Here is a 57,671-nt window from a genome sequence, read left to right as displayed (position 1 = left end):
GACGGTGGTGCGGGACGGGCGGGTAACGGTGGTGCGGGGCAGGCAGGACGGGCGGGACAGGCGGGGCGGATGGAGTGGGTGGAGCAGACCGGGCAGGGGGAAGGGGCGGAAGAGGCGGGGCGTACGGGGCCGGGGCAGGAAGGACGAGGGGAGCGGGTGCGGTTGGCGCGGGTCGCGCTGACACGGATTCTGGAGCCGGGCGACGAGCGTGCCGGACGGTGGCTGCGGGAGGCGGGGCCGGTCGAGCTGATACGTCGGCTCACCGCCCGGGACGGCTCGGCCGAGGAGTTGCCGGGGATGACCGCGACGCGCCTGGGCGGCTATCGGCTGCGTGCCGCGGCGGCCGAGCCCGAGCGGGACCTGGCTGCCGTGGCCGCGGTGGGCGGGCGCTTCCTCTGTCCGGGCGACCAGGAGTGGCCCGGACAACTCGATGACCTGGGCGACGCGCGGCCGATCGGGCTCTGGGTGCGCGGGGGTCCCGACCTGCGCCTGTGGGCCCTGCGTTCGGTTGCGGTGGTCGGCGCCAGGGCCTGCACACCGTACGGCGCCCACATGGCGGCAAGCCTCGGCGCCGGGCTCGCGGAGCGTGGCTGGGTCGTGGTGTCGGGCGCCGCGTTCGGGGTGGACGGGGCGGCCCACCGCGGTGCGCTGGCCGCGGGCGGGGCGACGATGGCGGTGCTGGCGTGCGGGGTCGACGTCGCCTATCCCCGAGGCCACACCGAGCTGATCGGACGCATGGCGGAACAGGGGCTGGTCATCGGGGAGCTGCCGCCTGCCGCCCACCCCACACGCAGCAGATTCATCCTCCGGAACAGGGTGATCGCCGCGCTCACCAGAGGGACGGTCGTGGTCGAGGCCGAATACCGCAGCGGTTCGCTCGTCACCGCCCGCAGCGCTCAGCGTCTCGGCCGCTTCACCATGGGAGTGCCGGGCCCGGCCACCAGTGGTCTGTCCGCCGGAGTCCATGAGCTGCTGCGCGGCGAAGCGGTCCTGGTCACCGACGCGGCGGAAGTCGCCGAACTGGTGGGGAACATCGGCGACCTCGCACCGGCCAGACGCGGCCCCGTACTGCCCAGGGACCTGCTGGACGCGGTCACCGCGAGGGTCCTGGACGCCCTTCCCTACCACGGCATCACCGACGTGCGTGACGTGGCCCGTGCCGCAGGAACGTCCGCCGACGAAACCCTCGGGCGACTGTACGAACTGCACTCACTGGGGTTCGTAGAACGTCAGGGCGACGGATGGCGGTTGACCAATGGGCCGACATGCAACGCCGACGCGCGGCGAGGCGGTACTTGACCTGGGGCATTCGGGTGAAAAGGTAATGCCGATGACCTCGGCAGCTAATCCAGCGGCGCTCCCGGGGCCGGTGCGCGCGGCGACGGTCCCGGCCATCGGTCATGTCCGACGGCGTGAACGCGGGTACGTCAGCGCACAGCACCGAACCTCCGTTCTGCGCGCACTGCGACGCTTCAGTCACGCTACGCTCACAAGGATTCCGCCCCAGACAAACGTCCCCCAGCACTTCACGGCAGAACGGCTCAAGGCACCACATGCCCCAGCACACCTCCGGGTCTGACCGCGCGGCAGTACCACCGGCTGCGCGTGGCACTGTGCGTCCTCCCGCCCCCTCCTCGCTCGACGAGTTGTGGCGTTCGTACAAGACCACGGGCGACGAGCGCCTGCGGGAGCAGCTGATCCTCCACTACTCGCCGCTCGTCAAATATGTCGCGGGCCGGGTCAGCGTGGGACTGCCCTCCAACGTCGAGCAGGCCGACTTCGTCTCCTCCGGGGTCTTCGGGCTGATCGACGCCATCGAGAAGTTCGACATCGAGCGGGCCATCAAGTTCGAGACGTACGCGATCACCAGGATCCGCGGCGCGATGATCGACGAACTCCGGGCCCTGGACTGGATCCCGCGCTCCGTGCGGCAGAAGGCGCGGAACGTGGAACGCGCCTACGCCACGCTGGAGGCCCAGTTGCGGCGCACGCCTTCGGAGGCCGAAGTGGCCTCGGAGATGGGTATCGCCCTGGAGGAACTGCACGCGGTTTTCAGCCAGTTGTCGCTGGCGAACGTGGTGGCCCTGGAGGAGTTGCTGCATGTCGGCGGCGAGGGTGGTGACCGGCTGAGCCTGATGGACACGCTGGAGGACACCGCCGCCGACAATCCGGTGGAGGTCGCCGAGGACCGTGAGCTCAGACGGCTGCTCGCGCGTGCCATCAACACACTCCCCGACCGGGAGAAGACGGTCGTCACCCTCTACTACTACGAGGGCCTCACACTTGCCGAGATCGGCAATGTCCTCGGCGTCACCGAGAGCCGGGTCAGCCAGATCCACACCAAGTCCGTGCTGCAACTCCGGGCGAAACTGGCCGACGCCGGGCGCTGAGCGCTCGCCGTTCGGCCATCCCGACGGAGGCTGCACCCTTCCCTCGAACACCTGCCGCCGTAGAGTGGAGGCGTGCCCAGGATTCGAGCGGCCTCCGTGGCCGAGCACCGGACCATGCAGCGCGGCGCCCTCCTGGACGCCGCGCGCTCCCTGCTGTCCGAGGGCGGTACGGAGGCGTTGACCTTCCCCGCACTCGCCGAACGCACGGGCCTTGCCCGGTCCTCCGTGTACGAGTATTTCCGCTCTCGTGCGGCCGTCGTCGAGGAGCTCTGCGCCGTCGACTTCCCCGTCTGGGCGGCCGAGATCGAGAACGCCATGGAGCGGGCCCAGGCCCCCGAGGAGAAGATCGAGGCGTATGTGCGCCGACAACTCGATCTCGTCGGGGACCGACGCCATCGCGCGGTCGTCGCGATCTCCGCGAGCGAGCTGGACGCGGGCGCCCGCGAGAAGATCCGTGCCGCGCACGGCAGTCTGATCGCCATGATCGTGGAGGCGCTGGGCGATCTCGGCCACGCCCAGCCGAGGCTGGCGGCGATGCTGCTGCAGGGTTCGGTCGACGCGGCGGTACGCCGTATCGAACTGGGAGTGGCGGAGGAGCCCGGTGTCGTCGCGGACACCGCCGTCGCCATGATCCTGCGCGGCGTACGGGGCTGATCCGGCCCCGCGCCACCGCCGCTGCCGCCACGAGCGGAGTCATCGCCGGGAGGACGCCGTGCCCGTGGGCGCCGCCGGGTCCGGTGTCTTCGGTGGCTGTGCCGTCGTACCCGGCGGTCCGTGACGCCGTCGGGAGCCCGGCCCGTACCGGTTCGGGCTCAGGTGAGTCCGGTCGCGGTACGCCGAACACCGGCAGCAGCCGGGACGGACCCCGTCGCAGCGCCGAGGGCGGCAGCAGGGACAGCGGGTCCAGATAGGCGTCCCCGCGCCGCAACCCCCAGTGCAGACAGCCCGTACGGCAATGGAACGGCCCCGCCTCCAGCGCGCCCACCGGCCGGCCCGCGGTCACCTCCTCGCCCCGCGCGACCAGCGCCCGTACCGGCTCGTACGTGGTGCGCAGTGGCGGATCCCCACTCCTCGCCACCTCGATGACGAGCACCCCGCGCCCGGCCACCCGACCCGCGAACGACACCCGGCCGGTGGCGGCAGCCCGCACCTCGCCGCCGGGCCGCGCGGCGAGGTCGACGCCGCGATGGCCCCGCCCGTACGGGCCGGCCGGCGGCTCCCAGCCCCGCAGGACCGTGGGTCGCCCGGCCAGTGGCCAGACCCGGTCGCCGTCCGGCGCCGGGCCCGGTGCGGCGGATGCCCGGCCCGCCGCCGGTCCGAGCAACCCCACCAGCAGGGCGGTCACCAGGGCGGCCAGTGACAGGGCGGCCGACAGCGCGGCCCGGGGAAAGGGCGAGAAGCCGGTCGGGAGTGAGCGGGAGCGGGGCGGTCCGGGTGTGCTTCGCATGCCCGCAACGATCTCCCGCCGGGCGCGATCGGGGGGATCATGAACCGCTCCTGTGGACTACTCGCCGGTTGTGGACATCGCCGTCACCCGGCACTCATCGGGTCCCGTACACTTCTTGTGGCGATCCGGGTCACCGGGTCGACTTCGCACGCCCCGCCACCTCCCTCTCTGCGGAGGTGGCCGCGCTCCTCGGTCCCTTGTGGCACGGCGCGTCGGGGCGTCAGGCGCGATCGCAATCCTGCGGTCGCGATAACCGAGCACCTCAAGGAGTACGGCCATGGCCGTCGTCACGATGCGGGAGCTGCTGGAAAGCGGCGTCCACTTCGGTCACCAGACCCGTCGCTGGAACCCGAAGATGAAGCGTTTCATCTTCACCGAGCGCAACGGCATCTACATCATCGACCTGCTCCAGTCGCTGTCGTACATCGACCGCGCCTACGAGTTCGTCAAGGAGACCGTCGCCCACGGCGGCTCCATCATGTTCGTGGGTACCAAGAAGCAGGCGCAGGAAGCCATCGCCGAGCAGGCGACGCGCGTCGGCATGCCGTACGTCAACCAGCGTTGGCTCGGTGGCATGCTCACCAACTTCTCCACCGTCTACAAGCGCCTTCAGCGTCTGAAGGAGCTTGAGCTCATCGACTTCGAGGACGTGGCCGCCTCCGGCCTCACCAAGAAGGAGCTCCTGGTCCTCTCGCGCGAGAAGGCCAAGCTGGAGAAGACCCTCGGTGGTATCCGCGAGATGCAGAAGGTGCCGAGCGCCGTCTGGATCGTCGACACCAAGAAGGAGCACATCGCCGTCGGTGAGGCGCGCAAGCTCCACATCCCGGTCGTCGCGATCCTCGACACCAACTGCGACCCCGACGAGGTCGACTACAAGATTCCGGGCAACGACGACGCGATCCGCTCCGTCACCCTGCTCACCCGCGTGATCGCCGACGCCGTCGCCGAGGGCCTCATCGCCCGTTCCGGTGCCGCCACCGGTGACTCGAAGCCGGGCGAGAAGGCCGCCGGCGAGCCGCTCGCCGAGTGGGAGCGCGACCTGCTCGAGGGCGACAAGAAGGACGAGACCGCGGCCACCGCCGAGGTCCAGACCTCCGCCGAGACCGAGAAGGTCGCGGACGCCGAGTCCGCCGACGCCGCTGAGGCCGTCGCCGAGGCCCCGGCCGCCGAGGCGCCCGCTGCCGAGGCCCCCGCTGCCGAGGCTCCGGCCGCGGACGCCGAGCAGGCCTGACACCCGTCACGGCTGAAGACGGCGGGGACGGTGCCACAGGGCACCGCCCCCGCCGTTCACCCGTAGATCTTTCAGACTTCGAGAGAGAAATACAGACTCATGGCGAACTACACCGCCGCTGACGTCAAGAAGCTCCGTGAGCTCACCGGCGCCGGCATGATGGACTGCAAGAAGGCGCTCGACGAGGCCGATGGCAACGTCGACAAGGCCGTCGAGGCGCTCCGTATCAAGGGTCAGAAGGGCGTCGCCAAGCGCGAGGGCCGTTCTGCCGAGAACGGTGCCGTCGTCTCCCTCATCTCCGAGGACAAGACGTCCGGCGTCCTCCTTGAGCTGAAGTGCGAGACGGACTTCGTCGCCAAGGGCGACAAGTTCCAGGCCGTCGCCAACACGCTCGCCGCCCACGTCGCCGCGACGTCCCCGGCCGACATCGAGGCGCTGCTCGCCTCCGAGATCGAGCCCGGCAAGACCGTTCAGGCGTACGTCGACGAGGCCAACGCCAACCTCGGCGAGAAGATCGTGCTGGACCGCTTCGCGCAGTTCACCGGTTCGTACGTCTCCGTGTACATGCACCGCACCATGCCCGACCTGCCGCCGCAGATCGGTGTCCTGGTCGAGCTGGACAAGGCCGACGCCGTGCTGGCCAAGGGCATCGCGCAGCACATCGCCGCCTTCGCCCCGAAGTACCTGTCCCGCGAGGACGTCCCCGCCGAGATCGTCGAGGCCGAGCGCCGCGTCGCCGAGGAGACCACGCGCGCCGAGGGCAAGCCCGAGGCCGCGCTCCCGAAGATCGTCGAGGGTCGCGTCAACGGCTTCTTCAAGGAGGCCACCCTCCTCGGCCAGCCGTACGCGCTGGACGCCAAGAAGTCGGTTCAGAAGGTCCTGGACGAGGCCGGTGTCACCCTGAAGCGCTTCGCGCGCATCAAGGTCGGCATCTGAGTCCGTCCGCGAAAAACGGTGGACCCCGATAGGGTCTAGTGCAGTCGACGGCCGCACTCATGCCGGACGACCGCAGATCTGACGAGGAGGCCATTGCCGCTGAGGGACATCGGACCCACCGGCAATGGCCTTCTTCGTATGTGCACGAGGAGAATTTCCATGGACAAGGGCGCGGACGCCACTCAGGGTGACCACAAGCGCGACGACGGCAAGGTTTCCGGACGCTTCATGCTGAAGCTGTCCGGCGAGGCATTCGCCGGTGGCGGAGGTCTCGGTGTCGACCCCGATGTCGTGCATGCCATCGCCCGCGAGATCGCGGCCGTCGTGCGCGACGGCGCGGAGATCGCGATCGTCATCGGCGGCGGCAACTTCTTCCGTGGTGCCGAGCTCCAGCAGCGCGGCATGGACCGGGCCCGGTCCGACTACATGGGCATGCTCGGCACGGTCATGAACTGCCTCGCGCTCCAGGACTTCCTGGAGAAGGAAGGCATCGACTCGCGCGTCCAGACCGCCATCACCATGGGCCAGGTCGCCGAGCCGTACATCCCGCTCCGTGCCGTGCGGCACCTGGAGAAGGGGCGCGTCGTCATCTTCGGCGCCGGCATGGGGATGCCGTACTTCTCCACCGACACCACCGCCGCCCAGCGCGCCCTGGAGATCGACGCCGAGGCACTGCTGATGGGCAAGAACGGGGTCGACGGCGTCTATGACTCCGATCCCAAGACCAACCCCGGCGCGGTGAAGTTCGACGCGCTGGAGTACAGCGAGGTGCTCGCCCGCGATCTGAAGATCGCCGACGCCACCGCCATCACGCTCTGCCGTGACAACCAGCTCCCGATCCTCGTCTTCGAGCTGACCGCCGCGGGCAATATCGCCCGTGCCGTCAAGGGTGAGAAGATCGGCACGCTCGTGAGCGACGAGAGCACCCGGGCCTGACGGCCCCAAGGATGGACAACGGCCTGCCGGTCGGACACCGTGCAGGTGAGGACGCGACGCAGGACCCGCCGGGCCCGGCGATGACGATGCCGGGCCCACTCAAGACACGCAGGAGCACGTGGTGATCGAAGAAATCCTCCTCGAGGCCGAGGAGAAGATGGAGAAGGCCGTTGTCGTCGCGAAAGAGGACTTCGCCGCGATCCGCACCGGCCGCGCGCACCCGGCGATGTTCAACAAGATCGTCGCCGACTACTACGGCGCGCTGACCCCGATCAACCAGCTGGCCTCGTTCTCGGTTCCCGAACCGCGGATGGCCGTCGTGACGCCGTTCGACAAGACGGCGCTGCGCAACATCGAGCAGGCGATCCGCGACTCCGACCTCGGCGTCAACCCGAGCAACGACGGCAACATCATCCGGGTGACCTTCCCCGAGCTCACCCAGGACCGCCGCAAGGAGTACATCAAGGTCGCCAAGACCAAGGCCGAGGACTCCAAGATCTCGATCCGCTCCATCCGCCGCAAGGCCAAGGAGACGCTCGACAAGCTCGTCAAGGACAAGGAGTCCGGCGAGGACGAGGTGCGTCGCGCGGAGAAGGAGCTCGACGACACCACCGCGAAGTACGTCGCGCAGGTGGACGAGCTGCTCAAGCACAAGGAAGCCGAGCTGCTCGAAGTCTGATGAACGACTCTTCCTGGGGCGCCGCGCAGGGAGCCGGATACTGGAGCACGCCCGAGATGGGAGTTGCTCCGGCGGGTCCTGCCCACGATGTGCATGACGCCCAGCAGACTCGGCCCATGCCCAACGTGCCGGACGTTCCCGACGCAGGTAGAGACGCAGACGACCGCGACGACCGGAACAGGGATGCCGCTCACGTCAGCGGCCCCCTGTTCCGTGACGAGATGCCGCAGGAGCCCATGTCCACCCCGCTGCCGCCCCCGCCGCAGAAGAAGCGTGCGGGGCGTGATCTGCGCGCCGCCATAGGGGTGGGCGTGGGGCTCGGCGCCGTCATCGTCGCCTCGCTCTTCATCGTGAAGGCTGTTTTCGTCGGCGTGATCGTGCTCGCCGTCGTCGTCGGCCTCTGGGAGCTCACCTCCCGGCTGGAGGAGCGCAAGGGCATCAAGGCTCCCCTCGTGCCGCTCGCCGTCGGCGGGGCCGCCATGGTCGTCGCCGGCTATGCGCGTGGTGCGGAGGGTGCCTGGGTCGCCATGGCGCTGACCGCCCTCGCGGTGCTGGTCTGGCGGATGACGCAGCCGCCGGAGGGCTACCTCAAGGACGTCACCGCAGGGGTCTTCGCCGCGTTCTACGTACCGTTCCTGGCCACGTTCGTCGCGATGCTCCTGACGGCGGACGACGGGCCGCAGCGGGTCCTCACCTTCCTGCTGCTCACCGTGGTCAGCGACACCGGCGCGTACGCCGTGGGCTGGCGATTCGGCAAGCACAAGCTCGCACCACGTATCAGCCCCGGAAAGACCCGCGAGGGCCTGCTCGGGGCGGTCGCCTTCGCGATGGCCGCCGGTGCGCTGTGCATGGAGTTCCTGATCGACGGCGGTTCCTGGTGGCAGGGGCTGCTGCTGGGTCTCGCGGTCGCCGCCAGTGCCACCCTCGGTGACCTGGGCGAATCCATGATCAAGCGTGACCTGGGCATCAAGGACATGGGCACGCTGCTGCCCGGCCACGGCGGCATCATGGACCGGCTGGACTCGCTGCTGCCGACCGCGCCGGTGGTGTGGCTGCTGCTGGTGCTGTTCGTCGGATCAGGCTGAGCCACCGAGGTCCACCGGTCCGGCCGAGCTGACGCGTACAGATGCCGTCCGACCTGCGATTTCTACGAGTGAGGGTCCGTTGTCCACAGGGCGGCGGGCCCTCACCCGTCTGTCTGCGACACTGGATGAACCATGCCTAAGCCCGGAGAACTCACTTTCGTCGCGCCCCGCGGAGCCAAGAAGCCGCCGCGGCACCTCGCCGACCTCACGCCCGCAGAGCGCAAGGAAGCAGTCGCCGCGATCGGCGAGAAGCCGTTCCGCGCCCAGCAGCTCTCGCAGCACTACTTCGCGCGGTACGCGCACGACCCGGCGGAGTGGACCAACATTCCCGCCGCGTCGCGGGACAGGCTCGCCGAGGCGATGTTCCCCGATCTGATGACCGTGGTCCGGCACATCAGCTGCGACGACGACACCACCCGTAAGACGCTGTGGAAGCTGCACGACGGGACGCTCGTCGAGTCCGTTCTGATGCGCTATCCCGAGCGCGTGACGATGTGCATCTCCTCGCAGGCCGGCTGCGGGATGAACTGCCCGTTCTGCGCGACCGGGCAGGCCGGGCTCGACCGCAATCTGTCGACCGCCGAGATCGTGCACCAGATCGTGGACGGCATGCGGGCGCTGCGCGACGGCGATGTTCCGGGTGGCCCCGCCAGGCTCTCCAACATCGTCTTCATGGGCATGGGCGAGCCGCTGGCCAACTACAAGCGGGTCGTCGGCGCGATCCGTCGGCTGACCGACCCCGAGCCGGACGGCCTCGGGCTCTCGCAGCGCGGGATCACCGTCTCGACCGTGGGTCTGGTTCCGGCCATGCTGCGCTTCGCCGACGAGGGCTTCAAGTGCCGTCTCGCCGTGTCGCTGCACGCCCCGGACGACGAGCTGCGCGACACCCTCGTCCCGGTGAACACCCGCTGGAAGGTCCGCGAGGTGCTGGACGCCTCGTGGGAGTACGCCGAGAAGTCCGGCCGCCGCATCTCCATCGAGTACGCGCTGATCCGTGACATCAACGACCAGGCATGGCGGGGTGACCTGCTCGGCCGGCTTCTCAAGGGCAAGCGGGTGCACGTCAACCTGATCCCGCTGAACCCGACGCCCGGCTCCAAGTGGACCGCCTCGCGGCCCGAGGACGAGAAGGCCTTCGTCGAGGCCATCGCCGCCCATGGCGTACCGGTGACCGTGCGTGACACCCGGGGTCAGGAGATCGACGGGGCCTGCGGGCAGCTGGCCGCCTCCGAGCGCTGAGGCCGGAAAACGCCCGTGTAGCCTGGGACCGAAATCAACTTCATATTCCGACAGGGGAGCGCCACAGCGCTGAGAGTGCGGCACCAAGGACAGGTTGGCCGCAGACCCTCTGAACCTCGCCCGGGTCATTCCGGGTAGGAAGTTCGGTCATTACTCAAGCTGTTGCGCCCTGCCCGCTTCCGGTTCGTTCCGGCGCGGGCAGGGCCGCGTCTCTTCCTGGTCACTCCAGGAGGAATCACATGAACACCACCACGAAGTACGCGGCGACGGCTCTCGCCGCGGCCCTCGGCGTCACCGCGCTCGCGGGCTGCGGCAGTTCCGACGACGCGGGCGCGGGGTCCGGTGGTACGAAGAGTTCCGGCTCCAGGACCGTGACCCTGGTCAGCCACGACTCCTTCAACGCCTCCGACTCCGTGCTCAAGGAGTTCACCAAGGAGTCCGGCTACACGGTCGAGGTGCTGAAGAGCGGCGACGCCGGTGCCGCGCTCAACCAGGAGATTTTGACCAAGGGCTCTCCGCGTGGCGATGTCTTCTTCGGCGTCGACAACACCCTGCTCTCCCGCGCCCTCGACAACGGCCTGTTCACGCCGTACGAGGCGAAGGGCCTGGACCGGGTCGCGGCCGACACCCGGCTGGACGACAAGCACCGGGTCACACCGGTCGACACCGGCGACATCTGCGTCAACTACGACAAGAAGTACTTCGCCGACAAGAAGCTCGCGCCGCCGCGGTCCTTCGACGACCTGCTGAAGCCCGCGTACAAGAACCTCCTCGTCACCGAGAACGCCGCGACCTCCTCACCCGGCCTCGGCTTCCTCCTCGGAACCATCGCCTCCCACGGCGAGGACGGCTACCAGGACTACTGGAAGAAGCTGAAGAACAACGGGGTCAAGGTCGTCGACGGCTGGGAGCAGGCGTACAACGAGGAGTTCTCCGGCTCCGCGGGCGGAAAGAAGACCAAGGCGGACCGGCCGCTCGTCGTCTCCTACGCCTCCAGCCCGCCGGTCGAGGTGCTGTACGCGAAGCCGCAGCCGGCCGAGGCACCGACCGGCGTCGCCGCCGGGACCTGCTTCCGGCAGATCGAGTTCGCCGGGCTGCTGACCGGGGCGAAGAACGAGGCGGGCGGCAAGGCGCTGCTGGACTTCCTGATCAGCAAGACGTTCCAGGAGGACATGCCGCTGAACATGTTCGTGAACCCGGTGGCGAAGGACGCGAAGCTTCCGGAGCTCTTCACGAAGTTCGGCGCGACCGCCGACAAGCCGGCCACCCTGGCGCCGGAGAAGATCGCCGAGAACCGTGAGCAGTGGGTCCAGTCGTGGCACTCGCTCGTCGTGAAGTAGCCAAGTCGGCCGGGGCCGGGTCCTCGGAGGTTCGGCAGAGCGGTGGAGGGCCCCGCGGAGCCCGTCGCGGGAACGCGGTGCGGCTCGGTCTGATGGCCGTGCCCGTCGCGTTCTTCGCGGTGTTCTTCGCCTACCCCGTGGCCGCGATCGTCGGCCGCGGGCTGAAGGCCGGGGGCACTTGGCAGTTCGGCCGGATCGGCGAGGTGCTGGCCCGGCCGGACATCCTGGACGTCCTCTGGTTCACCACCTGGCAGGCATTCGCCTCGACCGCGCTCACCCTGCTCATCGCACTGCCCGGCGCCTATGTGTTCGCCCGCTTCGACTTCCCCGGAAAGCAACTGCTGCGGGCGGTCGTCACGGTGCCGTTCGTCCTGCCGACCGTGGTCGTCGGTACGGCGTTCCTGGCACTGCTGGGACGCGGCGGATTCCTGGACGAACTGTGGGGCGTCCGGCTCGACACCACCGTGTGGGCGATCCTGCTGGCCCATGTCTTCTTCAACTACGCGGTGGTCGTGCGGACCGTCGGAGGGCTCTGGTCGCAGCTCGACCCGCGGCAGGAGGAGGCCGCGCGGGTGCTCGGAGCCGGACGGTTCGCCGCCTGGCGGCGGGTGACGCTGCCCGCGCTGGCGCCCGCCGTCGCAGCCGCCGCGCTGATGGTCTTCCTGTTCACCTTCACCTCCTTCGGCGTCGTACAGATCCTCGGTGGTCCCGCCTACTCCACCCTGGAGGTGGAGATCTACCGGCAGACCGCGCAACTGCTCGATCTGCCGACGGCCGCCGTGCTGACCCTGGTGCAGTTCGCGGCGGTCGGCGCGATCCTCGGCGTGCACGCCTGGACGGTGCGGCGCCGCGAGACCGCGCTGAAGCTCGTCGACCCCGCGCAGACCGCCCGCCGTCCGCACGGCGCCGGACAGCGGGCGCTGCTCGGCGGGGTACTGCTGACCGTCCTGCTGCTGATCCTGCTCCCGCTCGGAGTGCTGGTGGAGCGCTCGTTCGACGGGCCCGGCGGCTACGGCTTCGGCTACTACCGGGCGCTCCAGTCCGCCGGGGCGAGCGGCTCCACCTTCCTGGTCGCCCCGCTCGAGGCGATCGGGAACTCCCTTCAGTACGCGCTCGTCGCGACCGCCATCGCCCTGGTCGTCGGAGGGCTGGCCGCGGCGGCGCTGACCCGGCGGGCGGGGCGGCTGGTGCGAGGCTTCGACGCGTTGCTGATGCTGCCGCTCGGGGTGTCCGCCGTCACCGTCGGCTTCGGATTCCTGATCACCCTGGACAAGCCACCGCTCGACCTGCGGACCTCCTGGATCCTGGTGCCGCTGGCCCAGGCGCTGGTGGGCGTCCCCTTCGTCGTACGGACCATGCTGCCGGTGCTGCGTGCGGTGGACGGACGGCTGCGCGAGGCGGCGGCTGTGCTCGGTGCCTCTCCGCTGCGGGCCTGGCGCGAGGTCGATCTGCCCCTGGTGCGCAGGGCTGTGCTGGTCGCGGCGGGCTTCGCCTTCGCGGTGTCGCTCGGCGAATTCGGGGCGACCGTGTTCATCGCGCGGCCCGACAACCCGACGCTGCCGGTCGCCGTGGCGCGGCTGCTGGGGCGGTCCGGAGAACTGAACTACGGGCAGGCGATGGCCCTCAGCACCATTCTGATGCTCGTGTGCGCGGTGTCGCTGCTGCTCCTCGAACGCATCCGCACCGATCGATCCGGGGAGTTCTGAGTGATGGCTGGGGAGTTCTGCGCATGCTGAGGCTGGAAGCCGCCACGGTCCGGTTCGGGAAGAGGGCCGCCCTGGACGCCGTGGATCTGGAGGTCGCCGACCACGAGATCGTGTGTGTGCTCGGGCCGAGCGGCAGCGGGAAGTCCACCCTGCTGCGGGTCGTCGCCGGGTTGCAGGCGATGGACGGCGGCAGGGTGCTGCTGGACGGGGCCGACCAGGCGGGGGTACCCGTGCACCGGCGCGGGCTCGGGCTGATGTTCCAGGACCACCAGCTGTTCCCGCACCGGGACGTCGGCGCCAATGTGGGCTTCGGGCTGCGGATGCATGGGTCCGGTCGCGCCGAGACGGACCGCGAGGTGGGGGAACTCCTTGATCTGGTGGGCCTGCCCGGCGCGGAGCGGCGTGCGGTCGCCGCACTGTCCGGCGGTGAGCAGCAGCGCGTCGCCCTCGCCCGCGCGCTCGCCCCGCGCCCGAAGCTGCTGATGCTGGACGAGCCGCTGGGCCAGTTGGACCGCAGTCTGCGCGAACGCCTCGTCGTCGAACTGCGCACGCTGTTCGGCCGCTTGGGCACGACGGTGCTGGCCGTCACCCATGACCAGGGCGAGGCTTTCGCGCTCGCCGACCGGGTCGTCGTCATGCGGGACGGCCGGATCGCCCAGGTGGGTACGCCGTTGGAGGTCTGGCAGCGGCCCGCCTCCGCGTTCGTCGCCCGGTTCCTGGGCTTCGACAACGTGGTGGACGCGACGGTGACCGGCACGGCCGCCGACACGGCGTGGGGCAAGGTGCCGGTGCCCGAGGGGTCGCCCCAGGGCCGGTGTGACCTGCTGGTCCGTCCCGCCGGGGTACGGATAGTCGTGCCGGAGGACGGGTTGCGCTGCACGGTCGGGGTGCGGACGTTCCGGGGGAACCATGTCGCGGTGCGGCTGCGGCCCGACAACGGACCGGAGCTGGAGGCGGAGTGCGCGCTGCGGGACACCCCGCCGGAGGGCGCGGTCGTGGGCGTCGGTTTCGACGCGGCGGAGACGGTGGTCCTGGCCCGGGCGGGGTGACGGGCTGATGCCCTGCGGCAGGGGCGGCGTCACGCGGGGCCCGTACCGGCGACGACCAGGCCCAGTTCGTAAGCCAGGATCACCGCCTGTGCCCGGTCCCGCAGTTCCATCTTCGTGAACAGCCGGTTGATATGGGTCTTGACCGTGTGGTCCGTGATGGTGAGCCGGTCGGCGATGTCCCTGTTCGACAGACCCTGCGCGATCAGGACGAGCACTTCGGCCTCGCGGGCCGTGAGGCCATCGACGTCGCGGACCGGGGGAGCGCTGACCCGCTGCCGGGTGAACTCCGCGATCAGCCGTCCGGTGATCTCGGGGGCGAGCAACGCATGCCCGTCGGCCACCACCCGTACCGCATGGAGCAGTTCGGGGAAGGTCGCGTCCTTCAGCAGGAAGCCGCTCGCCCCCGCGGCCAGTGCGTCGTACACATACTCGTCCAGGCCGAATGTCGTCAGCATCAGCGCTCTGGTGGCACCTTCCGAGGCGGCGACGATCTCACGGGCCGCCTCGATGCCGTTCAGCCGGGGCATGCGGATGTCCAGCAGCACCAGATCGGGCCGGTGTTCGGCGGCGCCCCGGACGGCCTGCTCCCCGTCCTCGGCCTCGCCCACCACCTCGATGTCCTCCTGCGTGCTCAGCAGATTGGAGAAGGCGGTCCGTACGACCGCCTGGTCGTCGGCCACCAGCACTCGGATCACCACGGCAGTTCCGCCTCCACGAGAAAGCCACCGGCCGGACCCCGGCCGGTGGTGAACCGGCCGCCGAGCAGGGCGGCCCGCTCGCCCATGCCCACCAAACCATGGCCGTGGCCTCCTTTGTCGCTGCCTCCGTTGCCGCCGTCGGCCGTGGCCGGGACGGGGCCCGGTCCGTTGTCACTGACCCGGACCGTCAGCAGGCCCGGCCGGTAGCCGATCTCCACGACCGCGTGGGCCCCCGGCGCGTGACGGCGGGCGTTCGTCAGGGCTTCCTGCGCGATCCGGTACGCCGACAGCTCCCAGGAGGCGGGCAGCGGTATCGCCTCGCCGCTGATGTGCAGTTCGGCCGTTTCACCCACCGCGCGGTGCTGTTCCAGCAGCTCGCCGATGCCGGCCAGCGACGGCTGCGGCGCGGTCAGCGCGGCGGTCGCCTTTTCCGTCCGCAGCACTCCCAGCAGCCTGCGCAGCTCCGTCATCGAGGACCGGGCCGTCCCGGCGATCTGCTGAAAGGCGTCGCGGGCCTGCGGGGAGAGATCCGGCGTCGTGTACGTCGCGCTCTCGGCCTGCACCGCGATCATCGAGACCGAGTGGGCGACCATGTCATGCAACTCCCGGGCGATGGCAGCCCGTTCCGCCTCGGCCGCCTGGCGCCGCTCCATCGCCAGCAGCCGGGACTGGGCGGCGGCCCGCTCGTGCCGTGTCTCCTCGCGGGCCCGGACCGCGTCCCCCATGCTGACCGCCCCCAGGATCGCCACCGTCAGCGCCATCGTCTCGGCGTACAGCCCGAGGCTGAAGCGATCGCTGCCCTGGAGCGCGGGCAGCCCCGGGGAGCCGGCCCGCGCCCAGCGGTCGATGTGGACGAGATTGACGGTGAGCGAGGCCAGCGCCCCGCCGAGCACGAGCAGCGCCGGATGCTGCACACGGTGCCGCCCCAGGGTGTAGCAGCCGATCAGCGCACCGGCCACCGTCGCGTACGCCATGTTGCCGTCGGTCGCGAAACTGAGCAGCGCCGCACCGACCGTCAGGAGGCCGACAGCGGGCCGGGAACCGCGCCACATCAGCGACGCCGTGCAGACCAGCACGCCGAAGGAGGTGATGGCCGAGCCCGGCACGACGGCCAGCTCCCCCAGCGCGAAGAGAGTCAGAGCGGCTCCGGTCAGCCAGGGGTACGCGGGCGCCGCCGACCAGCGGCGCACCCGCTGCCGAACCCGGTCCCGGGCACGCTGCCGTACCCGCGGGGAAGGGGCGCGGGCCGTGGGCGGACGCGGGGCCGGGGCGGCGGGGGTCGTGCGGCTCATACGGTGATTCTTCGGCACCACCGGATGAAGACGCATCGGAGCACGGGTGGAAATCCCCGCTCCGTCTCATGCCACGGGTTGAGTCCGAAGACCGGATGGTGGTGTGACGCCCGGTGAGCAGGCCGTTCCTAGCCTCGGATTCATGGGCGCAGCAGCATTCTTCACGGGGGTTGACCAGGGCCGGTCCGGTGCACGGAGCCGTGTTCGGCCGCGGAGCCATGTCCGTAGCCAGAACCATGTCCGGAGGCAGAGCCATGTCCGTACGCGGCGTTGGGGACGTGCCGGGATCGGGGTGTGCGCCCGTCCCGGGTGGTGGACGTTCTGTGCCGTCGCGGCCCTGGGGCTCGCGGCCTTCTCCACGCTCACCCCCCACCGCGTCTGGGGAGTGACGAGCGCGGCCGGGTACCTGACCGCGGCCTGGTTGCGCGCCCGCGGACGCGGCGTCCGGACGGTCGGCGCGGTGGCCGCGACCGGCTCCGCGGTCCTGCCGTTGCTGGTGCTTCTCGTCCTGGGCCGCGCACAGTTGGAGGTCGAGGTCGTCGCTCGCTCGGCGGGTCTCCTGCTGTCGGAGGGCACCCCGTACAGTGCGCTGCCCACGGCGGTGGGGGACTTCAACCCGTACCTCCCCGGCATGGCGGTCTTCGGTCTGCCGCAAGCGCTGTTCGGGGCGTCACCGGCCACCGATCCCCGACTGTGGATGGGCGCCGCCTTCATCGGCGCGTTCGCGCTCGCCCTCCCTGCGGGGCGGGGGCGGTGGCCGTACGTGGGATGGCTCGCCGCCTGTCCGCTGGTCGCCCTGCCGCTCGCCGTCGGGGGTGTCGACCTGCCCGTCGCGGGGCTGATGTGTCTCGGGCTCGCGCAGGCGGGGCGGGGCAGGGCCGGGCGGGCCGGGCTGGTGCTCGGCCTGGCCGCCGCCCTCAAATGGACGGCCTGGCCCGCCCTGCCCGTCGCCGTGGTGCTCCTGGCGGTGATGCGCCGGGAACCGGGTGCGCACCGGGAACCCGTCATGCGCCCGGCAGGCGCCACGCGGCGGATACCCGTCACGCGCCAGGAACCCGTTGCGCGGCGGGCACCGGGAGCGGGGCCGTTCGCCGCTCTTCGGTGCGGGGCCGTCGCGGTGGTCACCGCCGTCGCGCTCGTCCTTCCGGCGGCCCTCCGCGATCCCGGCGCCTTCCAGACCCATGTCGTCGCCTTCCCGCTCGGCCTCACCGACGCGGTGTCCGCCGCGGCCAGCCCGCTGCCGGGCCATCTGCTCGCCACCTACGTGCCGGGCGGCCGGACGCTCGCCGTCCTGCTGCTCGCGGCGAGCGCCCTGCTGGTGTGCGTCTCCCTGCTCGTACGCCCTCCGAGGACAGCGCCCGCCGCCGCGCTGCGGCTCGCGCTCGGGCTGCTCCTGGCCATCGCGTTCATGCCCGCCACCCGCTTCGGGTACCTCGTGCACCCGCTGGTCCTCGCCGCGTGGGCGGCCGCTCGCACCGCGCCCCTCCGCGCCACGTTCCCGCACACGGCGCCCCTCCGCGCCACCGCCATGCCCCTCCGCACCACTGCCATGCGCCCCGGCACCACCACCGACGCGCCGCTCCGCCGGACCGTACGAAAGGCCCTCCGTTGACCCGCCGCCGCACCCTCGTCGTCACCAACGACTTCCCGCCGCGCCAGGGCGGCATAGAGACCTTCGTCCATGCCATGACCAGCCGCTTTCCCGCCGAATCCGTTGTCGTCCACACATCCGCCGAACCTGGCTCCGCCGCCCACGACGCGGCCCTCCCGTACCCGGTGATCCGCGATCCGGCCCGGATGCTGCTGCCCACTGCCCGCGTCGCCGCCCGGTCCGTCGAGCTCGCCCGCAGCCACGGCTGCGACAGCGTGTGGTTCGGGGCAGCCGCCCCGCTCGGCCTGATGGCGGACCGGCTGCGCCGCGAGGCCGGGGTGCGGCGGGCCGTCGCCACCACCCACGGCCATGAGGTGTGGTGGGCCCGCACGCCGGGCGCCCGCTCCCTGCTGCGCCTGATCGGGGCCCGCACCGATGCCCTGACCTACCTCGGCGCGGCCACCCGGGCACCGATCGCCGCCGCGCTCGGCCCCGCCGCCGCCCGCCGGATGGTGCGCCTCGCGCCGGGCGTCGACCCCGAGGCGTTCCGGGTACGGCAGGGGGAGCGGCACGGCCCCGGCAGCGTCCGGGAACGCTACGGGCTGGGCGACCGGCCCGTGATCCTGTGCGCCGCCAGGCTCGTCCCGCGCAAGGGCCAGGACACGCTGATCCGTGCCCTGCCCGCCGTGCGGAGGGCGGTTCCCGGTGCCGTACTCCTGCTGACCGGAGACGGACCGTACGCGCGCACCCTGCACCGACTGGCGGGGTCCCTCGGGGTCGGGGACGCCGTGATCATGGCGGGCGGGCAGCCCCATGCGGCGATGCCGGACCACTACGCGGCCGCCGACGTCTTCGCGATGCCCTGCCGTACGCGCCGCCGCGGACTGGAGGTCGAGGGCCTCGGCATCGTCTTCCTGGAAGCGGCCGCCGCCGGGTTGCCCGTTCTCGTCGGGGATTCGGGCGGTGCGTCGGACACCGTGCGCGACGGGGAGACGGGGCATCTCGTCGACGGCGGGGACGTCCCTGCCGTGGCCGCACGGCTCGTCGGTCTGCTGCGGGACCGCGAGGCCGCGACGGCGATGGGGGAGAAGGGGCGGGCCTGGGTGCGCGAGGACTGGGGGTGGGACCAGGCATACGACACGCTCGCGGCGCTTCTTCATCCGTAACCACCGGCGACCGAGTGTGATTGAACGTGATCACCTCGGACATCTATAACCGCTCCAACCTGCTCCGGCCGCCCCCGTATCGCCCATACCGCTCCGTATCGCTCCGAGTGGCGCACGCCTGCCTGTCGCGACAGGCAGGCGCGCGCCGTGCAAGCTGGAGGCGGTACCTCGTGGGCGAGCCCGAGCTCCGCCGGTACCGGAGCGACTTCGGAAGGACCGTGACCATGAGCGACTCGACCCGCGAGGGCATCGACCTCACCCGCGTCTTCGACGCTCCGAGGGAACGCGTCTTCGAGGCGTGGACGACCCCCGAGGACTTCGCGGCCTGGTACGGCGCCGACGCGGAGGTGCCACTCGACCGGGTGTCGATGGACGTCCGGCCCGGCGGCGCCTGGAGCCTGGTCATCGTGGTGCCGGGCACCGAGATGCACTTCCACGGGGTCTACCGCGAGGTGATCGCCCCCGAGCGCCTGGTCTTCACGCTCAAGGACGCGACGGCACCCGCCGACATCGAGGGCGAGGTCGTGACCGCCACCTTCACCGAGCTCGGCGACCAGTCGACCGAGGTGGTCTTCCAGCAGCGCGGCGGCAATCTCACCGCGGAGCAGTACGCGGCGGCGGAGGACGGCTGGGAGGCGTTCTTCGACACGCTGGCCCACCACTTGGTGCTCTGACGCGGACGGCCGGTGTGCCCGGCACCGTGTACGCCGATGGCCGGGTGTGCCCGGCGCGGTGTGCGCCCATGCCGATGGCCGCCGTGCCCGGCACCGTGCGCGCCGCCGCCGATGGCCGCTGTACCCGGCGCCGCGGTCTCAGCCGCCGGACGGGCCGGATTCCCGGTTCGTCAGCCGGGCCAGCGCCCGCGGCGCCTCCTCCACCGTGTCCACCAGGGCGATCCGGGACTCCATCGCCCGGCCTGAGGCCAGCGCGCGCAGCAGTGGCCACGCGGGCAGCCCGGCCGTCCAGTGGGCCCGCCCGACCAGACCCATCGGGGCCGGGGCGGCACGCGACTCGTAGTAGTTCGGGGTGGCGTTGTCGAAGATCTCCTGTACGGTGCCGGCCGCGCCCGGCAGGAAGATCACACCGGCGGTGGAGCGGGCGAGCGGACCGTCCTCCCGCAGTGCGTTGGCGAAGTGCTTGCCGATGTGGTCGGCGAAGGCGTTCGGCGGCTCGTGACCGTAGAACCAGGTGGGGATCGAGACCGAGCCGCCGCCGTCGGGCCAGCGTTCCCGCACGGCGAACGCGGCCAGCGCCCAGTCGGTGACCGACGGGGTGAACGACGTTACGGCGGCGAGGAGTTCACCCGCCTCCTCCAGCATCGGGTCGGGGAACGGTGCCGCGTACGCGCCCAGGTTCGCCGCCTCCATCGCCCCCGGACCGCCGCCCGTCGCGACGGTCAGCCCGCTGCGGGCCAGGGTGCGGCCGAGCCGGGCCGCCGCGGCGTACGCCCCGGAGCCGCGGGTCGTCGCATGGCCGCCCATGACACCGACCACCCGCGCCCCGGTGAGGAACTTGTCCAGCGCGTCGGAGACCGCGTCGTCGTGGAGCGCGCGGAGCATCGAGGCGAAGGTGTCGCCGTCAGCCTTCGTCCGCCGGAACCAGCGGTACGCGCGGGCGTCCGGCGTCGCCCCGTAGCCGCCGGACGTCAGGCCGTCGTAGAGCGCGCCGGGTGAGTAGAGGACGCCGCGGTACGGGTCGAAGGGCAGCCCCGGCACCGGGGGAAAGACGAATGCCCCGTCCGTTGGCACCTTCGCCGCCGCGTCCGGCCGTATCCGGCAGCCGAGGAAGACGGTGCCCTGGTGTCGAGGGCCAGCGGCGCCGCGCTGCGGCCGGTCAGATCGACGGACTGGACACGATGCCCGGCGAGCGTGCCACCGGTGACCGCGGCGTCGAACGCGGCGAGCGACTCGATCTCGACGCCGGGCCCGGGAACGTGGCCCCCGTCGCCCGCGGCGTCGCCGTCCCCCGAGTCGCCCCCTTGTGCGTCGCCGACCGGCACGCCGGCATTCTGTGCGGCGCCGACCGGCACGCCACCGCTCGGTGCGTCGCCGTCCCGCACACCGCCGTCCCCGCCCGGCACGGGTCAGCTCGTCAGCGGCAGTGCTGCCAGCGCCGCGATCACCCAGGTCAGCGGGGCGAACACGATCAGCAGTGCCCCCGCGCGCAGGGCGGTCGCGGATCGCAGCGCCGAGGCCGGGGCGCCCATCCTGAGCAGCGCGTCGGCCGTTTGGGCGCGGGCCTGTTTGGCCTCCAGCGCCGAGGTCAGCAGGGTCGCCGTCGTACAGCCGAGGACGAGGACCGCCCCGAGCGCGGTCAGCGGGCCGAAGGGGCGCGGGCCCGACCCGTACAGCGTCACGGCCGCGATCACCGCGGAGAGCACCGCGCAGACGACACCGAGCGGACGGCCGATCCGGCGCGCCTCGTCCATCAGGACCCGGCCCGCCAGCAGGCGTACGGCGCCGGGGCGCACCGCCTGGAGCAGCCGCCCGCAGAGGTGGGTGAGTCCGGGTCCGGCCATGGCCAGGCCGATCGCTGTGAGGGTCCAGCCCGCCAGGACCGCGGCCGGGGTGGAGTCGAGCCTGCCGGGCAGCGGGAACGCGCTGCCGGCCGAGCCCCGGCTCGTGTACGCCTCGACCGCGAGCCCGGCGGCCGTCAGCGCCACGCCCCACGGCAGCCCGGCGGGTGTCGGCGCCGGGTCGGGGGATTCCGGTGCCTCGAACGCCTCGAAGGTCTCGGGCGTCGTCGCCGAGGGCCGGGCCCGCAGTGCCAGCGCACTCGCCGTCGCCGACGTCACCGGTACCAGGGCCAGCAGCATGAGCGCGGCGGCGAGCGGCAACGGGGCTTCCGCGCCGAGGAGTTCCGCGGCGCCGCCGTCGAACGGGAGCCCCGTCAGATCCCCGCGCAGGTGGAGGAAGAGGAGCAGGGCCACCATCGAGCCGAGCGTGGTGGACACGGCCGTCGAGACCGCGGCGAGCACGGACAGCTTGACCGGGCCGAGGCCGACGGCGGAGAGGCCGGAGCGCGGGCGGGTGCTCGGGTCCGTACGGGCCACCGCGACCGCGAACTGCACGGCGGCCACCAACGGTACGAAGCACCACAGCAGCCGGAGTACCGAGGCGGCGGAGTGCGCCGGGTGCCCGGAGGCGTACCCCAGGGTGCACAGCAGCAGAAAGCCGACCCCGGCCGACGCGGCGGCGACCAGCAGCCGCCGCATCAGTACCAGCGGATGGGCACCGCGCGTCAGACGGAGAGCGAGCACGCCGAGCGGCCTTCCGTATCGGATACGGCGGGCAGGGTGACGGTGGCGACGCGGCGGCCGTCCAGCAGCGGAACGGTACGGTCGGCGAGGTCGGCGATCTCGACGTCGTGGGTGGCCAGGACGACCGTGATGCCGTGCGAGCGGGCCGCGGTGGTGAGGGTGCGCAGGAGCTGGGTGCGGTCGGCCCGGTGCAGCGTCGCGGTCGGCTCGTCGGCGAAGATCACGGACGGCGATGCCGCCAGCGCCCGCGCGACGGAGATCCGCTGGCGCTGCGCCTGGAGCAGTGCGTGCGGGCGCTTCTTGGCGAACATGCCGATGTCGAGGCGGTCCAGCCACTCCAGTGCGGTCTTCTTGGCCGCCCGGTGCGAGACGCCGCGCAGCAGCAGCGGGAGGGCCGCGTTCTCCCAGGTGGTCAGTTCGGGGACGAGCTGGGGGTCGGAGGCGATCCAGCCGAACCGGTCGCGCCGCAGCCGCTCGCGAAGCCTGGGGCCCATGGTGTGCACGGGGACGCTGTTGAACCACACCTCGCCCTGCTGGGGCACCAGCTGACCGGAGAGGCAGCGCAGCAGGGTCGACTTCCCGCTGCCGCGGGGGCCGGTCACGGCCAGGACCTCGCCGTCGCGGATGCCGACGGAGACACCGCCGAGGCCGGGCGAGCCGTTGTGGGAGTGGTGCAGGGAACGCGCCCAGATCACGTCGTTGTCCGGCGGGGCCACCATGGCGTACACCTCGGTTCAGATCAGTTTTCCCGTTCCCCCGTACGGGGGAACGAAGACGCGGCCGATCGGTCACTCGGCACCGTAGGTAGTCGGACCGGGGTGTGCGCACAGCACGCGGCCCGGATGCGCCGCTTCTCACTCGAAAGGGCGCATCCGGGCCGCGTGGACCGTATGAAATGACCGCCGGATGATGATCAACCGGAGGGCGTGGCGTCGGTCAGAGCTTCGTCCACGCCTCCGTCAGGACGGCCCTCAGGACGCCCTCGATCTCGTCGAACGTCGACTGGTCGGAGATCAGCGGCGGCGCGAGCTGGATGACCGGGTCGCCGCGGTCGTCGGCCCGGCAGTACAGACCGTTGTCGTACAGCGCCTTGGAGAGGAAGCCGTACAGGACGCGCTCGGTCTCCTCGTCGGTGAAGGTCTCCTTGGTGACCTTGTCCTTCACCAGCTCGATGCCGTAGAAGAAGCCGTTGCCGCGGACGTCGCCGACGATCGGCAGGTCGTGCAGCTTCTGCAGCGTCGTCAGGAACGCGTTCTCGTTGTCGAGGACGTGCTGGTTGAGGCCCTCGCGCTCGAAGATGTCGAGGTTGGCGATGCCGACCGCGGCGGAGACCGGGTGGCCGCCGAAGGTGTAGCCGTGCAGGAAGGTGTTGCCGCCCTGGTAGAACGGCTCCGCGATCCTGTCCGAGACGATGCAGGCACCTATCGGGGAGTACCCGGAGGTCATGCCCTTGGCGCAGGTGATCATGTCCGGCACGTAGCCGAACTTGTCGCACGCGAACATCGTGCCGAGCCGGCCGAAGGCGCAGATGACCTCGTCGGAGACGAGCAGCACGTCGTACTTGTCGCAGATCTCGCGGACCCGCTGGAAGTATCCGGGCGGCGGCGGGAAACAGCCGCCGGCGTTCTGCACGGGCTCCAGGAAGACCGCGGCGACGGTCTCCGGGCCCTCGAAGAGGATCTCCTGCTCGATCTGGTCGGCGGCCCAGCGGCCGAAGGCCACCGGGTCGTCGCCGAAGAGCGGGGCGCGGTAGATGTTGGTGTTCGGCACCTTGTGCGCGCCGGGGACCAGCGGCTCGAAGGGGGCCTTCAGGGCGGGCAGGCCGGTGATCGACAGGGCGCCCTGCGGGGTGCCGTGATAGGCGACCGCGCGCGAGATGACCTTGTACTTGGTCGGCTTGCCCTGGAGCTTGAAGTACTGCTTGGCCAGCTTCCAGGCGGTCTCGACGGCCTCGCCGCCACCGGTGGTGAAGAAGACCTTGTTGAGGTCGCCCGGGGCGTAGTCGGCCAGCCGCTCGGCCAGCTCGACGGCCTTCGGGTGGGCGTAGGACCACACCGGGAAGAAGGCCAGCTCCTGCGCCTGCTTGTACGCCGTCTCGGCGAGCTCGTGACGGCCGTGACCGGCGTTGACCACGAACAGGCCGGAGAGGCCGTCGAGGTACCGCTTGCCCTGGTCGTCGTAGATGTAGGTGCCCTCACCCCGCACGATGGTGGGAACGGGGGCGTTCTCGTAGTCCGACATGCGGGTGAAGTGCATCCACAGGTGGTCGTACGCGGTTCGGCTGAGGTCCTTGCTCACGGCTATCGGGTTCCCCACATATAGGTCTGCTTCTTGAGCTTGAGGTAGACGAAGCTCTCGGTGGAGCGAACGCCGGGTATGGCCCGGATGCGCTTGTTGATCGTCTCCAGCAGGTGGTCGTCGTCCTCGCAGACGATCTCCACCATCAGGTCGAACGAGCCCGCGGTCATCACCACGTACTCGCACTCGGCCATGGCCGACAGGGCCTCGGCCACGGGGTCGAGGTCGCCCTCGACGTTGATGCCGACCATCGCCTGCCGCCGCAGGCCCACGGTGAGCGGGTCCGTGACGGCGACGATCTGCATCACGCCCTGGTCGAGCAGCTTCTGGACGCGCTGGCGTACGGCGGCTTCGGAGAGACCGACGGCCTTGCCGATCGCGGCGTACGGACGACGCCCGTCCTCCTGGAGCTGCTCGATGATTGCGAGGGAGACGGCATCGACCGCTGGGGGCGATCCGTTCCCTGTCCTGGAGTCTGCGCTGCGACTGGCCACGAACTCACTCTGCACCGAGACTCGTCTGTCTCGCAACCCCAAATCGATGAAATTCGTTGTTTGAGGGTCGTGATCTCACTGAATCCGAAGTTTCCGGTGGGTGGGTATGTCGAAAGCGTCACCGGAACGATTAGGGTGGACATCTCACCCATCGGACAGCCGACAGGAGGGGTGGTTGTGACCACCGAGGTGCGCCGTCTGCGCAACTACATCAACGGAGAGTTCCGGGACGCCGCGGACGGGCGGACCATCGATGTGGTCAACCCGGTGACGGAAGAGGTCTACGCGACCTCCCCGCTCTCCGGTCAGGCCGATGTCGATGCCGCCATGGACGCCGCTGCCGCCGCGTTCCCCGCCTGGCGTGACGTCACGCCCGCGGAGCGCCAGAAGGCCCTGCTGAAGATCGCGGACGCCTTCGAGGAGCGGGCCGAGGACCTGATCGCGGCCGAGTCGGAGAACACGGGCAAGCCGCTGGAGCTCACCCGTACCGAAGAAGTCCCGCCGATGGTGGACCAGATCCGCTTCTTCGCGGGTGCCGCCCGGATGCTCGAAGGCCGCTCGGCCGGCGAGTACATGGAGGGCCTCACCTCCATCGTCCGCCGCGAGCCGGTCGGGGTCTGCGCGCAGGTCGCGCCGTGGAACTACCCGATGATGATGGCCGTGTGGAAGTTCGCCCCGGCGCTCGCCGCGGGCAACACCGTCGTCATCAAGCCGTCCGACACCACCCCGGCGTCGACCGTGCTGATCGCCGAGATCATCGGCCAGATCCTCCCCAAGGGCGTCTTCAACGTCATCTGCGGCGACCGTGACACCGGCCGCGCGATGGTCGAGCACCCGACCCCGGCGATGGCCTCCATCACCGGTTCGGTACGGGCCGGTATCCAGGTCGCCGAGTCCGCGGCCAAGGACGTCAAGCGCGTCCACCTGGAGCTCGGCGGCAAGGCGCCCGCCGTGGTCTTCGAGGACAGCGACATCGCCAAGGCCGTCGAGGGCATCTCCGGCGCGGGCTACTTCAACGCGGGCCAGGACTGTACGGCCGCGACCCGCGTGCTGGTCCACGAGTCCATCCACGACGAGTTCGTCACCGCGCTCGCCAAGGCCGCCGCCGACACGAAGACCGGGCAGCCGGACGACGAGGACGTGCTGTACGGCCCGCTGAACAACGCCAACCAGCTGAAGCAGGTCAGCGGCTTCATCGAGCGCCTCCCCGCGCACGCCAAGGTCGAGGCCGGTGGCCACCGGGTCGGCGAGAAGGGCTACTTCTACGCCCCGACCGTCGTCTCCGGGCTCAAGCAGGACGACGAGATCATCCAGAACGAGGTCTTCGGCCCGGTCATCACGGTCCAGTCGTTCACCGACGAGGCCCAGGCCCTGGAGTACGCGAACGGCGTCGAGTACGCGCTGGCGTCCTCGGTGTGGACCAAGGACCACTCCCGCGCGATGCGGATGTCCAAGAACCTCGACTTCGGCTGTGTGTGGATCAACACCCACATCCCGCTCGTCGCCGAGATGCCGCATGGCGGATTCAAGAAGTCCGGATACGGCAAGGACCTCTCCGCGTACGGCTTCGAGGACTACACCCGGATCAAGCACGTCATGACGTCGCTCGACTGAGGCCGTCCGGCCGACGGTGCCTGACCGGCGTCGCTCGACCGAGGTCGTCCGACTGGCATCGCGGTGGTGGTTACGGCCCCGGGCTCCGGCCCGGGGCCGTTCCGCGTTCCGCGGCGGCCGGGTGCCCGCACCATCGACAGGGTGTGCGGACCGGGCGGGTGGCGCTGGACGGTTGGTCCATTGCCCGCCGCGTCCCCCGACCGGCATCCTGCGCAGGTGCGAGCGATCCCGAACCACCCCATGTCCCGCCGTTCCCTGCTGCGCGCCCTCGGGGCGGGAGCGGCCGGTGCCACGCTGGCGGGCTGCGGAGTGCCCGCCGCCTATGTGGAGCCGGGGGACCGGGCCGGACGCGACAGCTCGCGGCGCGACCGTTCCCTGCACTTCGCCAACTGGCCGCTCTACATCGACACCGACGACGAGAACGAGTCGAAGCGGCCCACCCTGGACGCGTTCACGCGGCGGACCGGGATCTCCGTCACGTACACCGAGGAGATCAACGACAACGACGAGTTCTTCGGGAAGATCAGTCCGGCGCTGATGAACCACCAGCGTACCGGCCGGGACCTGATCGTCATCAGCGACTGGATGGCCGCCCGCTTCGTGCGCCTGGGCTGGGTGCAGGAGATGGACCGGGCCCGGCAGCCCAATGTCGCCAAGTACCTCGACCCGCAGCTGCGTTCGCCCGCGTTCGACGAAGGCCGGCTGCACAGTGTTCCGTGGCAGTCCGGGATCACCGGCATCGCGTACAACCGCGAGAAGCTCGGCCGCGAGATCCGGCACACGAGCGAGCTGTGGGCCGATGACCTGCGGGGAAAGGTGACGCTGCTGTCCGGGCTGGACGAGTCGTTCGCGCTGCTGATGCAGGGCAACGGGGTCGACATCACCCGCTGGACGGCCGACGACTTCCATCTGATGTGCGAGCAGGTGGAGAGGCGGGTGAAGTCCCGGCACATCCGCCGCTTCACCGGCAACGACTACATCAAGGACCTGGCCACCGGCGATGTGCTCGCCTGTCAGGCCTATTCCGGCGATGTCATCCAGCTCCAGGCGGACAACCCGGAGATCGAGTTCGTGGTGCCGGAGGAGGGCGCCGAGCTCTGGTCGGAATCGCTGATGATCCCCAACCTCGCCCAGCACAAGCGCAATGCGGAGAAGCTGGTCGACTTCTACTACCAGCCGGAGGTCGCGGCCGAACTGGCCACCTGGGTCAACTACGTCTGCCCGGTCCCGGCCGCCCGGGAGATCCTGGCCTCCGCCAAGGACGAGGAGACGGCCGCGCTCGCCGAGGACCCGCTCGTCTTCCCCGACGACGCGATGCGCCAACGGCTGGCGATCGCCCGCGACATCACGTCCGAGGAGCGCACCGGCTTCGCCAAGAAGTGGAACTCCATCGTCGGGATGTGAGTGGCCGGCCCAGTTTTTGAACACGTTCATGATGGGCATACGCTGCGGACATGAACGAGCGAGCCCTCTTGCGACGCATCCGCGTGTGGTTGGTCATCTTCATCGTCGGTCTGGTGCTGAGCGGGCTGACCGCCTTCCCGCTCGTGACCGAACTCCGCTGGGCCGAGGACCTTCTGGCCTCCTCGCCCGTGCCCGAGCACCTGCCGTCCCTGATGGAGTGGATCACCCGGGTCAGGGAAGGGCTCGACGCGGCCGACGCGTCGTACCCCTTCGTCCTGTACGGCACCGACTGGCTTGCCTTCGCCCACCTCGTCATCGCGGTCGCGTTCTACGGCCCCTACCGTGACCCGGTCCGCAACATCTGGGTGATCGAGTTCGGCATGATCGCCTGCGCGGGGATCATCCCGCTCGCCCTGATCTGCGGGCCCCTCCGGGACATCCCCGTCTGGTGGACGGTGATCGACATGTCCTTCGGCGTCTTCGGAGTGATCCCGCTGCTGCTCCTGCGCCGCCTGATCAAGCGACTGGAAGCGGCAACGAGCGCGGCAGCGGAAGCAAGCGTGGTGGGGGAGGGGACGGGCGGACCGTCGGCCGGACCACCGGCGCCCGCCCCGGTGGCCTGAGTCACCGCCGGACGACGGCGGTCCAGGGTCCCCGGCCGGCCGCCGTCCGCGCCCTGTGCCCGGCGGCGGCCCCGATCACTCGCCCGGCGGCGGGCCGAAGGCCGCCACCACGAGCTTCATCGCCGTGGCGTTCGTGTCCCGCCCCTTCGCGTCCGTCGCGTTGACGCTGTAGACCAGCGTTCGGGAAAGATCACGCGTGGCCGCCATCACCGAGTTGCAGCCCCAGCGGCCCCCCGTCTTCCCCCAGACCTGGCGCCCGCCCGGCGTCAGCACGGAAAGCCCCGCGCTGTACTGGGCGGGCTCGCCCGATCCGTGCTCGCGCACCGACGGGTCCGGCAGTGTGAACATCTCCTCCAGCAGTGGCCCGCGCACCACCTGCCCGCGGAACAGGGCCTTCGTGAAGCGCTCCAGATCGGCGGTCGTCGAGATGATGTCCCCCGCCGCCCACCCGTCGGTCGCCCCCCATACCGACACGTCCCGCAGCTCCGTACCGCCGCCGGGCTTGTCGAAGACCTGGTAGCCGCGGTTGTGGGGGCCCTGGATACGGGGGTCGGCCCCCGGGCAGGAGGTGGAGCGCAGTCCGAGCGGGCGCAGGACGCGCGCGCCGACCTGATCCGCGTACGTGTCGCCGGTGACCCTCTCGATCAGCAGCCCCAGCACGGTGTAGTTGATGTTGAGGTAGTGCTGGCTGCGGCCCGGCGCGAACTCCCGCTCCTTCGCCGTGGCGGAGGCGACCATCCCGCGCGGGGTGTGCTGGTCGAAGCGGTGCGCGTACCACTCCTCGACGGTGTCGCCCGGCAGGTCGGCGGCCGGGATGCCGCTGGTGTGGTTGAGCAGCTGGCGCACGGTGACCTGCCCGTACCGTGCCGGGACCAGGTCCGGGAGGTAATGCCGGGCCGTACGGTCCACGGCGAGCCTGCCCTCGCCCGCCAGCTGGAGGACCGCGGCCGCCGTGAACACCTTCGTCACCGACCCGGCCCGGAAGCGGGCGTCGGGGTCGGCGGGGCGGCCGGAGACCAGATCGTGCACCCCCGCGCTGCCCCGCCAGCCGCCGTCGGTGCCGCCGACCCGTACGAGCGCGGCGGTGGCGTCGGCTCTCGGCAGCCCGGTGATCGCCGCGCGCAGCGCGTCGGCGTCCGGGGCGTCGTGCGGGCGGGCGGCGGTGGACGCGGCGTCCGGGGCGGCGGCGGCGCTCGCGAACGCCGGGGCGGTCGGGCCGGACACGATGCCGAGAACCAGGGCCGCGGCGAGGAGCGCGCGGGTGCGGGGGTGCATCAGGTGCCTCCGAGGGGCGTGAAGTCCGTAACTGCTCGATGACTTCAATCCTGTTGACCCGCGGGCCCCGGCGGATCACCGGAGCGGGCGGTCCTCGCCCCGTGATCTGCTCGCCTGCGCGGGGGAGGAGAGCGCGGCCTCTCCCTCCGGCGAGGGAGAGACGAGCCCCGTCTCGTACGCGCAGATGACCGCCTGAATCCGGTCCCGCAGGCCCAGCTTGGACAGCACGTTGCCCACATGCGTCTTCACCGTGTGCTCGCTGACCACGAGCGAGGCCGCCACCGGCCTCCGCGACCACCTCGATGTCCGGCTGCGCGTCCAGGATCATCGCGAAGCCGCTGCGCACCAGCTCCTGGTCGTCGGCCACCACCACACGGATCGTCAACTCCCCACTTCCGACAGGGACGTTACGGGAAAGCCCCGAGGGGGAGGGTGACCCGGACGCGGAAGCCCCGGCCCTCGGCGAGGGGGCCGGTCTCGGCCGTCCCGCCGTGGGCCGCGGCCCGTTCGCGGATGCCGACCAGCCCGTGCCCGGTGCCGGTAGCGGTGTCCGCATCCGAACCCGGGCCCGAACCCGTTTCCGCGTCCGTCCCGGAGCCCGTGCCGCGTCCGTCGTCCGTGACCGTGATCGTCAACGTATCGGCCCCATAAGCAAGTTGTACGCGTACGGAGTCGGCTCGGGCGTGCCGGACCACATTCGTCAGCGCCTCCTGCACGATCCGGTGGACCGTCGCCTCGGTGTCCGGTCCGAGTGGTCGCGTCCGCCCGGTCGTCGTGCACTCGACCTGCGGCCCGCTCGCCCGCACCCGTTCCAGCAGACCCGGCAGCTCCGCCGGCGTGGGCTGCGGCGAGCGGGGCGGGTCCACGGGCCCGGAGCCGTCCTCGCGCAGCACCCCGAGCATCCGCCGCAGCTGAGTCATCGCGTCCCGCCCGGTCTCCGAGATGGCGTCGAACGCCGCCTCCGCGCGCTCCGGGGCGGTGCGCACCGCCACCGGGCCCGCCTCCGCCTGCACGATCATCAGGCTCACCGCTTGGGAGAGGATGTCGTGCACCTCCCGTGCGATCCGGGCCCGTTCGCGGGCCGCCGCCCGCTCCGCCTCGATCCGGTGGGCCAGCTCCGACTGCCGGGCCCGGTCCTCCATCGCGCGGATGTACGCCTTGCGGGTGTGGGTGAACCGTCCGAAGGCGTACGCAGCGGCGAACACGAACAGGGAGAAGAGCAGCTCCCTGGCCTCACCCGTGTTCCACGCGACCGACGGGAACACCGCCGTGCCGACCAGCACCGCGACCGCGAGCCGCCGGGGCGGTGAGGACAGCTCGGCCACCGTGTAGAACGTCACCAGACCGGTGTACGGCAACGGCTGGCCCGGACCGTCGACCGTGAACTTGTACAGCGCACCGGCCGCGAGCACCGCGATCAGTACGGTGACCGGTGCGCGCCGCCGGGCCACCAGCGGCAGCACGGTCAGTGTCGTGAGGCCGTACGAGGCCCAGGTGGCGGCCGGCAGGCCGGCGGAGCGCGGCACCACGAACGGCATGGTCACGGCGGCCTGCACCAGCAGCGCTACGCCGATGTCGGTGGCCCACGGCCCCCTCGGGGGTCACCGGACCCCCCGTATCGGCATCAGGGCTTCCGGGCCACCGCGCCGAACTGGGCCACCTCGGGCGCCTCGGTGTCCGCGTCGGCGCGCCAGCGCGAGCAGGACACGATGCCCGGCTCCAGGATCTCCAGGCCGTCCAGGAACGCGGCGAACTCGGCGCGGCCGCGGGCGGTGATCGGCGGGGTGGCGTTCTCGTTCCAGAAGCGCATCGCCGCCTCGTTGCCCTCGCCGCCCAGTTCGAGCGTGGGGTGGGTGAGCACCAGATAGCTGCCCGAGGGCACCGCGGCCATCAGCTTGCGCACGATGGTCAGCGCCTCGTCGGTGTCCAGGACGAAGTTCAGGATGCCGAGCATCATCACCGCGACCGGCCTGCTCAGGTCCAGTGTCGGTTCGACGGCCCGGATGATCCGCTCCGGGTGGTGGGCGTCCGCGTCGATGTACTCGGTGACGCCCTCGGGCGAGCTGGTGAGCAGGGCCCGCGCGTGGGCCAGCACGATCGGGTCGTTGTCGACGTACACGACGCGGGAGTGCGGAGCGGTGTGCTGGGCGATCTCATGGGTGTTGTGGAAGGTCGGCAGGCCGGTGCCGATGTCCAGGAACTGGCCGACGCCCACGTCGCCGGCCAGGTGCCGCACGGCCCGGCCGAGGAACGCCCGGTCGGCGCGGGCCACTTCGCCGATGCTGGGGTACATGCCGGTGACCTGCTCGCCGACCGCCCGGTCGACGGGGTAGTTGTCCTTGCCGCCCAGCCAGTAGTTCCACACCCGGGCGTTGTGGGCGATGTCGGAACGGACGCGGGCGGGGGCGGAGTGCTGGCTGGGGTCGGTCACGTCTGCTCCTCTGGTGCCGGGCCGGGCATCACGGACGATGCGGGCACCGCCATCATGCCGGACAGATCAAGGAACCTGGCTGGTGGGTGAGTTGGCGAGCACCCGGTGCAGGGCGTCCACCCGGTTGGTGGTGATCGAGTCGACGCCCCGCTCGATCAGGCGGCGCATGGTGCGCTTGGTGTCGGCCGTCCAGGCGGAGACCAGCAGCCCGTCCCGGTGCGCGCGGTCGGTCAGCTCCCGGCTCACCAGGGCGAACCGGTAGTTCAGCCAGCGCGGCTTCACCGCGTCCAGCAGCGTGGCGCGCGGCGGGGCGAGCGTGGTCCAGGTCAGGGCGATCTCGGCGGACGGATCCGCCGCGCGCACCCGCAGCATCGTCCCCGCGCCCGCGCAGTAGTACGCGCGCTCGCCCGCCCCGCACTCGCGGACCACCCCGACGATCTTCCGTACGGACGCGTCCGTGGCGCCGGGCAGATCGACCATCACCCGGTGCGCACCCACCGCGAGCAGCGCCTCGCGCAGGGTGGGCACCCCGCCCCGGGTCAGCTCCAGCAGCTCCTGGTGATCGAGCCGGTCCAGTCGGCGGTCGTGGCCCCACAGCCGTTCCAGGGTGGCGTCGTGGAGCAGGACGGGCACCCCGTCGCGGGTGACCCGGACGTCGATCTCGACCGCGTCCGCCCCCCGTTCGAGGGCGGAGCGGATCGAGGGCAGGGTGTTCTCGCGGGCCCGGTACGGATCGCCGCGATGCCCCACGGCGGTGACAGCGCTGGTGGTGCCGACAGGTTTGGCCATGGGGTCATTGTGACCAGTGGGATCAGCGGCCGGGGGCCTCCAGCCAGTTCGCCGTGTACGTGTCGATCTCGGAGGCGAGCTTCCGCTTGCCGGCCGGGTCGAGGAAGGACGCCTCCACCGCGTTCTTCGCGAGTGCGGCGATCCCTCGCTCGTCGAGGTCCAGCAGGCGGGCCGCCACCGCGTACTCGTTGTTGAGGTCGGTGCCGAACATGGGCGGGTCGTCACTGTTGATGGTGACCAGGACGCCTGCCCGCACCATCTCCTTCATGGGGTGCTGCTCGATGTCGGCGACGGCGCGGGTGGCGATGTTCGAGGTCGGGCAGACCTCCAGCGCGATCCGGTGCTCGGCCAGGTGCTCCAGCAGCTTCGGGTCCTGGGTGGCGCTGGTGCCGTGGCCGATGCGCTCGGCGCGCAGCGCGGTGAGCGCGTCCCAGATCGTCTGCGGGCCGGTGGTCTCCCCGGCGTGCGGCACGGAGTGCAGGCCCTCGGCGATGGCACGGTCGAAGTAGGGCTTGAACTGCGGGCGGTCGACCCCGATCTCCGGTCCGCCCAGACCGAAGGAGACCAGACCCTCGGGCCGCAGGTCCACGGCGAGCCGGGCGGTCTCCTCGGCCGAGACGAGCCCTGCCTCGCCGGGGATGTCGAAGCACCAGCGCAGGACGACGCCCAGCTCGGCCTCGGCGGCCTTGCGGGCGTCCTCGATGGCCTCCATGAAGCCCTGCTCCGGGATGCCCCGCCGGACCGAGCTGAACGGGGTGATGGTCAGCTCCGCGTACCGGATGTTCTGCCGGGCCATGTCGCGGGCGACCTCGTAGGTCAGCAGCCGGACGTCCTCGGGGGTGCGGATCAGGTCCACCACCGAGAGGTAGACCTGGATGAAGTGGGCGAAGTCGGTGAAGGTGAAGTAGTCGGCCAGCGCCTCGGGGTCCGTGGGGACCTTGGAGTCCGGGTGGTGGGCGGCCAGCTCGGCGACGATGCGGGGCGAAGCGGATCCGACGTGATGGACGTGGAGCTCGGCCTTGGGCAGCCCCGCGATGAAGGGGTGCGGATCGGTCATCGGATTTCTCCCGGTTCTCAAAGATTTTCTGCCGGGCTCACCGGCTGCACCGATCATCGTAGGCGGGGGCCGGTGACGGGGAGCCGGGCCGTAGCATGACGGAACCACGATGGGGGAGGCCCATGTCAGACAACACAGAGCAGCCCGGGGGCGGGCCCGCGCCGCGCGATCCGTGGGCGCCACCGGACAGCCGGGTGGAGCTGGGCAAGCAGCAGCCCGCCGACGCCGGTCCGCCCGCAGTGCACGACCAGCCGACGATGGCGTCGATGCCGGGCGCCGGAACGGGCCCCGGGGACGGGACCGGACCGATACCCGCGCCCGGAAGCGGACCGATACCGGGCGTCGGCGGCTTCGGCCCGGCGCCCGCTGACGTACCGCCACCGCCGCCCGGTCCGAACGGCCCGGGACAGATGCCGCCGCCGGGTCAGCCCGGCGCGCCCGCCGGTCACTACGGCTACCCGGCACCGCCCGCGCAGCCGTACGGCGGCTACCCGGGGTACAACTCCTTCAGCGGCCCGGCCGCCTGGGGCCCGGCACCGTCGAACGGCCTGGGCACCGCCGCACTGGTGCTCGGCATCGTCTCGGTGGTCGGCTTCTGCCTCTACGGGGTCAACGTCGTCCTCGGCATCCTCGCGCTGACCTTCGGCATCATCGGCCTCGGCCGTGTCAAGCGCGGCGAGGCCACCAACAGGGGCATGGCGATCGCCGGGATCATCCTCGGCTCCGTCGGCATGGTCATCGGCGCCGCGTTCCTCGGCTTCATCATCTGGGCCGCCACGAACGCGGACAGCGAAGAGGAGTTCGGCGGAACCTACGACGACCCGTTCGCCACGTCGCTGGTCATCGAGGGAACCCGCTAAGGGCTGTCCGTCGCACAGCGCCGCCCGGCGGGGCGGCGCTGTCGTCCACACGCGAAGCGCACGGAGCCCGCGAAGCGCACTAAGCGCACGGAGCGCACGGGGGCGTACGGTGCCCGCTCAGGCCGCCGCATCCGCACGCAGCCGCGTACGCGCCTCCATCAGCGCGAAGCCCAGCAGGTTCAGCCCGCGCCACTGCCGCGGATCCTCCGCCCGCTCGTCGTCCGCCGCGAGACCGATGCCCCAGATCCGGTCCACCGGGCTCGCCTCGACCAGCACCCGCTCCCCGGTGTTCAGCAGATACCCGCGCAGGTCCGGATCCTGGCCGAACTTATGGACGCTGCCCGCCACCACCAGCGCGAAGCGCTCCCGCTTCCACAGGTCCTCCTCGAAGCCGCGCACCGTCCGGCCGGCCTTCTTCGCCGCCGCCGGGCTGCTCGCCTCCACGGCCTCGCGCTCGGCCGCCGCGTCGCCGAAGAGCCGCGCCTTGCCCGCCATCATCCAGTGCTCGGCCGACGGATAGGTCACCGAGTCCACGGTGAACGGTGCGGGCCACCACTGGCTGAGGCAGCTCGAACCGATGCGCCCGTCGGGGCGCGGGCGGTGCCCCCAGAACGGCAGATACTTCACCCGTTCGCCACGCGCGAGATCCGCCAGAAGGTCATCAATCTGTCCCATGGCAGCTGAGTGTGGCATCCGCCACTGACACTCCGTACGGGGATTTCCGCACTGACGCGACACATGGTCGACAGATTCCGTCGCGTAACCAAAAGGCAACAACGGAATCACTTGTTGGGCGGGGGTGCCTCTGTCAGGATCGGCACTCAATTCACGAAGAAGCTACGCCGACCCCGCCCAGCGGGTACAGCGGCGGAGGAGAACGTCATGGACAACGGCATCCAGGTGCAGGACCGCTTCGCGAAGGGTGCGCAGTTCATCGGCGGCGAACTGCTTCCCGGTACATCGGGTCGCCACCACGAGGTGGTGAACCCGGCGACGGGCGAGAGTGTCCTGCGCTACGAACTCGCGGGCACCGACGACGTGGACGCGGCCGTCGCCGCCGCCCGCGCGGCCTTCCCCGGCTGGTCGGGCGCCACCCCCGCCGAGCGGTCCGAGGCGATGCACCGCTTCGCGGCCGTCCTCGCGGAGCAGGCGGACGACTTCGCGTACGCCGAGTCGCTCCAGTGCGGGAAACCGATCAAGCTCTCCACCGAGTTCGACGTGCCCGGCACCGTCGACAACACCTCGTTCTTCGCGGGCGCCGCCCGCCACCTGGAGGGCCGGTCCGCCGCCGAGTACGACGGCGACCACACCTCCTACGTACGCCGCGAGGCGATCGGTGTCGTCGGCTCCATCGCCCCCTGGAACTATCCGCTCCAGATGGCCGCCTGGAAGGTCCTCCCGGCCATCGCCGCGGGCAACACCATCGTGCTCAAGCCCGCCGAGATCACCCCGCTGACCTCGCTGATGTTCGCGCAGGCGGCCCGTACGGCGGGCATCCCCGACGGGGTGATCAACGTCGTCACGGGCGCGGGCAAGGACGCGGGCGAACACCTCGTCGGCCACCCGGACGTCGTGATGACCTCGTTCACGGGCTCCACCGCCGTCGGCAAGCGGGTCGCGGAGATCGCCACCTCCACCGTCAAGCGCCTCCACCTCGAACTCGGCGGCAAGGCCCCCTTCCTGGTCTTCGACGACGCCGACCTCGAAGCAGCGGTCAACGGGGCGGTCGCCGGAGCCCTCATCAACACCGGCCAGGACTGCACCGCCGCCACCCGTGCCTACGTCCAGCGCCCGCTGTACGACGCCTTCGTACGGGGCGTCGCCGCGCTGATGGAGACCGTGCGGCTCGGCGACCCCTTCGACCCGTCGACCGACCTCGGCCCGCTGATCAGCCACGCCCAGCGCGACCGGGTCGCCGGATTCGTCGAGCGGGCCCGCGCGTACGCCACCGTAGTCACCGGCGGCCAGGCCCCCGGCGGCGACCTGGCCGACGGCGCCTACTACCGGCCGACCCTGATCGCGGACGCCGCCCAGGACAGCGAGATCGTCCAGTCGGAGATCTTCGGCCCGGTCCTGGTGGTGCTGCCCTTCGACAGCGACGACGAGGGCATCGCACTGGCCAACGACACCCCGTACGGACTCGCCGCCTCCGCCTGGAGCCGTGACCTGTACCGCGCGGGCCGCGCCACCCGCGAGATCAAGGCGGGCTGCGTCTGGATCAACGACCACATCCCGATCATCAGCGAGATGCCGCACGGCGGATACAAGGCCAGCGGCTTCGGCAAGGACATGTCCTCGTACTCCTTCGAGGAGTACACGCAGGTCAAGCACGTCATGTACGACAACACCGCGGTCGCCCGCAAGGACTGGCACCGCACGATCTTCGGGGACCGATAGAAGCTGCCGCCGACCAGCGGCCACACCCACCCGAAAGGGCAACGCGTATGGAGAGTCACGAGCCCGACCACCTCTCGCCGGTCCAGCTGGCGGCCATGAGGCGGAGCCTGACAACCGGCAGGGGAGCCCTCACCCGCCGTTCGCTGCTGCGCGCCTCCGGCACGGGCGCGCTCGCGCTCGGCGGGCTCGGCACACTCGCCGCGTGCGGCATCCCGCCCGCCAAGCGCGAGGACGGCTCGGCCGCCGCCTCCGACGACCGCTCGGCCAAGGAGAAGCGGGTCACCTTCTCCAACTGGACCGAGTACATGGACGTCGGCGAGGACGACAAGGGCCGGCCCACCCTGGAGGCGTTCACCGAACGCACCGGGATCACGGTCAAGTACACCGAGGACATCAACGACAACGTCGAGTTCTTCGGGAAGATCAAGCCGCAGCTCGCGGCGGGCCAGGACAGCGGACGCGACCTCATCTGCGTCACCGACTGGCTGGCCGCCCGCATGATCCGGCTGGGCTGGGTGCAGAAGCTCGATCCGGCGAACCTGCCGCACGCCTTCGCCAACCTCTCCTCCCAGTTCCGCACCCCCGACTGGGACCCGGGCCGCTCCTACTCCTACCCCTGGACCGGCATCCCCGCCGTCATCGCCTACAACACGAAGGCCACCGGCGGCCGCAAGGTCGACTCCATCACCCAGCTGCTGGACGACCCCAAGCTCAAGGGCAAGGTCTCCTTCCTCTCCGAGATGCGCGACTCGGTCGGCCTGACCCTGCTCGACATGGGCAAGGACCCCGGCGACTTCACCGACGCCGACTACGACGCCGCGATCGGCCGGATGCAGAAGGGTGTCGACAAGAAGCAGATACGCCGCTTCACCGGCAACGACTACACCGCCGACCTGAGCAAGGGCGACATCGCCGCCTGCGTCGCCTGGGCCGGGGACATCATCCAGCTCCAGGCCGACAATCCGGACATCAAGTACGCGATCCCGGCCGCCGGTTACATCACCTCCACGGACAACCTGCTCGTCCCCGCGCGGGCCCGGCACAAGACCAACGCCGAGAAGCTCATCGACTACTACTACGAGCCGAAGGTCGCCGCCCAGCTCGCCGCGTACATCAACTACGTCTGCCCCGTCGACGGCGTACGCGACGAACTCGCCAGGATCGACGAGTCGATGGCCTCCAACGCCCTGATCCTCCCCGACAAGGCGATGGCGGCGAAGTCCCGCTCCTTCCGCTCGCTGAGCACGGAGGAAGAGACGGCGTACGAAGAGAAGTTCGCCAAGCTCATCGGAGCCTGAGCCGGCCGTCGGCGCCTCTCACGCCGCCGACGCCCTCCCGTTCCTCCCTCCCCGATCTCTCCCCCCGAACCCACTGGGACCGCGACCCATGACACAGCAGCAGACAGCGGGCGGCGATGTCCGCCTCTCCGGGATCAGCAAGACGTACGGCTCCTTCACCGCCGTGCAGCCACTCGATCTGACCGTTCCGCAAGGCTCCTTCTTCGCGCTGCTCGGCGCGTCCGGCTGCGGCAAGACCACCACCCTGCGGATGATCGCGGGCCTGGAGGAGGCGACCACCGGCACGGTCACGCTCGGCGACCGGGACATCACCGGCCTGCCCCCGTACAAGCGGCCCGTCAACACCGTCTTCCAGAGCTACGCGCTCTTCCCGCACCTGGACATCACCGACAACATCGCGTTCGGGCTGCGCAGGCGCGGCATCAAGTCGGTGAAGAAACAGGTCGACGACATGCTGGAACTCGTCGAGCTCGGCGACTTCGCCCGCCGCAAGCCGCACCAGCTCTCCGGTGGCCAGCAGCAGCGCGTCGCCGTGGCCCGCGCGCTCATCAACCACCCGCAGGTCCTCCTGCTCGACGAGCCGCTCGGCGCCCTCGACCTCAAGCTGCGCCGCCAGATGCAGCTTGAGCTCAAGCGGATCCAGACCGAGGTCGGCATCACGTTCGTCCATGTCACCCACGACCAGGAGGAGGCCATGACCATGGCCGACACCGTCGCGGTGATGAACGGCGGTCGCGTCGAACAGCTCGGCGCGCCCGCCGACCTGTACGAGAACCCGCGCACGACCTTCGTCGCGAACTTCCTCGGCACCTCGAACCTCATCGAGGGCGAGATCGTCTCCACCGGGGCGGAGCTCGTCGTCTCGGCGGGCGGCGGGAAGCTCCGGCTGCCCGCCGAGCGATGTACGGCCCCGACGACGAACGGCGGCAGGCTGCTCCTCGGGGTCCGCCCGGAGAAGATCTCCCTCGCGCTCGCCGAGGACGCCGACGCGATAGCCGACGGCCGCAACCGTGTCACCGGCCGGATCGTCGACTCCAGCTTCATCGGGGTCTCCACGCAGTACGTGGTGCGCAGCGCTGCGGGCCAGGCGCTCCAGGTCTACGAGCAGAACGTGGAGCGGCGCGCGGGACTCGCCCCCGGGGCCGAGGTCGTCCTGCACTGGAACCCCGCCCACACCTTTGGTCTCGGCGCCGACCAGGACATCGACGCCGGTGTGGAGAGCGTGGAGGACGCGGCGTGAGTGTCACCGACGCGCCTCCCGCGAAGGCCACCGAGCCGAAGATACGCAAGCCCTCCACCCGCAAGCGGCTCGTCCCGTACTGGCTGCTGCTCCCGGGCATCCTGTGGCTCGTCGTCTTCTTCGCACTGCCACTCGTCTACCAGGCGTCGACCTCCGTACAGACCGGGTCCCTGGAGAAGGGCTTCGAGGTCACCTGGCACTTCGCGACCTACTGGGACGCGCTGCGGGACTACTACCCGCAGTTCATCCGCTCCCTGCTGTACGCGGGCACCGCCACGATCCTGTGTCTGCTGCTCGGCTACCCGCTGGCGTATCTCATCGCGTTCAAGGCGGGCCGCTGGCGCAACCTGGTGCTGGTGCTGGTCATCGCCCCGTTCTTCACCAGCTTCCTGATCCGCACGCTGGCCTGGAAGACGATCCTCGCGGACGGCGGCGCGGTCGTCGACCTCCTCAACACGCTGCACGTCCTGGACGTCACCAGCTGGCTCGGCTGGACCGAGTCCAACCGGGTGCTGGCCACCCCGATGGCCGTCGTCTGCGGACTGACGTACAACTTCCTGCCGTTCATGATCCTGCCGCTCTACACCTCGCTGGAGCGCATCGACGGCAGGCTGCACGAGGCGGCGGGCGACCTGTACGCCACCCCCGCCACCACCTTCCGCAAGGTGACGTTCCCGCTGTCCATGCCCGGCGTCGTCTCCGGCACCCTGCTGACGTTCATCCCGGCGAGCGGCGACTACGTCAACGCGGAACTGCTCGGCTCCACCGACACCAAGATGGTCGGCAGCGTCATCCAGACCCAGTTCCTGCGGGTCCTGGACTATCCGACGGCCGCCGCGCTCTCGTTCATCCTCATGGCGATCGTCCTGCTGATGGTCACCGTCTACATCCGCCGCTCCGGGACGGAGGACCTGGTCTGATGCCCGTACTGCGCTGGATTCGCCGCAATCTGATCGTCATCGCGGGTCTGCTGACCCTCGCGTACATGATCCTGCCGAACATCGTCGTGATGGTGTTCTCGTTCAACAAGCCGAACGGGCGCTTCAACTACGCCTGGCAGCGCTTCTCGCTGGACGCCTGGAAGGACCCCTGCGGGGTCGCCGACATGTGCGGCTCGCTCTCGCTCTCCCTCCAGATCGCCGCCTGGGCCACCGTCGGGGCGACCGTGCTCGGCACGATGATCGCCTTCGCGCTGGTCCGCTACCGCTTCCGGGCGCGCGGCGCGATCAACTCGCTGATCTTCCTGCCGATGGCGATGCCCGAGGTCGTCATGGCCGCTTCGCTGCTCACGCTCTTCCTCAACATGGGCGCCGAGCTGGGCTTCTGGACCGTGCTCATCGCCCACATCATGTTCTGCCTCAGCTTCGTGGTGACGGCGGTCAAGGCGCGGGTCATGTCGATGGACCCGCGCCTGGAGGAAGCCGCCCGCGATCTGTACGCGGGACCCGTGCAGACCTTCGTCCGGGTGACCCTGCCGATCGCGGCCCCCGGAATCGCCGCGGGAGCGCTGCTCGCCTTCGCGCTGTCCTTCGACGATTTCATCATCACCAATTTCAACGCGGGCTCGACCGTGACCTTCCCCATGTTCGTCTGGGGATCGGCACAGCGCGGCACGCCCGTGCAGATCAACGTCATCGGTACGGCAATGTTCGTCATTGCGGTATTGGTGGTACTCGCCGGCCAGCTCTTCGCGAACCGGCGGAAGAAAAGCGCCTGCCCCTGAAAGTCCTGAAGGAGTTGGAAACCATGGCCCCAGCTGCCATGCGTAGTGCCGCACAATCACTCGCCGGTGCCAAGCCGGTCTCGTACTGGCTCGACGACCCCGCGAAGCCCGAAGCGCTCCCCGCCCTCACCGGCGACGAACACGCGGACCTGCTCGTCATCGGCGGCGGCTACAGCGGACTGTGGACCGCGCTGCTCGCCAAGGAGCGCGACCCGGAGCGCGAGGTCGTCCTGGTCGAGGGGCACGAGGTGGGCTGGGCCGCCTCGGGCCGCAACGGCGGATTCTGTGCCGCCTCCCTCACCCACGGACTGCCCAACGGGCTGGAGCGCTGGCCCGACGAGATCGGGAAGCTGGAGGAGCTGGGCGAACGGAACCTCGACGCCATCGAGGACGCCGTCGCCCGCTATGCCATCGACTGCGAGTTCGAGCGCACCGGCGAGATCGACGTCGCCACCGAACCGCACCAGCTCGAAGAGCTGCGGGAATGGCACCAGGAAGCCGAGCGGCTGGGCTTCACCGGGCTGGAATTCCTGGACCGCGACGCCCTGCGCGCCGAGGTCGACTCACCCACCTTCCTGGGCGGGCTCTGGGACCGCCGGGGGGTCGCCATGCTGCACCCCGCCAAGCTGGCCTGGGGTCTCAAGCGCGCCTGTCTCGACCTCGGCGTACGCATCCACGAGCACACCCGTGCCCTCGAACTCGCCCGCTCCGGCTCCGGCATGGCGGTGCGCACCCCGTACGGACGGGTCTTCGCCCGCCGGGTCGCCCTCGGCACGAACATCTTCCCCTCGCTCGTCAAGCGGGTGCGCCCGTACACGGTGCCGGTCTACGACTACGCGCTGATGACCGAACCGCTCACCCCCGAACAGCTCGCCTCCATCGGCTGGAAGAACCGTCAGGGACTCGGCGACAGCGCCAATCAGTTCCACTATTTCCGGCTCTCCGCCGACCATCGCATCCTGTGGGGCGGCTATGACGCGATCTATCCGTACGGGGGCCGGCTCAGCGCCGATCTGGATCAGCGTCCGGAGACCTTCCTGAAGCTCGCGGACCAGTTCTTCGCATGTTTTCCGCAGCTTTCCGGGCTGAGTTTCTCGCACGCGTGGGGCGGCGCGATCGATACCTGTTCGCGCTTCTCCGCCTTTTTCGGTACGGCCCATCAGGGGCGCGTCGTGTATGCCGCCGGATATACCGGGCTGGGCGTCGGGGCGACCCGGTTCGGGGCGGATGTGATGCTCGATCTGCTGTCCGGCGAGCGCACCGAGCGGACCGAGCTGGAGATGGTCCGCTCCAAGCCGCTGCCGTTCCCGCCGGAGCCCTTCGCCTGGGCCGGGATCGAACTCACCAAGCGGTCCCTCGCCCGCGCCGACACGCACGGCGGGCACCGCAATCTGTGGCTGCGGACCATGGACCGCGTGGGTCTCGGATTCGACAGCTGACCAGCGCCGATGCCCTTGTGACCCACTTCACTACCAACGAGTAGCGAAAACCCGCGTCATGATCCGGGTCCGGCCCTCTCTCGACCGTGTACGCATCGGCAGGACACTGCCGGTGGCCATGGAACGGGAAGGCAGGCCATGAGTGGCTCGGGGGTAAAGGCAGCGGTCCGGTGGCTCGTGTCGGTGGCACCGGATCCGGCCGCGTGCCGGTGGGAGTGGGAGCGCAATCCTCAGGGGATCGTGCTCCTTCCCGCCGGCAAGCGCTGGGACGTGCTCATTCTTCCGGGGGAGCTGGGTTATCCGACGCTCGATGTGCTCACCCGTCTCGTCGACCGGCCGGGGCCGGTCCTCGCCGACTTCGGCGATGCCCGGATGGGCTTCTTCGTGCCGCCGGGCACCGCGTCGCGCTGGCTCGGCACCGGCGTACGGGGGGCGGGTCCGGGCACCTGGATCGTCGTCCCCTATCCGGGACGGGCGGCCGGGGGAGTGCGCTGGCTGATCCCGCCGGACGGATCGGGGACGCTCACGGACGCGACGCTGCTGGAGCTCGCGATGCACGAGGCGGCGGCATCGGCGGCGACGGCGGCCCGGCACGGCGACGGCGACGGCGACGGGGATGGCGACGGCGACGGGGACGACTCCGGGAATGAAGGGGGCCGCTGAGGAGGGCGGAGAGCCGGGAGCGCGGGGCGAGGCGGGACGGCGGGGCGGCGGATCACTAGGCGCCGACCGCCCCCGCCGGGGGCGCCAGAGGTCTTGACAACCGGATTGGTCTGGACCATGTTGTGCGCACGCCACACCCAATTCCCCCCTGCACGGAGGCTGTTGTGGAACGTACGGGACTCCCCGCCCGATATTCCGGACTTCTGGCCGCTTTCTCGGCTGCCCTGCTCGCCGCCGGAGCACTGGTCGCCACGGCGCCGGCGGCGGGCGCCGCCGACGCCGAACTGGCGCGCAACGGCGGCTTCGAGGCGGGCCTGGACGGCTGGAGCTGTACGGGCGGCAGCGGAGCCGCTGTCAGCACGCCCGCGCACAGCGGGGCCTCCGCGCTGCGGGCCACCCCGGCCGGCGCCGACCACGCCAAGTGCTCCCAGAGCGTGACGGTCAAGCCCGACTCGACGTACACGCTCAGCGCCTGGGTGCAGGGGTCCTACGTCTATCTCGGCGCGACCGGTACCGGCACCACCGACGTCTCCACCTGGACCCAGTCCACCGGGGCCTGGAAGCAGCTCACCACCACCTTCAGGACCGGCCCCGCCACCACCTCGGTGAGCGTCTACACGCACGGCTGGTACGGCACCCCCGCCTACTACGCCGACGACCTCAGCCTCGTCGGGCCGGGCGGCGACCCCGTCACGCTCCCGGCCGCGCCCGCAGGACTGAAGGCCGGACCGGTCACCTCCTCCTCCGTCGACCTCTCCTGGACGGCCTCCGCCGGAGCCACCGGCTACCAGGTCTACCGGGGCGGCACGAAGGTGGCCTCCACCACCGCCACCTCGGCCACCGTGACGGGCCTGACCGCCTCGACCGCGTACAGCTTCCAGGTCGCCGCGGTCAACGCCGCCGGGGAGTCCGCGAAATCGGCCGCCGTCAGCGCCACCACCACGGCGGGCGGCGGGGGAGGCGACGCGGGGCTCCCGGCCCACGCGCTCGTCGGCTATCTGCACTCCAGCTTCGCCAACGGCTCCGGCTACACGCGGATGGCGGACGTGCCCGCCTCCTGGGACGTCATCAACCTCGCCTTCGGCGAGCCGACCTCCGTCACCTCCGGCGACATCCGCTTCTCGCTCTGCCCCGTGGCCGAATGCCCGAACGTCGAGTCGGAGGCGGAGTTCAAGGCAGCCATCAAGGCCAAGCAGGCCGCGGGTAAGAAGGTGCTGATCTCCATAGGCGGCCAGAACGGCCAGGTGCAGCTCGCCACCACCGCCGCCCGCGACGCCTTCGTCACCTCGGTGTCCAAGATCATCGACACCTACGGCCTGGACGGCCTGGACATCGACTTCGAGGGCCACTCGCTCTCGCTGAACACCGGTGACACCGACTTCCGCAACCCGACGTCGCCGGTCATCGTCAACCTGATCTCCGCGGTGAAGTCCCTCAAGGCCAAGTACGGCTCCGGCTTCGTCCTCACCATGGCGCCCGAGACCTTCTTCGTCCAGCTCGGCTACCAGTACTACGGCTCCGGCCCCTGGGGCGGTCAGGACCCGCGCGCCGGTGCCTACCTCCCGGTCATCCACGCCCTGCGCAACGATCTGACCGTGCTGCACGTCCAGGACTACAACTCGGGCTCCATCATGGGCCTGGACAACCAGTACCACTCCATGGGCGGCGCCGACTTCCACATCGCCATGACGGACATGCTGCTCACCGGCTTCCCGGTGGCGGGCGATCAGACGAAGGTCTTCCCCGCGCTCCGTCCCGAGCAGGTCGCCTTCGGCCTCCCCGCCTCGACCCAGGCGGGCAACGGGCACACCTCGCCCGCCGAGGTCACCAAGGCGCTGAACTGCCTGACGAAGAAGACCGACTGCGGCTCGTACCAGACCCACGGCACCTGGCCCACCCTGCGCGGGCTGATGACCTGGTCGATCAACTGGGACCGCTTCAACAACTGGGAGTTCTCGAAGAACTTCGACGCGTACTTCGGCGGCTGACCGACCGCAGCGCCCTGCCCAGCACCACCAGCAGCACCCCGCTCAGGCACCAACTGGCGACCACGTCGAGTGGCCAGTGGTAGCCGCGCAGCACCAGACCGATGCTCGTCGCCGCCGTCAGCAGGACGGCGGCGACGAGCATCATCCATGAGCGCTTCAGGTACGGGGCCAGGAGCAGCGCCGCCGCGCCGTACGCCACCGCGGCGGTCGCCGTGTGGCCCGATGGGTAGTAGCCGGTCGCCTCCGTCAGCGGCCCCTGGCGGTCGGTCCACAGCTTCAGCGGGACGACCAGCGCGGGCACCGCCGCCATCGTGAGGGCCGCGTACAGCGGCTCGCGACGGGTGCCGCGCACCAGCGCGCAGATGATCGCGCAGGCCAGTACCGGGAGCGCGACCTGCATATTGCCGAGGTCGCTGAAGAGATCGGCGATCCGGGCGGGACCGCGTCCCACCAGGGCCCGGCTGATCCGCTCGTCCGGTCCGAGCAGGGGGCCGTCGGCCACCACCTGCCAGGTGATGAGTGCGAAGAGCGCCACAAGCGCCGACACCAGGGAAATGAGAGAAGCCGGCCACCGGGGAACAGGGGGGGTTGTTCCGGGATGGCCGGCCGGATCGGTTTGCCGCGCGCCCCGGGGGGTGTGGGACGAGCGGCCATCCGATCGGTGAGGAGTTCCGGAGCCAGAGGCTCCAGCGGTGTGCGCGAGGGCACGACCGGGTCCGTGCTGGGGAAGCCCCGGCCCGGCATCGCCCGCAGTCCCCTGCGGGCGAGGTGTTTCTCTCATCTGCAGAAACCGTACGGCAGCCGAGGGGCGACCGACAGCGGGAACCCGGTCCCGCCATCGGCCCCGCACACCTTCTTCACAGGCCCACACGCGCGCCACGAGCCGTCCAGAAATTGACGTCTTTTTCTCGTCCTGGGGTTCGAATCGATCAGATGCGAGCGAACGCCTGCTCGATGATGTCGAGTCCCTCGTTCAGCAGGTTCTCGCCGATCACGAGCGGCGGCAGAAAGCGCAGCACATTGCCGTACGTGCCACAGGTGAGCACCAGCAGACCCTCGGCGTGACAGGCCTTGGCGAGCCCGGCGGCGGCCGCGGCGTTCGGCTCCTTCGTACCGGACTCCACCAGCTCGATCGCGATCATGGCGCCGCGGCCGCGGATGTCACCGATGATGTCGCCGTTCGGGAGCTTCGCCCGCATCTCGGCGAGGCGGCCCTTCATGACCTCCTCGATGCGCTTGGCCCGGCCGTTCAGGTCCATCTCACGCATGGTCTCGATGGCACCGAGCGCGCCCGCGCAGGCGACCGGGTTGCCGCCGTAGGTGCCGCCCAGGCCACCGGCGTGCGCGGCGTCCATGATCTCGGCGCGCCCCGTCACGGCGGACAGCGGCAGGCCGCCCGCGATGCCCTTGGCGGTCGTGATCAGGTCCGGGACGATGCCCTCGTCCTCGCACGCGAACCACTGGCCGGTACGGCAGAAGCCGGACTGGATCTCGTCCGCGACGAACACGATGCCGTTGTCCTTCGCGAACTGGGCGATCGCCGGGAGGAAGCCCTTGGCCGGCTCGATGAAGCCGCCCTCGCCGAGCACCGGCTCGATGATGATCGCGGCGACGTTGTCCGCGCCGATCTGCTTGGTGATCTGGTCGATGGCCTGGGCGGACGCCTCGGCACCGGCGTTCTCGGCACCGGTCGGCCAGCGGTAGCCGTAGGCGACCGGGACGCGGTAGACCTCGGGCGCGAACGGGCCGAAGCCCTGCTTGTACGGCATGTTCTTCGCCGTCAGCGCCATCGTGAGGTTCGTCCGGCCGTGGTAGCCGTGGTCGAAGACGACGACGGCGGTGCGCTTGGTGTGGGCGCGGGCGATCTTCACGGCGTTCTCGACGGCCTCGGCGCCCGAGTTGAACAGCGCGGACTTCTTCGCGTGGTCGCCCGGCGTCAGCTCGGCGAGCTGCTCACAGACCTCGACGTACCCCTCGTACGGCGTGACCATGAAACAGGTGTGGGTGAAGTCGGCGAGCTGCGCGGACGCGCGGCGCACGACGGCCTCGGCGGAGGCGCCCACCGACGTCACGGCGATACCGGAACCGAAGTCGATCAGCCGGTTGCCGTCCACGTCCTCGATGATCCCGCCACCGGCGCGGGCGGTGAACACCGGCAGGGTGGAGCCCACACCTGCGGCGACCGCCGCGACACGGCGAGCCTGCAGCTCGACCGACTTCGGGCCGGGGATGGCGGTGACGACGCGTCGCTCCTGCGGAATTGCGGTCATGAGGGGCTCCTGGGGGTGTTTCGGACGCTGCTTTCTGCAGGCTAGGGGCGGGGCGGCGGTGCGGGCATGCTCCGATCGGGAGTGATGGGGGTGTGTCCTTGTCCGTCGCGGACAGAAGGGGCCACGTGGATGCCGGGGAGACCCGGCGGTACGTATCCGGCCGCCTGGCTGAACTCCCCGTGCGGGCGCACTAGATTGACCGGGGCAGTGGACGGACCTGGCTGGTCAGGGGGCAACGGTTCATGAACGACGAAGGCACGCACCGCGCACGGGGCACGAGCGCGAAGCGGGTGCCCGGACCCACGCCGCCGCCACCGCCGTCCGCGCCGCCCCGGGGCGGAGTCCCGGCCGAGGGCCCCCCGCTCGACGAATGGCTGCGCACCCCGCGCCGGCCGCAGGACCCGGGCATCTGGCGCTACGGATACACCCCGCGGCCCCCCGAGCGGCCCGAGGGCGTCTCCGACCGCTCCCTGGTGGTCGGCGTGGTGATCTCACTGCTGTCCGGCCTGCTCCTGTGGTCGCTCTGGCGCAACGGCTACCTCCCCTACCGGCTGGTCCCGGTGAAGCTCTTCACCCCCGGAGAGTGGTGGTACGCCGGGAGCTTCGGCGGTCCCGCGACGGCCGAGGGAGTCCGTGCCCTCACGGTGTACGAGGCCATCCTGTTCGGGCTCCTGGTCTACGGATGCGGCCGCCTGGGCAACTGGTCCGAGCTCTTCCGGCGCCATGTGGCGGGCCGCGGGCAGCCCTTCCTCGCGGTGGCCGCGGCGGTGGGCGCGGGGCTGGCACAGCTGCTCGTCTGGAAGGACGCCGTGCCGGTCCTCAGGCCCGCCCTGATCCTGGCCGCCGCGGTCGTGGGCGGCGAGAACTTCCAGAGCCAGACGGTCGTGAACATCGTCTACACGGTGATCGCCGCCGCGGTGCTCTGGCCGTTCGCCCTGCTGGGGCGCTGGCGCGAACTGGTCACCACCCATCTCGGGAAGCGCTCCGCCGCGAGGGCGCCGGACGAGGCACTCCCCGTACCGGCACAGGTCTCCGCCACCTCCGCCGACCGGTGGCCGGAGCTGCGGGCCGCCGGGTGGACGGACGCCGCCGACGCCCTGACGGCCGAGGTGCGCACCGGCCGGATGAACGACGTCGACTGCGCACGGCTGCGCCACGCGTGGACCGTCGGCCGGGGCCACCCCGACCGGCTCGCCGCGCTGAGCGAAGCCGTCCTGCGGGCCGGCGGCGGCGCCGCCCTGCACCCCTCGGGCCGGCGCGACCTGCCCCGGCGCACCGCCCGGCACGATCTGCTCACCGGACAGGTCCGGATCGGCCGCTGCGCCGACGACGCGCACAACCCGTACGTCCGCCGGGGCGCGGGCCTGGCCCTGGACCCCACGCTGCTGGGCACCTCGCTGCTGGCGGTGGGGCCGCCCGGAGCCGGTAAGTCCGCCCGGCTGGTGCGGCCGGTCGTCGAGTCCCTCGCGCTCCAGGCACTCGCCGGGAAGGCGGCGCTGCTCGCCGTCGGCGCCGCCGGAGCGCCGCTCGGCCACGACGACGCCTACGACGTCGTCGTGGGGATCGGCGACCCCGAATCCGCGCACGACTTCGACCTGTACGGCGGCACGACCGATCCCGACGAGGCCGCGACCGTGCTCGCGGAGGGGCTGGTCGGCGATGTCGGCAGCCTCGACAGCCGACGCGCCGCGACCGTACTGGCCCAGCTGCTGGGCCCCTACCGCGCCGCCCACGGCTGCTTCCCCGGCGTCCCCGAACTGCGCGAACTCCTCGACGGCGACCCGCACCCGCTGGCCGCGCTGAGGGCGTCGCTCGAAGCGGGCGGGCACCGGGCCATGCTGCGCGAACTGGACGCCCGCGCCCGGCAGGCGGGCGGGGCGGGAGACCCGGCCCCGGTACTCGCCGACCGGATCGCCCTGCTCGACCGGCCCGCGTTCGCCGGATTCTTCACCACCGGTGAACAGGCCCGCGCCTTCTCCCTGCGCTCCCTGGAACAGCATCCGCTGCGGGTCCGCGTCGACCTCCCCGAACGCGGCCACGCGGAGGCGTCCCGGCTGCTCACCCGGCTCCTGCTCGCCCAGTTCAACGCCATCACCTCGGCCCGCACCGACCGCTCGCTCTTCGTCTGCCTCGTCCTGGACGACGCCACCCACGCCGTCACCGCCGAGACCGTCCGGGGCATCCGGCGCCTGCGCTCCGTGAACGCGGGCGTGGTCCTCGCGCTGCGTACGATCGACGATGTCCCGGAGACCCTGCACACCCCCCTGCTCGGCGCGGTCGGCTGCACCATGGCCTTCTCCGGCCTCACCACCTGGGACGGCAAACGGTTCACGGAGGCCTGGGGCAAGGAATGGGTGGAGACCCGCGAGGTCGCCCAGCACACCGTCTTCGCCGACCAGCCGTTCACCCGGGCCCTGCACGCGCTGCGCAAGCTCGTCACCGGCAAGGCCGTGACCAGGGACGCCGTGACCGTACGGCAGGTCGAGCGGGAACGCTGGTCGGCCTCCGAGCTGGCGTACTCCGTTCCGGCCGGGCACGCGGTGCTCTCCCTGACGACGGTCGACGGCGAACACGCCCCCCCGCTCCTGGTGGAGCTCGGCGGCTGAGAACGGTATCGGGGACCCTGCCGCCCTGGCAGAATCGAAGGTGGCCGTTCATACGGGACGGCGAAATCGACACCATCGACCTCTGAGGGTTCCCGGTCCCATGCCCCCCACGCTCGCCTCGCTCATCAAGCACCCGGCGCTCAAGCTCACGGTGCGCGCGGGGGCGGACCGGCTCGACACCCCCGTGCGCTGGGCGCACGCCAGCGAGCTCGCCGATCCCGTGCCGTACATGGACGGCGGCGAGCTCCTGCTCGTCACCGCCACCAACCTCGACGCCGAGAACGCCGAGGCGATGCGCCGGTACGTGCGGCGGCTGGCCGGAGCCGGAGTCGCCGGGGTCGGCTTCGCCGTCGGCGTCACCTACGACGACGTTCCGCAGGCACTCGTCGACGCCGCCGAGGAGGCCGGGATGCCGCTGCTCGAAGTCCCGCGCCGCACCCCGTTCCTCGCCATCAGCAAGGCCGTCTCCGCCGCCATCGCCGCCGACCAGTACCGCGCCGTCACCGCGGGCTTCGAGGCCCAGCGCGAACTGACCAGGGCCGCGCTCGCCGGGGACGGCCCCGCCGGTCTCCTCGCCCGGCTCGCCGCGCACGTCGACGGCTGGGCCGCCCTGTACGACACCTCGGGCGCCGTCGTCGCCGCCGCGCCCGACTGGGCCGCCCGCCGCGCCGCCCGGCTCACCCCGGACGTGGAGCGGCTGCGGGAGCGGCCCGCGCCGGCCAGTGTGGTCGTCGGCGGCAGCGACGACCGGGTCGAGCTCCAGTCGCTGGGCACCGGACGCCGGGCCCGCGGCGCCCTGGCCGTCGGCACCGGGGCCGCGCTGGGGACCGCCGAGCGGTACGCCGTGCACTCGGCCGTCGCCCTGCTGACCCTGACCACCGCCCGCTCCCGCTCGCTCCAGGGCGCCGAGCAGCGGCTCGGCGCGGCGGTCCTGCGGATGCTGCTGGCCGGGGAGTCCGACCACGCGCGGGCCGTCGCCGGAGACCTGTACGGCGGGCTGCTGGACGCCCCGTTCCGGCTGCTGATCGCGGAGTCCACCACACCGGCCGGACCCGAACCGCTCGCCGAGACGATGGAGGCCGCCGCCGCCCGGTCCGGCGAGACACTGCTCATGGTCCCCGAGGGCGAGCGCCTGGTGGTCCTGGCCGCGGACGGCGGCGCGGCCGTCGCCGCCTGCACCGCCTACGCCGAGGCCCAGGACGAACGCCCGGCCCGCGAGCCGGGTGCCGAGGAGGGCGAGGTCGTCGTGGGCCTGTCCGCCCCGGCCGGACCGATCGCCGTCTCCGCCGCGTACAAGCAGGCCGAGCAGTCCCTCTCGGTCGCCCGCCGACGGGGCAGGGCCCTGGTCGAGCACGAGGAGCTGGCGGCGGGCTCGGTGCTGCCGCTGCTGGCCGACGACGCGGTACGGGCCTTCGCGGACGGGATGCTCCGCGCGCTGCACGAGCACGACGCGAAGGGCCGCGGCGATCTCGTCGCCTCCCTGCGCGCGTGGCTCTCCCGGCACGGCCAGTGGGACGCCGCCGCCGCGGACCTGGGCGTGCACCGGCACACCCTGCGCTACCGGATGCGCCGGGTGGAGGAGATCCTGGGCCGCTCGCTCGACGATCCGGACGCCCGGATGGAGCTGTGGCTGGCCCTCAAGGCGACGGCGGCGGGCACGACGACGGGACCCGCACCGAAGTGAACGACCGGGTGCCCGCGGCACGGCACCGCCCGTTCCGGAACTGAGGGAGCGCACCCGGTGTGCCCCTTCGCCAATTCGGAGCACGGCCACCCCTGTGTACTCCACGCCGGACAAACGCTTTGAGCGCCCCGCCGCCCTACCGTGGGACACCGGTGGGGAGCCTTCCGGGCGCCCGCGATCTCCGTCACGACCTCCGAAGGGCCGGAACCGCCATGACTTCCACGCACGCCTTCTGGCTGGCCGGCCGCCAGGCCACCGGCGAGGACAGCTTCGACGTCACCAACCCCTACGACGGCCGTCTCGTCGGCACGGTCAGCGTGCCGACCGACGCCCAGACCGAGGAGGCCGTCGCCGCCGCGCACGCCGTACGTGACGAGTTCGCCGCGACCCCGGCGCACGTCAGGGCCGCTGCGCTCGACCACGTCGTACGCCGTCTCGTCGAGCGCACCGAGGAGATCGCCCAGCTGATCTCGGCCGAGAACGGCAAGCCCATCAAGTGGGCCCGCGGCGAGGTCGGCCGGGCCGTCTCGGTGTTCCGCTTCGCCTCCGAGGAGGCCCGTCGCTTCAACGGCGGCGATGCCCAGCGGCTGGACACGGACGCCGGCGGCACCGGCCGCCTCGGGCTGACCCGGCGCTTCCCGCGCGGCACCGTCCTCGGTATCGCGCCGTTCAACTTCCCGCTCAACCTGAGCGCCCACAAGGTCGCCCCGGCCATCGCCGTCGGCGCCCCGATCATCCTGAAGCCCGCCCCGGCGACCCCGATCTCCTCGCTGATCCTGGGCGAGCTGCTGGCCGAGACCGACCTCCCGGCCGGTTCCTGGTCCGTGCTGACGGTGCCCAACGACCGCATGCCCGCCCTGGTGAAGGACGAGCGGCTGCCCGTGATCTCGTTCACCGGCTCGGGCCCGGTCGGCTACTCGATCATGGAGTCGGTGCCCCGCAAGCACTGCACCCTGGAGCTCGGCGGCAACGGCGCGGCGGTCGTGCTCGGTGACTACGCCTCCGAGGCCGACCTGGACTGGGCCGCGACCCGGATCGCGACCTTCTCCAACTACCAGGGCGGCCAGTCCTGCATCTCGGTGCAGCGCGTCATCGCGGACGCCTCGGTCTACGACCGGCTCGTCCCGAAGATCGTCTCCGCCGTCGAGGCGCTGGTCACCGGCGACCCCGCCGACGCGGCCACCGATGTCGGCCCGCTGGTCAGCGAGGACGCCGCCAGGCGCGTCGAGTCCTGGGTCGACGAGGCAGTCGGGGCCGGGGCCGCGCTGCTGACGGGCGGCAAGCGCGACGGGGCCACCTACGCCCCGACCGTGCTCACCGACCTCCCGGCCGAGGTGAAGCTCTCCTGCGAGGAGGTCTTCGGCCCGGTCATGTCCGTACAGCAGGTGGACGGTGAGGCCGAGGCGTTCGCCGCCGTCAACTCCTCCAAGTACGGCCTCCAGGCAGGCGTGTTCACGCACGACCTGCAGACCGCCTTCCGCGCCCACCGCGCCCTGGAGGTGGGCGGCGTGATCATCGGCGACGTCCCCTCGTACCGCGCGGACCAGATGCCGTACGGCGGAGCCAAGCAGTCCGGCGTCGGCCGCGAGGGTGTGCGCTACGCGATGGACGACTACACCTACGAGCGCGTCCTGGTCCTCACCGGCCTCGCGCTCTAGGACAGGGCCGCGGGCCCTCAGGAACGACCCGCCCGCATTCCGCCTGGACAGCACGACGGCGGGCGGGGCGAAGCGACCGGCCGGAACCCACTGTGCGGGGGCTCCGGCCGGTCGTGCTGCCCGCCGCAGGGGTGGTGCGCACCGCCGGGATCAGGTACATACGGACAAGAAGTACCCATCGAAATCGGTACGTACGGTCCATCGGTCCCCCACGCGGCGAGGTGAGCTCCTCATGTCCGCCCCACCCCACACGTCCCAGGTCCCCAAAGTCACCGAGCGGGAAGCGCGCCGGGTGGCCGAGGCCGCCCGCGAGCAGGACTGGCACCGGCCCAGCTTCGCCAAGGAACTCTTCCTGGGCCGCTTCCGGCTCGACCTGATCCACCCGCACCCCTTGCCGCCCCCGGACGACGTCCGGCGCGGCGAGGAGTTCCTGGCCCGGCTGCGCACGTTCTGCGAGACGAGGGTCGACAGCGCCCTGATCGAGCGCGAGGCGAAGATCCCCGACGAGGTGGTCAACGGGCTCAAGGAACTCGGCGCGCTCGGCATGAAGATCGACACGAAGTACGGCGGGCTCGGCCTCACCCAGGTGTACTACAACAAGGCGCTCTCCCTCGTCGGCTCGGCCAACCCCTCGCTCGGCGCCCTGCTCTCCGCCCATCAGTCGATCGGCGTACCGCAGCCGCTGAAGATCTTCGGCACCCAGGAGCAGAAGGACACCTTCCTGCCCCGGCTGGCCCGCACCGACATCTCGGCCTTCCTCCTCACCGAACCCGATGTCGGCTCCGACCCGGCCCGGCTCGCGACCTCCGCCGTACCGGACGGGGACGACTACGTCCTGGACGGCGTGAAGCTGTGGACCACCAACGGGGTCGTCGCCGATCTGCTGGTCGTCATGGCCCGGGTTCCCGAGTCCGAGGGGCACCGGGGCGGCATCACCGCGTTCATCGTCGAGGCGGACGCCCCCGGCATCACCGTGGAGAACCGCAACGCCTTCATGGGGCTGCGCGGCATCGAGAACGGCGTGACCCGCTTCCACCGCGTCCGCGTCCCCGCCGCCAACCGGATCGGCCCCGAGGGCGCCGGTCTCAAGATCGCCCTCACCACGCTCAACACCGGCCGCCTCTCGCTGCCCGCGATGTGCGTCGGCGCCGGGAAGTGGTGCCTGAAGATCGCCCGCGAATGGTCGGCCGTACGCGAACAGTGGGGCAGGCCGGTCGCCCGGCACGAGGCGGTCGGCGCGAAGATCTCCTTCATCGCCGCCACCACCTTCGCGCTGGAGGCCGTCGTCGACCTCTCCTCCCAGATGGCCGACGAGAACCGCAACGACATCCGGATCGAAGCCGCCCTCGCCAAGCTGTACGGCTCCGAGATGGGCTGGCTGATCGCCGACGAACTGGTACAGATCCGCGGCGGGCGCGGCTTCGAGACCGCCGAGTCCCTCGCCGCCCGCGGCGAACGCGCCGTCCCCGCCGAGCAACTGCTCCGCGACATGCGCATCAACCGGATCTTCGAGGGCTCCACCGAGATCATGCATCTGCTGATCGCCCGTGAGGCCGTCGACGCCCATCTGAAGGTCGCGGGCGACATCATCGACCCGGACAAGCCACTGTCGGCCAAGGCGAAGGCGGGTGCGAACGCCGCCGGGTTCTACGCCCGCTGGCTCCCGGGGCTGGTCACCGGGGCGGGCCAACTCCCGCGTACGTACGGTGAATTCCACCCCGCCGGCCACCCCGACCTCGCCACCCACCTGCGCTTCGTCGAACGCTCCGCCCGCAAACTGGCCCGGTCCACGTTCTACGCGATGTCCCGCTGGCAGGGCCGTATGGAGACCAAGCAGGGCTTCCTCGGCCGGATCGTCGACATCGGCGCCGAACTCTTCGCGATGAGCGCCGCCTGCGTGCGCGCCGAACTCCTGCGGACCGGGGGTGAGCACGGCCGCGAGGCGTACCAGCTCGCCGACGTCTTCTGCCACCAGTCCCGGATCCGGGTCGAGGCGCTCTTCACCCGCCTCTGGTCCAACACCGACGACCTCGACCGCCGGGTGGTCGACGGCGTGCTGGCCGGGAGGTACACCTGGCTGGAGGAGGGCATCGTCGACCCGAGCGGCGACGGCCCCTGGATCGCCGACGCCGCACCGGGAGCGTCCACGAAGGAGAACCTCCACCGGCCGATCGGCTGAGGGACGGTCCGCCGAGCGAGGTACGTGCGGGGCGCGTCCAGCGAGTGGACGCGCCCCGCCCGGCTGCCCGGCGCACGGCAGGATGGGGGACCGTGACCGTCATCCACATCCCCGGCTCCAAGTCCGTCACCGCGCGCGCCCTGTTCCTGGCCGCCGCGGCGGACGGCATCACCACCCTCGTGCGCCCCCTGCGTTCGGACGACACCGAGGGCTTCGCCGAAGGGCTGACGCGCCTCGGATACGCGGTCACCCGGGAGCCGGACCGCTGGCACATCGAGGGCCGCCCGGCCGGACCCGCCGCCACCGACGCCGACGTCCACTGCCGCGACGGAGCCACCACCGCCCGCTTCCTGCCGACGCTCGTCTCCGCCGCCGCCGGGGGCACCTACCGCTTCGACGCCTCCGCGCAGATGCGCCGCCGGCCGCTCGCCCCGCTCACCGGGGCGCTGCGCACCCTCGGTGTGGACCTGCGGCACGACGAGGCCGAGGGCCACCACCCGCTGCGCATCCACGCCGGTGGCGTCAGGGGCGGCGAGCTGACCCTGGACGCGGGGGAGTCGTCCCAGTACCTCACCGCCCTGCTGATGCTCGGCCCGCTCACCGCCGAGGGCCTGCGCATCGAGGTCACCGAGCTGGTCTCGGCGCCGTACATCGAGATCACCCTCGCGATGATGCGCGCCTTCGGGGCCGAGGTCGCCAGGGAGGGGAACACCTTCACCGTCCCGCCCGGCGGCTACCGGGCCACCGCCTACGGCGTCGAACCCGACGCCTCCACCGCGAGCTACTTCTTCGCCGCGGCGGCCCTCTCGGGCCGTGAGGTCACCGTCCCCGGGCTCGGCACCGGAGCACTCCAGGGCGACCTGCGCTTCGTCGACGTCCTGCGCCGGATGGGCGCCGAGGTCCGCACCACGGCCGACGCCACCACCGTTCGCTCCGACGGCACCCTGCGCGGGCTCACCGTCAACATGCGCGACATCTCCGACACGATGCCGACCCTGGCCGCCATCGCCCCCTTCGCGGACGCGCCGGTACGGATCGAGGACGTCGCCAACACCCGGGTCAAGGAGTGCGACCGGCTGGAGGCGTGTGCCGAGAACCTGCGCCGCATGGGCATCACCGTCCACACGGGGCACGACTGGATCGAGATCCACCCCGGCATCCCCCGCCCCACCGAGATCGCCACCCACGGCGACCACCGCGTCGTCATGTCGTTCGCGGTCGCCGGACTGCGGACGCCGGGTCTGACGTACGACGACCCCGGCTGCGTACGCAAGACGTTCCCGGAGTTCCACGAGACCTTCGCCGGGTTCGCGGCGGAGCGAAAATGACCGGCCCCGTCGGCCGTGGGCGGCTAGCCTCGCGTCGATGATGTCCCGTGACGACCTTCTGGCCATCCTCGAACTGCTGCGCCGCGCGGGCACCGAGGTGGTGCTCGCCGGAGGCTGGGGCGTCGATGCCCTGCTCGGCGAGCAGACCCGTGAACACCGCGATGCCGACCTGCTGCGCCACCGCGACCAGGAGCCCGCGGTCGTCGCGGCTCTGACGGCGGCCGGTTACACCGAGACACTGGACTGGCGTCCCGTTCGCTTCGTCCTCAGCCACCCCTCGGGGCTCGAAATCGACCTGCACCCGGTGGA

Annotated in this window: 47 protein-coding genes, 3 pseudogenes and 1 riboswitch (1 of these 51 cut by a window edge); of the genes and pseudogenes, 33 read left to right on the top strand and 17 right to left on the bottom strand. The window is 71.2% G+C overall.

Annotation, left to right across the window (positions count from 1 at the left end; all coding sequences use genetic code 11):
- Positions 1 to 69: 69 nt before the first annotated feature.
- From dprA to OG413_RS01155, 3 genes are all read left to right on the top strand, one after another.
- Positions 70 to 1,299, top strand: coding sequence for a DNA-processing protein DprA (gene dprA / locus OG413_RS01165; protein ID WP_266809800.1), 1,230 nt, complete (start codon positions 70 to 72; stop codon positions 1,297 to 1,299).
- 254 nt (positions 1,300 to 1,553) lie between these two features.
- Positions 1,554 to 2,390 (top strand): RNA polymerase sigma factor WhiG, encoded by an 837-nt coding sequence (whiG, locus tag OG413_RS01160; protein ID WP_266802417.1) that lies wholly within the window; start codon positions 1,554 to 1,556, stop codon positions 2,388 to 2,390.
- A gap of 96 nt (positions 2,391 to 2,486) precedes the next feature.
- Positions 2,487 to 3,044 carry a TetR/AcrR family transcriptional regulator gene (locus OG413_RS01155; RefSeq protein ID WP_266809798.1) on the top strand — a complete coding sequence of 186 codons (558 nt, stop codon included), beginning with the start codon at positions 2,487 to 2,489 and terminating at the stop codon, positions 3,042 to 3,044.
- Between the two features lie 175 nt (positions 3,045 to 3,219).
- On the opposite strand, the pseudogene OG413_RS01150 reads toward OG413_RS01155, so the two are convergent.
- Positions 3,220 to 3,714 (bottom strand): annotated as a pseudogene (locus tag OG413_RS01150) (murein hydrolase activator EnvC); the annotation flags it as partial.
- A 400-nt stretch (positions 3,715 to 4,114) separates the two neighbouring features.
- Between OG413_RS01150 and rpsB the strand changes: the two are divergent.
- The 9 genes from rpsB to OG413_RS01105 all read left to right on the top strand — a co-directional run bounded on the left by rpsB (position 4,115) and on the right by OG413_RS01105 (position 14,038).
- Positions 4,115 to 5,068: a 30S ribosomal protein S2 gene (gene rpsB, locus OG413_RS01145; RefSeq protein WP_266802416.1), complete on the top strand. Its 954-nt coding sequence runs from the start codon at positions 4,115 to 4,117 to the stop codon at positions 5,066 to 5,068.
- A 99-nt stretch (positions 5,069 to 5,167) separates the two neighbouring features.
- A complete protein-coding gene (gene tsf / locus OG413_RS01140; protein ID WP_266802415.1) occupies positions 5,168 to 6,004 on the top strand; it encodes a translation elongation factor Ts in 837 nt (278 codons plus the stop codon).
- Between the two features lie 159 nt (positions 6,005 to 6,163).
- Entirely contained in the window at positions 6,164 to 6,940 is a 777-nt protein-coding gene (gene pyrH, locus OG413_RS01135) for a UMP kinase (protein WP_266802414.1), read from the top strand.
- Positions 6,941 to 7,061: 121 nt separating this feature from the next.
- Entirely contained in the window at positions 7,062 to 7,619 is a 558-nt protein-coding gene (gene frr, locus OG413_RS01130; protein WP_073726823.1) for a ribosome recycling factor, read from the top strand.
- Positions 7,619 to 8,704 carry a phosphatidate cytidylyltransferase gene (locus tag OG413_RS01125; protein ID WP_266802413.1) on the top strand — a complete coding sequence of 362 codons (1,086 nt, stop codon included), beginning with the start codon at positions 7,619 to 7,621 and terminating at the stop codon, positions 8,702 to 8,704. Before frr ends, OG413_RS01125 begins: the two co-directional genes overlap by 1 nt.
- A 132-nt stretch (positions 8,705 to 8,836) precedes the next feature.
- Positions 8,837 to 9,943: a 23S rRNA (adenine(2503)-C(2))-methyltransferase RlmN gene (gene rlmN / locus OG413_RS01120; RefSeq protein ID WP_266802412.1), complete on the top strand. Its 1,107-nt coding sequence runs from the start codon at positions 8,837 to 8,839 to the stop codon at positions 9,941 to 9,943.
- A gap of 42 nt (positions 9,944 to 9,985) precedes the next feature.
- Positions 9,986 to 10,102: riboswitch (TPP riboswitch) on the top strand.
- Between the two features lie 80 nt (positions 10,103 to 10,182).
- Positions 10,183 to 11,283 carry a thiamine ABC transporter substrate binding subunit gene (locus OG413_RS01115; RefSeq protein WP_266802411.1) on the top strand — a complete coding sequence of 367 codons (1,101 nt, stop codon included), beginning with the start codon at positions 10,183 to 10,185 and terminating at the stop codon, positions 11,281 to 11,283.
- A gap of 92 nt (positions 11,284 to 11,375) precedes the next feature.
- Positions 11,376 to 12,989: an iron ABC transporter permease gene (locus tag OG413_RS01110; RefSeq protein ID WP_266802410.1), complete on the top strand. Its 1,614-nt coding sequence runs from the start codon at positions 11,376 to 11,378 to the stop codon at positions 12,987 to 12,989.
- A 23-nt stretch (positions 12,990 to 13,012) separates the two neighbouring features.
- Complete coding sequence (locus OG413_RS01105; RefSeq protein ID WP_266802409.1) at positions 13,013 to 14,038, top strand: ABC transporter ATP-binding protein; 1,026 nt, start codon at positions 13,013 to 13,015, stop codon at positions 14,036 to 14,038.
- 29 nt (positions 14,039 to 14,067) lie between these two features.
- Here the strand turns inward: OG413_RS01105 and OG413_RS01100 are convergent, their stop codons facing one another.
- The gene (locus OG413_RS01100) at positions 14,068 to 14,736 is read right to left on the bottom strand and encodes a response regulator transcription factor (protein WP_266802408.1); all 669 of its coding nucleotides are present in this window, start codon (positions 14,734 to 14,736) and stop codon (positions 14,068 to 14,070) included.
- The gene (locus OG413_RS01095; protein ID WP_266802407.1) at positions 14,730 to 16,028 is read right to left on the bottom strand and encodes a sensor histidine kinase; all 1,299 of its coding nucleotides are present in this window, start codon (positions 16,026 to 16,028) and stop codon (positions 14,730 to 14,732) included. Before OG413_RS01095 ends, OG413_RS01100 begins: the two co-directional genes overlap by 7 nt.
- A 292-nt stretch (positions 16,029 to 16,320) precedes the next feature.
- On the opposite strand from OG413_RS01095, the gene OG413_RS01090 reads away from it, so the two are divergent.
- From OG413_RS01090 to OG413_RS01080, 3 genes are all read left to right on the top strand, one after another.
- Positions 16,321 to 17,640 (top strand): hypothetical protein, encoded by a 1,320-nt coding sequence (locus OG413_RS01090; protein ID WP_266802406.1) that lies wholly within the window; start codon positions 16,321 to 16,323, stop codon positions 17,638 to 17,640.
- Complete coding sequence (locus OG413_RS01085) at positions 17,637 to 18,785, top strand: glycosyltransferase family 4 protein (RefSeq protein WP_266802405.1); 1,149 nt, start codon at positions 17,637 to 17,639, stop codon at positions 18,783 to 18,785. Before OG413_RS01090 ends, OG413_RS01085 begins: the two co-directional genes overlap by 4 nt.
- Positions 18,786 to 19,009: 224 nt before the next feature.
- A complete protein-coding gene (locus OG413_RS01080) occupies positions 19,010 to 19,459 on the top strand; it encodes an SRPBCC domain-containing protein (protein ID WP_266802404.1) in 450 nt (149 codons plus the stop codon).
- Between the two features lie 138 nt (positions 19,460 to 19,597).
- Here OG413_RS01080 and OG413_RS01075 read toward each other — a convergent pair.
- The 5 genes and pseudogenes from OG413_RS01075 to OG413_RS01055 form a co-directional block, all read right to left on the bottom strand.
- Positions 19,598 to 20,697 (bottom strand): annotated as a pseudogene (locus OG413_RS01075) (LOG family protein).
- Between the two features lie 171 nt (positions 20,698 to 20,868).
- A complete protein-coding gene (locus OG413_RS01070) occupies positions 20,869 to 22,044 on the bottom strand; it encodes a hypothetical protein (RefSeq protein ID WP_266802403.1) in 1,176 nt (391 codons plus the stop codon).
- Entirely contained in the window at positions 22,026 to 22,763 is a 738-nt protein-coding gene (locus OG413_RS01065; RefSeq protein ID WP_266802402.1) for an ABC transporter ATP-binding protein, read from the bottom strand. Before OG413_RS01065 ends, OG413_RS01070 begins: the two co-directional genes overlap by 19 nt.
- Before the next feature lie 217 nt (positions 22,764 to 22,980).
- The gene (locus OG413_RS01060; RefSeq protein ID WP_266802401.1) at positions 22,981 to 24,360 is read right to left on the bottom strand and encodes an aspartate aminotransferase family protein; all 1,380 of its coding nucleotides are present in this window, start codon (positions 24,358 to 24,360) and stop codon (positions 22,981 to 22,983) included.
- Positions 24,345 to 24,851: an Lrp/AsnC family transcriptional regulator gene (locus OG413_RS01055; RefSeq protein ID WP_266802400.1), complete on the bottom strand. Its 507-nt coding sequence runs from the start codon at positions 24,849 to 24,851 to the stop codon at positions 24,345 to 24,347. The genes OG413_RS01060 and OG413_RS01055 overlap by 16 nt, the downstream gene beginning before the upstream one ends.
- 162 nt (positions 24,852 to 25,013) lie before the next feature.
- On the opposite strand from OG413_RS01055, the gene OG413_RS01050 reads away from it, so the two are divergent.
- From OG413_RS01050 to OG413_RS01040, 3 genes are all read left to right on the top strand, one after another.
- Positions 25,014 to 26,450, top strand: coding sequence for a gamma-aminobutyraldehyde dehydrogenase (locus OG413_RS01050; RefSeq protein ID WP_266802399.1), 1,437 nt, complete (start codon positions 25,014 to 25,016; stop codon positions 26,448 to 26,450).
- 240 nt (positions 26,451 to 26,690) lie between these two features.
- Positions 26,691 to 27,854 carry a spermidine/putrescine ABC transporter substrate-binding protein gene (locus tag OG413_RS01045; protein WP_266802398.1) on the top strand — a complete coding sequence of 388 codons (1,164 nt, stop codon included), beginning with the start codon at positions 26,691 to 26,693 and terminating at the stop codon, positions 27,852 to 27,854.
- A 50-nt stretch (positions 27,855 to 27,904) separates the two neighbouring features.
- Complete coding sequence (locus tag OG413_RS01040; RefSeq protein ID WP_266802397.1) at positions 27,905 to 28,477, top strand: hypothetical protein; 573 nt, start codon at positions 27,905 to 27,907, stop codon at positions 28,475 to 28,477.
- Between the two features lie 75 nt (positions 28,478 to 28,552).
- On the opposite strand, the gene OG413_RS01035 is transcribed toward OG413_RS01040, so the two are convergent.
- The 6 genes and pseudogenes from OG413_RS01035 to OG413_RS01005 form a co-directional block, all read right to left on the bottom strand.
- Positions 28,553 to 29,752: a serine hydrolase gene (locus tag OG413_RS01035; protein ID WP_266802396.1), complete on the bottom strand. Its 1,200-nt coding sequence runs from the start codon at positions 29,750 to 29,752 to the stop codon at positions 28,553 to 28,555.
- 75 nt (positions 29,753 to 29,827) lie between these two features.
- Positions 29,828 to 30,137 (bottom strand): annotated as a pseudogene (locus OG413_RS01030) (response regulator transcription factor).
- Between the two features lie 22 nt (positions 30,138 to 30,159).
- Positions 30,160 to 31,290, bottom strand: a complete 1,131-nt coding sequence (locus OG413_RS01020) for a sensor histidine kinase (protein ID WP_266809796.1) — start codon at positions 31,288 to 31,290, stop codon at positions 30,160 to 30,162.
- A gap of 86 nt (positions 31,291 to 31,376) precedes the next feature.
- Positions 31,377 to 32,183 carry an SAM-dependent methyltransferase gene (locus OG413_RS01015; protein ID WP_266802394.1) on the bottom strand — a complete coding sequence of 269 codons (807 nt, stop codon included), beginning with the start codon at positions 32,181 to 32,183 and terminating at the stop codon, positions 31,377 to 31,379.
- Between the two features lie 66 nt (positions 32,184 to 32,249).
- Positions 32,250 to 32,972 carry a glycerophosphodiester phosphodiesterase gene (locus OG413_RS01010; protein WP_266802393.1) on the bottom strand — a complete coding sequence of 241 codons (723 nt, stop codon included), beginning with the start codon at positions 32,970 to 32,972 and terminating at the stop codon, positions 32,250 to 32,252.
- Between the two features lie 22 nt (positions 32,973 to 32,994).
- Positions 32,995 to 34,029: an adenosine deaminase gene (locus OG413_RS01005; RefSeq protein WP_266802392.1), complete on the bottom strand. Its 1,035-nt coding sequence runs from the start codon at positions 34,027 to 34,029 to the stop codon at positions 32,995 to 32,997.
- Positions 34,030 to 34,151: 122 nt separating this feature from the next.
- On the opposite strand from OG413_RS01005, the gene OG413_RS01000 reads away from it, so the two are divergent.
- A complete protein-coding gene (locus tag OG413_RS01000) occupies positions 34,152 to 34,889 on the top strand; it encodes a DUF4190 domain-containing protein (RefSeq protein WP_266802391.1) in 738 nt (245 codons plus the stop codon).
- A 117-nt stretch (positions 34,890 to 35,006) separates the two neighbouring features.
- Here the strand turns inward: OG413_RS01000 and OG413_RS00995 are convergent, their stop codons facing one another.
- A complete protein-coding gene (locus tag OG413_RS00995; protein WP_266802390.1) occupies positions 35,007 to 35,564 on the bottom strand; it encodes an NADAR family protein in 558 nt (185 codons plus the stop codon).
- A 207-nt stretch (positions 35,565 to 35,771) separates the two neighbouring features.
- On the opposite strand from OG413_RS00995, the gene OG413_RS00990 reads away from it, so the two are divergent.
- The 8 genes from OG413_RS00990 (at position 35,772) to OG413_RS00955 (ending at position 45,637) form a co-directional block, all read left to right on the top strand.
- Entirely contained in the window at positions 35,772 to 37,286 is a 1,515-nt protein-coding gene (locus OG413_RS00990) for a gamma-aminobutyraldehyde dehydrogenase (protein WP_266802389.1), read from the top strand.
- 47 nt (positions 37,287 to 37,333) lie between these two features.
- Positions 37,334 to 38,584, top strand: coding sequence for a PotD/PotF family extracellular solute-binding protein (locus OG413_RS00985; protein WP_266802388.1), 1,251 nt, complete (start codon positions 37,334 to 37,336; stop codon positions 38,582 to 38,584).
- Positions 38,585 to 38,672: 88 nt separating this feature from the next.
- On the top strand, positions 38,673 to 39,824 hold the full coding sequence (locus tag OG413_RS00980; protein ID WP_266802387.1) for an ABC transporter ATP-binding protein: 1,152 nt from the start codon (positions 38,673 to 38,675) through the stop codon (positions 39,822 to 39,824).
- Complete coding sequence (locus OG413_RS00975; RefSeq protein WP_266802386.1) at positions 39,821 to 40,744, top strand: ABC transporter permease; 924 nt, start codon at positions 39,821 to 39,823, stop codon at positions 40,742 to 40,744. The genes OG413_RS00980 and OG413_RS00975 overlap by 4 nt, the downstream gene beginning before the upstream one ends.
- The gene (locus OG413_RS00970) at positions 40,744 to 41,547 is read left to right on the top strand and encodes an ABC transporter permease (RefSeq protein ID WP_266802385.1); all 804 of its coding nucleotides are present in this window, start codon (positions 40,744 to 40,746) and stop codon (positions 41,545 to 41,547) included. The genes OG413_RS00975 and OG413_RS00970 overlap by 1 nt, the downstream gene beginning before the upstream one ends.
- A gap of 23 nt (positions 41,548 to 41,570) precedes the next feature.
- Entirely contained in the window at positions 41,571 to 42,986 is a 1,416-nt protein-coding gene (locus tag OG413_RS00965) for an FAD-binding oxidoreductase (RefSeq protein WP_266802384.1), read from the top strand.
- A 138-nt stretch (positions 42,987 to 43,124) separates the two neighbouring features.
- Complete coding sequence (locus OG413_RS00960) at positions 43,125 to 43,649, top strand: hypothetical protein (RefSeq protein ID WP_266802383.1); 525 nt, start codon at positions 43,125 to 43,127, stop codon at positions 43,647 to 43,649.
- Positions 43,650 to 43,813: 164 nt separating this feature from the next.
- On the top strand, positions 43,814 to 45,637 hold the full coding sequence (locus OG413_RS00955; RefSeq protein ID WP_266802382.1) for a chitinase: 1,824 nt from the start codon (positions 43,814 to 43,816) through the stop codon (positions 45,635 to 45,637).
- On the opposite strand, the gene OG413_RS00950 is transcribed toward OG413_RS00955, so the two are convergent.
- Together OG413_RS00950 and gabT are read right to left on the bottom strand one after the other, a co-directional pair.
- A complete protein-coding gene (locus OG413_RS00950; RefSeq protein ID WP_266802381.1) occupies positions 45,588 to 46,418 on the bottom strand; it encodes a phosphatase PAP2 family protein in 831 nt (276 codons plus the stop codon). The two genes, OG413_RS00955 and OG413_RS00950, sit on opposite strands and share 50 nt — an antisense overlap.
- A gap of 148 nt (positions 46,419 to 46,566) precedes the next feature.
- Positions 46,567 to 47,907, bottom strand: coding sequence for a 4-aminobutyrate--2-oxoglutarate transaminase (gabT, locus tag OG413_RS00945; RefSeq protein WP_266802380.1), 1,341 nt, complete (start codon positions 47,905 to 47,907; stop codon positions 46,567 to 46,569).
- Positions 47,908 to 48,149: 242 nt separating this feature from the next.
- Between gabT and OG413_RS00940 the strand changes: the two genes are divergently transcribed.
- From OG413_RS00940 to OG413_RS00915, 6 genes are all read left to right on the top strand, one after another.
- On the top strand, positions 48,150 to 50,513 hold the full coding sequence (locus OG413_RS00940; protein ID WP_266802379.1) for an ATP/GTP-binding protein: 2,364 nt from the start codon (positions 48,150 to 48,152) through the stop codon (positions 50,511 to 50,513).
- A gap of 100 nt (positions 50,514 to 50,613) precedes the next feature.
- Positions 50,614 to 52,197: a PucR family transcriptional regulator gene (locus OG413_RS00935; RefSeq protein WP_266802378.1), complete on the top strand. Its 1,584-nt coding sequence runs from the start codon at positions 50,614 to 50,616 to the stop codon at positions 52,195 to 52,197.
- Positions 52,198 to 52,409: 212 nt separating this feature from the next.
- A complete protein-coding gene (locus tag OG413_RS00930; RefSeq protein ID WP_266802377.1) occupies positions 52,410 to 53,855 on the top strand; it encodes an aldehyde dehydrogenase family protein in 1,446 nt (481 codons plus the stop codon).
- Between the two features lie 232 nt (positions 53,856 to 54,087).
- A complete protein-coding gene (locus OG413_RS00925; RefSeq protein WP_266802376.1) occupies positions 54,088 to 56,034 on the top strand; it encodes an acyl-CoA dehydrogenase family protein in 1,947 nt (648 codons plus the stop codon).
- A 92-nt stretch (positions 56,035 to 56,126) separates the two neighbouring features.
- Complete coding sequence (aroA, locus tag OG413_RS00920; protein WP_266802375.1) at positions 56,127 to 57,362, top strand: 3-phosphoshikimate 1-carboxyvinyltransferase; 1,236 nt, start codon at positions 56,127 to 56,129, stop codon at positions 57,360 to 57,362.
- Positions 57,363 to 57,399: 37 nt separating this feature from the next.
- Positions 57,400 to 57,671, top strand: partial view of a nucleotidyltransferase family protein gene (locus OG413_RS00915; protein WP_266802374.1) — the 5' portion only. Its footprint extends 223 nt past the window's final position; only the first 272 of its 495 coding nucleotides appear in the window; it begins with the start codon at positions 57,400 to 57,402; its stop codon lies beyond the right edge, outside the window.

The sequence above is a fragment of the Streptomyces sp. NBC_01433 genome, from assembly GCF_026340105.1.
GTDB lineage: Bacteria > Actinomycetota > Actinomycetes > Streptomycetales > Streptomycetaceae > Streptomyces.
This window is presented reverse-complemented; position numbering and strand designations above follow the sequence as displayed.

What these genes read in the sequence shown, in the direction of transcription:
- OG413_RS01125 (WP_266802413.1), top strand. Translation starts at nt 7,619, where the DNA reads ATGAACGACTCTTCCTGGGGCGCCGCGCAGGGAGCCGGATACTGGAGC.
- OG413_RS01020 (WP_266809796.1), bottom strand. Translation starts at nt 31,290, where the DNA reads ATGCCGTTCGTGGTGCCGCGCTCCGCCGGCCTGCCGGCCGCCACCTGG.
- dprA (WP_266809800.1), top strand. Translation starts at nt 70, where the DNA reads ATGGAGTGGGTGGAGCAGACCGGGCAGGGGGAAGGGGCGGAAGAGGCG.
- rlmN (WP_266802412.1), top strand. Translation starts at nt 8,837, where the DNA reads ATGCCTAAGCCCGGAGAACTCACTTTCGTCGCGCCCCGCGGAGCCAAG.
- OG413_RS00925 (WP_266802376.1), top strand. Translation starts at nt 54,088, where the DNA reads ATGTCCGCCCCACCCCACACGTCCCAGGTCCCCAAAGTCACCGAGCGG.
- OG413_RS01065 (WP_266802402.1), bottom strand. Translation starts at nt 22,763, where the DNA reads ATGGTGGCCCCGCCGGACAACGACGTGATCTGGGCGCGTTCCCTGCAC.
- OG413_RS00930 (WP_266802377.1), top strand. Translation starts at nt 52,410, where the DNA reads ATGACTTCCACGCACGCCTTCTGGCTGGCCGGCCGCCAGGCCACCGGC.
- OG413_RS00985 (WP_266802388.1), top strand. Translation starts at nt 37,334, where the DNA reads ATGGAGAGTCACGAGCCCGACCACCTCTCGCCGGTCCAGCTGGCGGCC.
- OG413_RS00965 (WP_266802384.1), top strand. Translation starts at nt 41,571, where the DNA reads ATGGCCCCAGCTGCCATGCGTAGTGCCGCACAATCACTCGCCGGTGCC.
- OG413_RS01105 (WP_266802409.1), top strand. Translation starts at nt 13,013, where the DNA reads ATGCTGAGGCTGGAAGCCGCCACGGTCCGGTTCGGGAAGAGGGCCGCC.
- rpsB (WP_266802416.1), top strand. Translation starts at nt 4,115, where the DNA reads ATGGCCGTCGTCACGATGCGGGAGCTGCTGGAAAGCGGCGTCCACTTC.
- OG413_RS01095 (WP_266802407.1), bottom strand. Translation starts at nt 16,028, where the DNA reads ATGAGCCGCACGACCCCCGCCGCCCCGGCCCCGCGTCCGCCCACGGCC.
- OG413_RS00980 (WP_266802387.1), top strand. Translation starts at nt 38,673, where the DNA reads ATGACACAGCAGCAGACAGCGGGCGGCGATGTCCGCCTCTCCGGGATC.
- OG413_RS00935 (WP_266802378.1), top strand. Translation starts at nt 50,614, where the DNA reads ATGCCCCCCACGCTCGCCTCGCTCATCAAGCACCCGGCGCTCAAGCTC.
- OG413_RS01000 (WP_266802391.1), top strand. Translation starts at nt 34,152, where the DNA reads ATGTCAGACAACACAGAGCAGCCCGGGGGCGGGCCCGCGCCGCGCGAT.
- whiG (WP_266802417.1), top strand. Translation starts at nt 1,554, where the DNA reads ATGCCCCAGCACACCTCCGGGTCTGACCGCGCGGCAGTACCACCGGCT.
- OG413_RS01040 (WP_266802397.1), top strand. Translation starts at nt 27,905, where the DNA reads ATGAACGAGCGAGCCCTCTTGCGACGCATCCGCGTGTGGTTGGTCATC.
- OG413_RS01080 (WP_266802404.1), top strand. Translation starts at nt 19,010, where the DNA reads ATGAGCGACTCGACCCGCGAGGGCATCGACCTCACCCGCGTCTTCGAC.
- OG413_RS01045 (WP_266802398.1), top strand. Translation starts at nt 26,691, where the DNA reads ATGTCCCGCCGTTCCCTGCTGCGCGCCCTCGGGGCGGGAGCGGCCGGT.
- OG413_RS00990 (WP_266802389.1), top strand. Translation starts at nt 35,772, where the DNA reads ATGGACAACGGCATCCAGGTGCAGGACCGCTTCGCGAAGGGTGCGCAG.
- gabT (WP_266802380.1), bottom strand. Translation starts at nt 47,907, where the DNA reads ATGACCGCAATTCCGCAGGAGCGACGCGTCGTCACCGCCATCCCCGGC.
- OG413_RS00950 (WP_266802381.1), bottom strand. Translation starts at nt 46,418, where the DNA reads ATGAGAGAAACACCTCGCCCGCAGGGGACTGCGGGCGATGCCGGGCCG.
- OG413_RS01005 (WP_266802392.1), bottom strand. Translation starts at nt 34,029, where the DNA reads ATGACCGATCCGCACCCCTTCATCGCGGGGCTGCCCAAGGCCGAGCTC.
- OG413_RS00995 (WP_266802390.1), bottom strand. Translation starts at nt 35,564, where the DNA reads ATGGGACAGATTGATGACCTTCTGGCGGATCTCGCGCGTGGCGAACGG.
- OG413_RS00960 (WP_266802383.1), top strand. Translation starts at nt 43,125, where the DNA reads ATGAGTGGCTCGGGGGTAAAGGCAGCGGTCCGGTGGCTCGTGTCGGTG.
- pyrH (WP_266802414.1), top strand. Translation starts at nt 6,164, where the DNA reads ATGGACAAGGGCGCGGACGCCACTCAGGGTGACCACAAGCGCGACGAC.
- OG413_RS01035 (WP_266802396.1), bottom strand. Translation starts at nt 29,752, where the DNA reads ATGCACCCCCGCACCCGCGCGCTCCTCGCCGCGGCCCTGGTTCTCGGC.
- OG413_RS01010 (WP_266802393.1), bottom strand. Translation starts at nt 32,972, where the DNA reads ATGGCCAAACCTGTCGGCACCACCAGCGCTGTCACCGCCGTGGGGCAT.
- OG413_RS00940 (WP_266802379.1), top strand. Translation starts at nt 48,150, where the DNA reads ATGAACGACGAAGGCACGCACCGCGCACGGGGCACGAGCGCGAAGCGG.
- OG413_RS00970 (WP_266802385.1), top strand. Translation starts at nt 40,744, where the DNA reads ATGCCCGTACTGCGCTGGATTCGCCGCAATCTGATCGTCATCGCGGGT.
- tsf (WP_266802415.1), top strand. Translation starts at nt 5,168, where the DNA reads ATGGCGAACTACACCGCCGCTGACGTCAAGAAGCTCCGTGAGCTCACC.
- OG413_RS01110 (WP_266802410.1), top strand. Translation starts at nt 11,376, where the DNA reads ATGGCCGTGCCCGTCGCGTTCTTCGCGGTGTTCTTCGCCTACCCCGTG.
- OG413_RS01115 (WP_266802411.1), top strand. Translation starts at nt 10,183, where the DNA reads ATGAACACCACCACGAAGTACGCGGCGACGGCTCTCGCCGCGGCCCTC.